The organism is Stenotrophomonas sp. 2201_Sma, from assembly GCF_056486685.1.
In genome coordinates, this window is the sequence record NZ_CM151329.1 from 2,813,749 (window position 1) to 2,871,236 (window position 57,488).

General features: G+C 67.4%; 50 protein-coding genes (2 of these 50 only partly in view). 24 read left to right on the top strand and 26 right to left on the bottom strand.

Annotated features, from left to right (window positions below; translation table 11 throughout):
• On the top strand, positions 1-479 hold the end of the coding sequence (locus tag ACZLIF_RS13105) for a restriction endonuclease (protein ID WP_053515506.1). It extends 526 nt beyond the left edge of the window; only the last 479 of its 1,005 coding nucleotides appear in the window; its start codon lies off the left edge, out of view; the stop codon is at positions 477-479.
• Between the two features lie 24 nt (positions 480-503).
• Here ACZLIF_RS13105 and hutC read toward each other — a convergent pair whose 3' ends face one another.
• Positions 504-1,232: a histidine utilization repressor gene (hutC, locus tag ACZLIF_RS13110; RefSeq protein ID WP_053515504.1), complete on the bottom strand. Its 729-nt coding sequence runs from the start codon at positions 1,230-1,232 to the stop codon at positions 504-506.
• A gap of 27 nt (positions 1,233-1,259) precedes the next feature.
• Entirely contained in the window at positions 1,260-2,630 is a 1,371-nt protein-coding gene (locus ACZLIF_RS13115; RefSeq protein ID WP_128987789.1) for a formimidoylglutamate deiminase, read from the bottom strand.
• Positions 2,631-2,697: 67 nt separating this feature from the next.
• Between ACZLIF_RS13115 and hutI the strand changes: the two genes are divergently transcribed.
• From hutI to ACZLIF_RS13145, 6 genes are all read left to right on the top strand, one after another.
• The gene (gene hutI, locus ACZLIF_RS13120) at positions 2,698-3,921 is read left to right on the top strand and encodes an imidazolonepropionase (RefSeq protein ID WP_128987788.1); all 1,224 of its coding nucleotides are present in this window, start codon (positions 2,698-2,700) and stop codon (positions 3,919-3,921) included.
• Entirely contained in the window at positions 3,918-5,459 is a 1,542-nt protein-coding gene (gene hutH / locus ACZLIF_RS13125) for a histidine ammonia-lyase (protein WP_053515500.1), read from the top strand. Before hutI ends, hutH begins: the two co-directional genes overlap by 4 nt.
• A complete protein-coding gene (gene hutG / locus ACZLIF_RS13130; RefSeq protein WP_128987787.1) occupies positions 5,456-6,310 on the top strand; it encodes an N-formylglutamate deformylase in 855 nt (284 codons plus the stop codon). The genes hutH and hutG overlap by 4 nt, the downstream gene beginning before the upstream one ends.
• A complete protein-coding gene (gene hutU / locus ACZLIF_RS13135; RefSeq protein WP_128987786.1) occupies positions 6,307-7,974 on the top strand; it encodes a urocanate hydratase in 1,668 nt (555 codons plus the stop codon). Before hutG ends, hutU begins: the two co-directional genes overlap by 4 nt.
• Before the next feature lie 140 nt (positions 7,975-8,114).
• Complete coding sequence (locus ACZLIF_RS13140; protein ID WP_128987785.1) at positions 8,115-9,548, top strand: serine hydrolase domain-containing protein; 1,434 nt, start codon at positions 8,115-8,117, stop codon at positions 9,546-9,548.
• 149 nt (positions 9,549-9,697) lie between these two features.
• Positions 9,698-11,806: a TonB-dependent receptor family protein gene (locus ACZLIF_RS13145; RefSeq protein ID WP_128987784.1), complete on the top strand. Its 2,109-nt coding sequence runs from the start codon at positions 9,698-9,700 to the stop codon at positions 11,804-11,806.
• Positions 11,807-11,960: 154 nt separating this feature from the next.
• Here ACZLIF_RS13145 and ACZLIF_RS13150 read toward each other — a convergent pair whose 3' ends face one another.
• Positions 11,961-12,341, bottom strand: coding sequence for a VOC family protein (locus tag ACZLIF_RS13150; protein WP_065182888.1), 381 nt, complete (start codon positions 12,339-12,341; stop codon positions 11,961-11,963).
• Between the two features lie 44 nt (positions 12,342-12,385).
• Positions 12,386-12,967, bottom strand: coding sequence for a TetR/AcrR family transcriptional regulator (locus ACZLIF_RS13155; RefSeq protein WP_128987783.1), 582 nt, complete (start codon positions 12,965-12,967; stop codon positions 12,386-12,388).
• A 68-nt stretch (positions 12,968-13,035) separates the two neighbouring features.
• Here ACZLIF_RS13155 and ACZLIF_RS13160 point away from each other — a divergent pair, with 68 nt between their 5' ends.
• On the top strand, positions 13,036-13,581 hold the full coding sequence (locus tag ACZLIF_RS13160; protein WP_128987782.1) for a thioesterase family protein: 546 nt from the start codon (positions 13,036-13,038) through the stop codon (positions 13,579-13,581).
• Positions 13,582-13,626: 45 nt separating this feature from the next.
• Here ACZLIF_RS13160 and ACZLIF_RS13165 read toward each other — a convergent pair whose 3' ends face one another.
• On the bottom strand, positions 13,627-14,418 hold the full coding sequence (locus ACZLIF_RS13165) for an SGNH/GDSL hydrolase family protein (RefSeq protein WP_128987781.1): 792 nt from the start codon (positions 14,416-14,418) through the stop codon (positions 13,627-13,629).
• A gap of 30 nt (positions 14,419-14,448) precedes the next feature.
• Positions 14,449-15,411, bottom strand: a complete 963-nt coding sequence (locus tag ACZLIF_RS13170; RefSeq protein WP_053515484.1) for a DUF2268 domain-containing putative Zn-dependent protease — start codon at positions 15,409-15,411, stop codon at positions 14,449-14,451.
• 138 nt (positions 15,412-15,549) lie between these two features.
• Here ACZLIF_RS13170 and ACZLIF_RS13175 point away from each other — a divergent pair, with 138 nt between their 5' ends.
• Positions 15,550-16,533 (top strand): hypothetical protein, encoded by a 984-nt coding sequence (locus ACZLIF_RS13175; protein WP_128987780.1) that lies wholly within the window; start codon positions 15,550-15,552, stop codon positions 16,531-16,533.
• 123 nt (positions 16,534-16,656) lie between these two features.
• Here the strand turns inward: ACZLIF_RS13175 and ACZLIF_RS13180 are convergent, their stop codons facing one another.
• From ACZLIF_RS13180 to ACZLIF_RS13190, 3 genes are all read right to left on the bottom strand, one after another.
• Entirely contained in the window at positions 16,657-17,355 is a 699-nt protein-coding gene (locus ACZLIF_RS13180) for a hypothetical protein (protein ID WP_478462030.1), read from the bottom strand.
• A 159-nt stretch (positions 17,356-17,514) separates the two neighbouring features.
• Positions 17,515-19,977: a S9 family peptidase gene (locus ACZLIF_RS13185; RefSeq protein WP_128987778.1), complete on the bottom strand. Its 2,463-nt coding sequence runs from the start codon at positions 19,975-19,977 to the stop codon at positions 17,515-17,517.
• A gap of 125 nt (positions 19,978-20,102) precedes the next feature.
• Entirely contained in the window at positions 20,103-20,432 is a 330-nt protein-coding gene (locus tag ACZLIF_RS13190; RefSeq protein ID WP_065176039.1) for a hypothetical protein, read from the bottom strand.
• A gap of 221 nt (positions 20,433-20,653) precedes the next feature.
• Here ACZLIF_RS13190 and ACZLIF_RS13195 point away from each other — a divergent pair, with 221 nt between their 5' ends.
• A complete protein-coding gene (locus ACZLIF_RS13195) occupies positions 20,654-21,430 on the top strand; it encodes a HipA family kinase (RefSeq protein WP_053515477.1) in 777 nt (258 codons plus the stop codon).
• A complete protein-coding gene (locus ACZLIF_RS13200; RefSeq protein WP_065176040.1) occupies positions 21,408-21,800 on the top strand; it encodes a DUF3037 domain-containing protein in 393 nt (130 codons plus the stop codon). The genes ACZLIF_RS13195 and ACZLIF_RS13200 overlap by 23 nt, the downstream gene beginning before the upstream one ends.
• A gap of 15 nt (positions 21,801-21,815) precedes the next feature.
• On the opposite strand, the gene ACZLIF_RS13205 is transcribed toward ACZLIF_RS13200, so the two are convergent.
• The 8 genes from ACZLIF_RS13205 to ligA form a co-directional block, all read right to left on the bottom strand.
• Entirely contained in the window at positions 21,816-22,286 is a 471-nt protein-coding gene (locus tag ACZLIF_RS13205; protein WP_241685924.1) for an REP-associated tyrosine transposase, read from the bottom strand.
• Between the two features lie 112 nt (positions 22,287-22,398).
• Entirely contained in the window at positions 22,399-24,924 is a 2,526-nt protein-coding gene (locus ACZLIF_RS13210) for a membrane-bound PQQ-dependent dehydrogenase, glucose/quinate/shikimate family (RefSeq protein ID WP_128987777.1), read from the bottom strand.
• A 136-nt stretch (positions 24,925-25,060) separates the two neighbouring features.
• Positions 25,061-27,775 (bottom strand): DNA gyrase subunit A, encoded by a 2,715-nt coding sequence (gene gyrA, locus ACZLIF_RS13215; protein WP_065182897.1) that lies wholly within the window; start codon positions 27,773-27,775, stop codon positions 25,061-25,063.
• 247 nt (positions 27,776-28,022) lie between these two features.
• Positions 28,023-29,087, bottom strand: a complete 1,065-nt coding sequence (gene mtnA / locus ACZLIF_RS13220) for an S-methyl-5-thioribose-1-phosphate isomerase (protein ID WP_065176042.1) — start codon at positions 29,085-29,087, stop codon at positions 28,023-28,025.
• A 47-nt stretch (positions 29,088-29,134) separates the two neighbouring features.
• Positions 29,135-29,863, bottom strand: a complete 729-nt coding sequence (locus tag ACZLIF_RS13225; RefSeq protein WP_081279796.1) for a DUF3011 domain-containing protein — start codon at positions 29,861-29,863, stop codon at positions 29,135-29,137.
• Between the two features lie 138 nt (positions 29,864-30,001).
• On the bottom strand, positions 30,002-30,958 hold the full coding sequence (epmA, locus tag ACZLIF_RS13230) for an EF-P lysine aminoacylase EpmA (RefSeq protein WP_128987776.1): 957 nt from the start codon (positions 30,956-30,958) through the stop codon (positions 30,002-30,004).
• Positions 30,955-31,440 (bottom strand): N-acetyltransferase family protein, encoded by a 486-nt coding sequence (locus ACZLIF_RS13235; RefSeq protein WP_478462032.1) that lies wholly within the window; start codon positions 31,438-31,440, stop codon positions 30,955-30,957. Before ACZLIF_RS13235 ends, epmA begins: the two co-directional genes overlap by 4 nt.
• Before the next feature lie 52 nt (positions 31,441-31,492).
• Complete coding sequence (ligA, locus tag ACZLIF_RS13240; protein WP_478462638.1) at positions 31,493-33,964, bottom strand: NAD-dependent DNA ligase LigA; 2,472 nt, start codon at positions 33,962-33,964, stop codon at positions 31,493-31,495.
• Positions 33,965-34,122: 158 nt separating this feature from the next.
• Between ligA and ACZLIF_RS13245 the strand changes: the two genes are divergently transcribed.
• Positions 34,123-35,253, top strand: coding sequence for a pyridoxal phosphate-dependent aminotransferase (locus ACZLIF_RS13245; protein WP_128987774.1), 1,131 nt, complete (start codon positions 34,123-34,125; stop codon positions 35,251-35,253).
• 76 nt (positions 35,254-35,329) lie between these two features.
• On the opposite strand, the gene zipA is transcribed toward ACZLIF_RS13245, so the two are convergent.
• The 6 genes from zipA to ACZLIF_RS13275 all read right to left on the bottom strand — a co-directional run bounded on the left by zipA (position 35,330) and on the right by ACZLIF_RS13275 (position 41,632).
• Complete coding sequence (gene zipA, locus ACZLIF_RS13250; protein WP_111186144.1) at positions 35,330-36,070, bottom strand: cell division protein ZipA; 741 nt, start codon at positions 36,068-36,070, stop codon at positions 35,330-35,332.
• Between the two features lie 46 nt (positions 36,071-36,116).
• Entirely contained in the window at positions 36,117-39,620 is a 3,504-nt protein-coding gene (smc, locus tag ACZLIF_RS13255; protein ID WP_128987773.1) for a chromosome segregation protein SMC, read from the bottom strand.
• A gap of 235 nt (positions 39,621-39,855) precedes the next feature.
• Entirely contained in the window at positions 39,856-40,305 is a 450-nt protein-coding gene (gene rplI / locus ACZLIF_RS13260) for a 50S ribosomal protein L9 (protein ID WP_053515452.1), read from the bottom strand.
• Between the two features lie 104 nt (positions 40,306-40,409).
• The gene (rpsR, locus tag ACZLIF_RS13265) at positions 40,410-40,640 is read right to left on the bottom strand and encodes a 30S ribosomal protein S18 (RefSeq protein WP_002804494.1); all 231 of its coding nucleotides are present in this window, start codon (positions 40,638-40,640) and stop codon (positions 40,410-40,412) included.
• Positions 40,641-40,651: 11 nt separating this feature from the next.
• Positions 40,652-41,089, bottom strand: a complete 438-nt coding sequence (rpsF, locus tag ACZLIF_RS13270; RefSeq protein ID WP_053515451.1) for a 30S ribosomal protein S6 — start codon at positions 41,087-41,089, stop codon at positions 40,652-40,654.
• Positions 41,090-41,293: 204 nt separating this feature from the next.
• Positions 41,294-41,632: a HesB/IscA family protein gene (locus ACZLIF_RS13275; protein ID WP_053515449.1), complete on the bottom strand. Its 339-nt coding sequence runs from the start codon at positions 41,630-41,632 to the stop codon at positions 41,294-41,296.
• A gap of 128 nt (positions 41,633-41,760) precedes the next feature.
• On the opposite strand from ACZLIF_RS13275, the gene asnS reads away from it, so the two are divergent.
• The 12 genes from asnS to ACZLIF_RS13335 all read left to right on the top strand — a co-directional run bounded on the left by asnS (position 41,761) and on the right by ACZLIF_RS13335 (position 52,317).
• Entirely contained in the window at positions 41,761-43,155 is a 1,395-nt protein-coding gene (asnS, locus tag ACZLIF_RS13280) for an asparagine--tRNA ligase (protein WP_053515447.1), read from the top strand.
• Positions 43,156-43,187: 32 nt separating this feature from the next.
• Positions 43,188-43,487, top strand: coding sequence for a hypothetical protein (locus ACZLIF_RS13285; RefSeq protein WP_053515445.1), 300 nt, complete (start codon positions 43,188-43,190; stop codon positions 43,485-43,487).
• 7 nt (positions 43,488-43,494) lie between these two features.
• Positions 43,495-43,809: a hypothetical protein gene (locus ACZLIF_RS13290; RefSeq protein WP_053515443.1), complete on the top strand. Its 315-nt coding sequence runs from the start codon at positions 43,495-43,497 to the stop codon at positions 43,807-43,809.
• A 10-nt stretch (positions 43,810-43,819) separates the two neighbouring features.
• The gene (locus ACZLIF_RS13295; protein ID WP_128987772.1) at positions 43,820-44,458 is read left to right on the top strand and encodes an FMN-binding negative transcriptional regulator; all 639 of its coding nucleotides are present in this window, start codon (positions 43,820-43,822) and stop codon (positions 44,456-44,458) included.
• A 70-nt stretch (positions 44,459-44,528) separates the two neighbouring features.
• Positions 44,529-45,191, top strand: a complete 663-nt coding sequence (gene can / locus ACZLIF_RS13300; protein WP_065176047.1) for a carbonate dehydratase — start codon at positions 44,529-44,531, stop codon at positions 45,189-45,191.
• A gap of 19 nt (positions 45,192-45,210) precedes the next feature.
• Entirely contained in the window at positions 45,211-45,732 is a 522-nt protein-coding gene (locus tag ACZLIF_RS13305) for a 3-hydroxyanthranilate 3,4-dioxygenase (RefSeq protein WP_128987771.1), read from the top strand.
• A gap of 216 nt (positions 45,733-45,948) precedes the next feature.
• On the top strand, positions 45,949-47,223 hold the full coding sequence (gene kynU, locus ACZLIF_RS13310) for a kynureninase (protein WP_128987770.1): 1,275 nt from the start codon (positions 45,949-45,951) through the stop codon (positions 47,221-47,223).
• Between the two features lie 31 nt (positions 47,224-47,254).
• Entirely contained in the window at positions 47,255-48,622 is a 1,368-nt protein-coding gene (locus ACZLIF_RS13315) for an FAD-dependent oxidoreductase (RefSeq protein WP_128987769.1), read from the top strand.
• Complete coding sequence (sbcB, locus tag ACZLIF_RS13320) at positions 48,622-50,061, top strand: exodeoxyribonuclease I (protein ID WP_128987768.1); 1,440 nt, start codon at positions 48,622-48,624, stop codon at positions 50,059-50,061. The genes ACZLIF_RS13315 and sbcB overlap by 1 nt, the downstream gene beginning before the upstream one ends.
• The gene (locus ACZLIF_RS13325; protein ID WP_053515430.1) at positions 50,058-50,744 is read left to right on the top strand and encodes a DUF2461 domain-containing protein; all 687 of its coding nucleotides are present in this window, start codon (positions 50,058-50,060) and stop codon (positions 50,742-50,744) included. The genes sbcB and ACZLIF_RS13325 overlap by 4 nt, the downstream gene beginning before the upstream one ends.
• Positions 50,744-51,724, top strand: coding sequence for an aldo/keto reductase (locus tag ACZLIF_RS13330; protein ID WP_053515428.1), 981 nt, complete (start codon positions 50,744-50,746; stop codon positions 51,722-51,724). The genes ACZLIF_RS13325 and ACZLIF_RS13330 overlap by 1 nt, the downstream gene beginning before the upstream one ends.
• A 41-nt stretch (positions 51,725-51,765) precedes the next feature.
• Entirely contained in the window at positions 51,766-52,317 is a 552-nt protein-coding gene (locus tag ACZLIF_RS13335) for a DUF2939 domain-containing protein (RefSeq protein WP_128987767.1), read from the top strand.
• Between the two features lie 75 nt (positions 52,318-52,392).
• Here ACZLIF_RS13335 and ACZLIF_RS13340 read toward each other — a convergent pair whose 3' ends face one another.
• The 3 genes from ACZLIF_RS13340 to ACZLIF_RS13350 form a co-directional block, all read right to left on the bottom strand.
• The gene (locus ACZLIF_RS13340; RefSeq protein ID WP_053515425.1) at positions 52,393-53,337 is read right to left on the bottom strand and encodes a 5'-nucleotidase; all 945 of its coding nucleotides are present in this window, start codon (positions 53,335-53,337) and stop codon (positions 52,393-52,395) included.
• 47 nt (positions 53,338-53,384) lie between these two features.
• Complete coding sequence (locus ACZLIF_RS13345) at positions 53,385-54,158, bottom strand: NAD kinase (protein WP_128987766.1); 774 nt, start codon at positions 54,156-54,158, stop codon at positions 53,385-53,387.
• Between the two features lie 243 nt (positions 54,159-54,401).
• Positions 54,402-57,488, bottom strand: the 3' portion of a protein-coding gene (locus ACZLIF_RS13350; RefSeq protein ID WP_478462033.1) for an NAD-glutamate dehydrogenase. It continues 1,890 nt past the right edge of the window; the window shows 3,087 of its 4,977 coding nt (coding positions 1,891-4,977); its start codon lies off the right edge, out of view; its stop codon occupies positions 54,402-54,404.

The window sequence follows — 57,488 nt, forward strand, 5'->3', positions numbered from 1 at the left end:
TCGCCATTGCCGCGTTGGCCTCGGTAACCGTCGGCCTGCTGGTCGGCCTCGGCCTGCAGGGCCTGCACCTGGCGTCACCGGCGCCGCAGGCGGTGACCGCCCCTGCCTCCGCCGACATCGCCGCCGCGGCGCCTGCCGCTGTCTCCCAGGCGCCCGCACCGGCAGCGGCAGCGCCTGCTGCTGCCGTTTCCACGCCGGCGGACGATGGCCACAGCGATCCCAACCCGGATATGGCGACCCTTGACCGTTACCAGGCGGATCTGGCCCGGGCGCTGGCTGGCCAGCCCGGCATTGCCAGCGGCGTCTGGCTGACCCGGCAGACCCTGGCGATCAACCGCACCGGCGAACTTGACGATGTGTGGCCGCGCGTCTGCACGCAGGTCCTGCGCTACCCCGCGCTGCGCACGGTGCGCGTGCAGCTCAATGCCCGCCCCGGCGTGGATGAGCCGGTGCGCTGGCGGCAGTGCGCGACGTATTGATCTGAACGCGCGGAAGCGTGCGCTCTAGCGCGCGCCGGGCGCGAAGCGGGCCACCAGATCCCAGGCGTCGCCGAGGAACACCTGGCGCACGCGGGTGATGGGCTGTTCGCCCCGCCAGGTCAGGCGTTCGATCACCAGGCAGGCGGTGCCCGGCTTCACGTCCAGCAGGCGGGCAGACGCCGTGTCCGCACCCCACGCGCTGATGCGGTGCTGCGCCCGGGTCCAGGACACGTTCTGCAGCAGCCAGCTGCCCGGCGCGGTGGTGCTGAAGTCCACCTCCAGCACCTCCGGTACACCCACCGGGCTGATCAACCGGTGCTCCAACGCCAGCGGGCGGCCGTCGGCCAGATGCAGACAGCGCATCGCCAGCAGCATTTCACTGCCGGCCAGCTCCACTTCACCGGCATTGCCGGCGTCGGCCAGGCGCAGCTCGCGCTGCAGCAGCCGGTACCCGTACTGGTGGCCACGCGAGCCGACCTCCATCGCGATGTCCGGAATCTCCAGCGCCACCTGTTCCAGATGCGGTGGCTGCCGGGCGACGAACGAACCGGCCCGGCGGCGACGCTCGATCATGCCGCTCTCGGCCAGCGCGGTCAGCACCTTGTTGACGGTCATCCGCGAGCAGCCGTACTGCTCCATCAGTTCGTGCTCATAGGGGATGCGGAAACCCGGCGCCCACTCTCCGCTGAGAATGCGGCTTTCCAGGTCGCTGCGGATGCGCTGGTTGAGCGTGGCGGACTTGCTGGCCTTCACGTGACAGGTCTCGATGGCGGGAAGCGATCAGCCCAGCACGCCGCGCAGGGCGGTAGCGAAGGCGGTGGTGATCGCCTCGCGCTGGAGGTGGCGGCCTTCGGCCACGCATTGGCGGCCATTGCGCCAGACCGATCGCAGCGCGCCATTACGTGCGGCGAACACCCAGCTGTCAAGCCATGCGTCATCCCGTCGCGCCTGCAGCGCGGGGTGTGCAGCGTCCAGTTCGAGCAGGTCGGCACTGGCCCCGACCTGCAGACCTGCGGCCACGCCCAACGCCTGTGCGCCGCCGTGCAGCGCGCCCTCGAACAGGAATCTGCCGCTGCTGCGGCTGGCATCGGCAGCCAGCACGTTGCGCCCGCGCAGCGCCAGGCGTTGGCCGTATTCGAGCAGGCGCAGTTCCTCGGCCGCATCGATCAGCACGTTGGAATCGGACCCCACGCCGAAGCGCCCGCCTTCGCGTGCGAACGCCTGCATCGGGAACAGGCCATCGCCCAGATTGGCTTCGGTGATCGGGCACAGGCCGGCGACGGCCCGGCTGGCGACGATGGAGGCGCGCTCGTCATCGGATATGTGGGTGGCGTGCACCAGGCACCAGCGCGCGTCCACCTCGGTGTGCGCGTACAGCCACTGCACGGGACGCTGTCCACTCCACGCCAGGCAGGCGTCGACTTCGCGCACCTGCTCGGCGATGTGGATGTGCACCGGGCCCTCGTTCAACGGCAGCAGTGCTGCCAGTTCATCGCCGGTGACGGCCCGCAGACTGTGCGGGGCGATGCCCAGCACCGCATCGGGCAACGCAGCCAGCGCAGCACGGGCACCCTCCAGCAGCCGCGCAAAACCGTCCACGTCGTGAATCAGCCGACGCTGGGCCGGGTTCGGCGCTGCACCACCGAAATCGGCGTGGGCATAGAACACCGGCAGCAGGGTCAGGCCGATGCCGGTCTGTGCCGCGGCTGCGGCAATACGTGCACTCATCTCGGCCCGGTCGGCGTAGGGCCGCCCCTCCGCATCGTGGTGCAGGTAATGGAACTCGCCGACACGGGTGAAGCCGCTTTCCAGCATCTCCATGTATGCCTGGGCAGCGATGGCCTGCACTGCGTCCGGGCGCAGGCGGGCAAGGAAGCGGTACATCAGTTCGCGCCAGCTCCAGAAGCTGTCGCCGTCGCCGCCCCCGATCTCGGTCAGGCCGGCCATGCCGCGCTGGAACGCATGGCTGTGCAGGTTCGGCAGGCCCGGCACCAGGATGCCGACCCGGGCATCCCCATCCTGCGCGGGCTGCCCCACGTCGATCGCGGCGATGCGCCCCGCCTGCACCTGCAGGCGGACATCGCGGGCCCAGCCATCGGCGAGCAGCGCGTGGGCGGCATGGAAACAGGACGGGGAACGCGAATCGGACATGGCTGGACAACCCGAAATGGACACCTATATTGTATAGACATATAAGCACAGCCGCAGTGTGGATGCCATGCATGTCGATATCCTCTGGTCCAACGTCCATCTGATCACCCTCGACGGTGAGGGCCTGGGTGTCCTCCGTGACGGCGTGCTGGCCTGCGCGGGCGGCCGCATCGTCCACGTCGGCCCCGCCGGCAGCGATGCTCATCTGCAGCCGACCACCCGCATCGACGGCGAAGGCCGCTGGGTCTCGCCCGGCCTGATCGACTGCCACACCCACCTGGTCTACGCCGGCAACCGCGCCAACGAATTCGAGCAGCGCCTGCAAGGTGTGAGCTATGCCGACATCGCCCGCGCGGGCGGCGGCATTGTCTCCACCGTGCGCGCCACCCGCGCCGCAACGCCAGCCCAGCTTGCCGCCGAGAGCCGTCCTCGCCTGCTGGCGATGCGCGCCGAGGGCGTGACCACGATCGAGATCAAGTCCGGCTACGGCCTGACCCTGGACGACGAGCGCAAGCAGCTGCAGGTCGCACGCGCGCTGGGCAAGGAATGCCGGGTGAATGTGGTGCCGACCTTCCTGGGTGCCCATGCGGTTCCCCCGGGCCGCCAGGCGCAGGAGTACATCGACGAGGTCTGCGACGTGATGATTCCGGCCATCGCGGCCGAGGGCCTGGCCGAAGCCGTGGACCTGTTCTGCGAGAACATCGCCTTCTCCCCTGCGCAGGCGCGGCAGGTGTTCGACGCCGCACGCGCGAACGGACTGGCGGTGAAGATCCATGCCGAGCAGTTGAGCAACCAGCACGGCGCAGAGCTTGCCGCCGGCTTCGGCGCGCTGTCGGCCGATCACATCGAACATCTGGATGACGCCGGTATCGCCGCGATGGCGGCGGCCGGCACCGTTGCCGTGCTGCTGCCGGGCGCGTTCTATTTCACCCGCGATACCACCCCGCCGCCGATTGCCGCGCTGCGTGCAGCGGGCGTGCCGCTGGCACTGGCCACCGACAGCAACCCGGGCACCTCGCCACTGACCAGCCCGCTGCTGGCGATGAACATGGGCGCGACCCTGTTCCGCCTGACGGTGGACGAGTGCATCGCCGGCTTCACCCGCGAAGCAGCGCGTGCGCTGGGCCATGGCGACCGCATCGGGCGCCTGGCCGTGGGCATGGACTGCGACCTGGCGATCTGGGACATCGACGCGCCCGCCGACCTGGTCTACCGCATTGGATTCAACCCGCTGCACGCGCGCGTGGTGCGCGGTCAGCCCGACCTGCCTGCCTCCTGGAGCAACACATGAGCAACACCCTGGTTCTTCGCCCCGGCCATGTCACCCTCGCCCAGTGGCGACAGGTCTATCGCGGTGCGCCGCTTGCGCTGGATCCGGCGGCGCTGCCGGTGGTACGCGCCAGTGCCGCCGCCGTGGCAGCCATCGTCGCCAAGGGTGCGCCGGTGTACGGCATCAATACCGGCTTCGGCAAGCTGGCCAGCGTGCGCATCGAGCGCGAAGACCTGGCCACGCTGCAGCGGAACATCGTTCTGTCGCACGCCGCAGGCGTGGGTGAGCCGATGCCCGCCAGCGTGGTGCGGCTGATGATGGCGCTGAAGCTGGTCAGCCTGGCCCAGGGGGCTTCCGGTGTGCGCGAGGAGACGCTGCTGCTGCTGGAGGCGATGCTGGTCAAGGGCGTGTTGCCGGTGGTGCCGGCGCAGGGCTCGGTCGGCGCATCGGGTGACCTCGCACCGCTTTCGCACCTGGCCAGTGTGATGCTGGGCGTGGGCGAAGCCTTCATCGGCGATGAGCGGCTGCCGGCCCGGGACGCACTGGCGCGGGCCGGCCTGCAGCCGGTTGAACTGGGCGCAAAGGAAGGCCTGGCCCTGCTCAATGGCACCCAGTTCTCCACCGCCTATGCACTGGCCGGCCTGTTCGAGATCGAGACCGTGTTCCAGGCCGCGCTGGTCACCGGCGCACTGTCGGTGGAAGCGGCGAAGGGATCGGATACACCGTTCGATCCGCGCATCCATGCCATTCGTGGCCAGCGCGGACAGATCGCCACGGCCGCCACGCTGCGCACGCTGATGCAGGACTCGGGCATCCGTGAATCGCATCGCGACAACGACGTGCGGGTGCAGGATCCGTATTGCCTGCGCTGCCAGCCGCAGGTGATGGGTGCGGCACTGGACATCCTGCGCCAGGCCGCCACCACGCTGGAAATCGAAGCCAACGGCGTGTCCGACAATCCGCTGGTGTTCACCGACACCGGCGAGGCGCTGTCCGGCGGCAACTTCCACGCCGAGCCGGTGGCCTTCGCGGCCGACATGCTGGCGATGGCGGTGTGCGAGATCGGTTCGATCAGCGAACGCCGCCTGGCCATGCTGGTGGATCCGGCACTGTCCGGCCTGCCGGCTTTCCTGACCCCGCGCCCCGGCCTGAATTCCGGCTTCATGATTCCGCAGGTGACCGCCGCCGCGCTGGTGTCCGAGAACAAGCAGCGGGCCTATCCGGCCAGTGTGGATTCGATCCCGACCTCGGCCAACCAGGAAGACCACGTGTCCATGGCCGCACACGGTGCGCGCCGGTTGATGCAGATGGCCGAGAACGCGGCCAATGTGATCGGCATCGAACTGCTGGCCGCCGCACAGGGCTGTGACTTCCATGCGCCGCTGCGCTCCAGCGCTGCCCTGGAGAACGTGCGCGCCACCCTGCGCGCGCAGGTGCCGACCCTGCAGGACGACCGCTACTTCCACCCGGACATGGTGGTTGCCACCTCGCTCGTGCGCAGCGGCGCGCTGGCACGGGGCCTGGAAGCTGTCCTGCCGACCGTGGAGCCGCAGGCATGAATGCCCACCCCGAATGGCTGACGGTGCACGAGGGCGATGCCCCGCTGATCGTCAGCTTCCCGCATACCGGCAGCGAGCTGCCGCACGATCTGATCGGCGACTATCACTCGCCGTGGCTGGCGCGTCGCGACGCCGACTGGTGGGTGCACGAACTGTACGACTTCGCACGCGGCATGGGCGCGACCACCGTGCGGTCGGCGATCTCGCGTTCGGTGATCGATCTCAACCGCGATCCCAGCGGGGTATCGCTGTACCCGGGCCAGAACACCACCGGCCTGTGCCCGCTGACCACCTTCGACAACCAGCCGCTGTACCACACCGGGCGCGAGCCGGACGAAGCGGAGATCGCGCGCCGTCGGGACACCTATTTCGCGCCTTACCACGACGCGCTGGCCGCGCAGATCGCGCGGCTGCGCGCACGTCACGGCACGGTGGTGGTGTATGACGCGCACTCGATCCGCTCGCACATTCCACACCTGTTCGACGGTGAACTGCCGCAGTTCAATCTCGGCACCGCCGGTCCGTCCGGCGCACCGGATACCTCCTGCGACAACGCACTGAGCGACGTGGTGGAGAACCTGCTGAAGATCAGCGGCATGAGCCAGGTGCGCAACGGCCGCTTCAAGGGCGGCTGGATCACCCGCCACTACAGCAACGTGGCCGGCGGCGTGCACAGCCTGCAGATGGAGCTGGCCTGTCGCGGCTACATGCACGAACCCCTGCCGGACCAGGTGGACGAGCACAGCTGGCCCACCCCGCTCGACCCCGACCACGCCGCACCGCTGCGCCACACCCTGGCGCAGGTGCTCAATGCCTGCCTTGAATTTGCTACGAACCGGAGCGCCGCATGACCCGCAACGACCCGTCCCGCACCCTTGCCGCACCGACCGGCACCACGCTCAACGCCAAGAGCTGGCTGACCGAAGCACCGCTGCGCATGCTGATGAACAACCTGCATCCGGACGTGGCCGAACGGCCGCAGGAACTGGTGGTGTACGGCGGCATCGGCCGCGCCGCGCGCGACTGGGAGAGCTTCGATGCCATCGTCGAAACGCTCAAGCGCCTGGACGATGACCAGACCCTGCTGGTGCAGTCGGGCAAGCCGGTGGGCGTGTTCCGCACGCATGCCGATGCGCCGCGCGTGCTGATCGCCAACTCCAACCTGGTGCCGCGCTGGGCCAACTGGGACCACTTCAACGAGCTGGATAAGAAGGGCCTGGCCATGTACGGCCAGATGACCGCCGGCAGCTGGATCTACATCGGCGCCCAGGGCATCGTGCAGGGCACCTACGAGACGTTCGTGGAAATGGGCCGCCAGCACTTCGGCGGCGATCTCACCGGCAAGTGGTTGTTCACCGGCGGCCTGGGCGGCATGGGCGGCGCTCAGCCGCTGGCGGCAGTGATGGCGGGTGCGTCCTGCCTGGCGGTCGAGTGCCGCAGGAGCAGCATCGACATGCGCCTGCGCACCGGCTACCTGGACACCTGGACCGACAACCTGGACGAAGCCCTGCGCCTGATCGATGAAGCCTGCAAGGCGGGCACGCCGAAATCGGTGGGCCTGCTCGGCAACGTTGCCGATGTGCTGGCCGAACTGCTCAAGCGCGGCGTGAAGCCGGACCTGCTGACCGACCAGACCTCCGCGCACGACCCGGTGAACGGCTACCTGCCGCAGGGCTGGACCGTCGAACAATGGGACGAGAAGCGGGTTTCCGCGCCGAAGGAAGTGGAAAAGGCCGCGCGTGCCTCGATGGCCAACCACATCCGCGCCATGCTCGGCTTCTACGCGCTGGGCGTGCCGACCGTCGATTACGGCAATAACCTGCGGCAGATGGCGCTGGAAGAAGGCGTGGCCAATGCCTTCGATTTCCCCGGCTTCGTCCCGGCCTACATCCGTCCGCTGTTCTGCCGCGGCATCGGCCCGTTCCGCTGGGCCGCGCTGAGTGGCGATCCGGAAGACATCGCCAAGACCGACGCCAAGGTGAAGGAACTGATTCCGGACAACCCGCACCTGCACCGCTGGCTGGACATGGCCGCCGAGAAGATCAAGTTCCAGGGTCTGCCGGCGCGCATCTGCTGGGTGGGCCTGGGTGACCGTGATCGGCTGGGGCTGGCCTTCAACGAAATGGTCGCCAACGGTGAGCTGAAGGCGCCGGTGGTGATCGGCCGCGACCACCTGGACAGCGGCAGCGTCGCTTCGCCGAACCGCGAAACCGAAGCCATGGCCGACGGCTCCGACGCAGTCTCCGACTGGCCGCTGCTGAACGCGCTGCTCAACACCGCCAGCGGTGCGACCTGGGTGTCGCTGCACCACGGCGGCGGCGTGGGCATGGGCTTCTCGCAGCACGCCGGCATGGTCATCGTCTGCGATGGCACCGAGGCGGCCGCCAAGCGCATCGGTCGTGTGCTGTGGAACGACCCGGCCACCGGCGTGATGCGCCACGCGGATGCGGGGTATGACATCGCGATCGAGTGCGCGAAGGAGAAGGGGCTGGATCTGCCGGGAATCCTGGGCTGATCGTGACCCGGGTGTCGCCGGGCATGGCCCGGCGCTACCGGTGGCGGTACCTGCGACGCCGGGCATGGCCCGGCGCCATGCGCTTGACCCCGCCCCCGCCGCTGACCAAGATGCGCCATCGCCACTGACGGATCATCGCGATGTACCGCGCCCTTGCCGCGCTCTTCTGTGCCTTGACCGTTGCCCTGCCTGCTCTGGCGGGAGATGTTCGCAACGATCTGCCGACCCGGATGGATGCGCAGTTGCAGGCCAACCGCGAACGCTATGGCATCGCCGGCCAGGCGGTACTGGTCGCACACAACGGCCAGGTGCTGTACCAGGGCGCCAGCGATGAACGTGATCCCGCTACCCATTCACCGGCCACCGTCGATACCATCTTCGCCGCGCAGTCGATGGCCAAGCTGCTGACCAGCACGCTGGTGATGCAGCTGGTCGATGAGGGCAAGGTGGATCTGGATGCACCCGCCAGCCGCTATGTGCTGGACTTGCCCGCAGCATGGCAGGCGATCCGTGTGCGTGATTTCCTCAACCACAGCTCCGGTATCGGCGAGTACTACGAGCGGGTGGACAACCGCTGGGTGAGCAAGGGCTACACCGGTGTGGCGCCAGATCTTGCCGCTGCACTGAAGGTGGCCGGCGCGGCACCGATGCAGTTCGCCACCGGAAGCCGCGTGCAGTACACGCAGGCCAACTATCTGGTGCTGACCGCATTGCTGCAAACGCATTACGGCAGGCCCTACCCGGCGATCGCCCACGAACGCATCCTGCAGCCGTTGAAGATGGCCAGCACCTCGTGGGGTGTCGCCAGCGTGCCAGCCCAGCGCGCGGCCGTGCCGTACATCGGCAAGGATGGGCAGCTGCAGCCGGCCAACGAAGACCCGTGGCCGGACTACGGCTGGGGCCATGCCGATCTGCAGACCAGCGTGGGCGACATGAACCGTTTCCTGCAGGCGCTGGCCACCGGCAAGCTGCTGCGTACGGCAACACTGGAAAAGCTCTGGCAGCCGCAGAGGCTGACCGATGGCCGCAGCAATTTCTTCTCCACCGGCTGGGATACCACGCGCAGCGATGGCTACACCCAGGTCGGTCATGATGGTGGCACCCGCGTGCGCGCGCGGCTGGCGTACAAGGACACCCTGGCCAGCGGCTACTGGCTGTTCGTGTACCTCACCAACGGCAGCGCCCGCAACGTCTGGTCGAGCACCCTGGTGGAGAGCACGATGGCCATCGCCGCACCCAAGGTGTTTCCGCACGCTGCGCTGTCCGAACGCCTGATTGCCTATGCGTTGGACGATGACGCAGGGGCTGCACAGGCAATGCGGGCCTGGCTGCGCGACGACCACGGCATCACCGGCAGCGAGCTGGAACGTGCGATCAACAGCGATGGCTATGGCATCCGCGAGAGCCTGGGCGCGCGCAGGGCGTTGAAGGTATTTGCACTCAACACCGCGCTGTATCCGCAGTCGGCCAACGCCTGGGACAGCCTGGCCGAATGCCACGCCGCGCTGGGCGAGAAGGAAGCGGCTGATCGGCTGTACGCGAAGGCCAAGGCGCTGGCGAAACCGTCTTTGTAGAGCCGAGCCGATGCTCGGCTCCGTAAAAAAAGCAGCCGAGCATGGGCTCGGCTCTACAGGTGCACCAGCCCCATACGCCGGTGATGGGTGACGTGGCGCCGCCGACCTGTTAACTTGCGCGCCACTTTCGTGGTTTACAGCATTTCCGCATGTCGCTCGCGCCGTACCGCCCTACCCCGTCGCTGCTGTTCCTGGCCGTCTCGTTTGGCCTGGCCTCGACCGCCCAGGCCGCCCCGCAGGCCACCACCCTTGATGCCGTGCAGGTCACTGCGGCCGATGCCAGCGCACAGGCACGCGAAGCGCTGAAGCGCGTACCCGGCGCCAGCAACGTCATCGACGTGGCCGAGGCCGACAGCCGACTGGCCAGCAGTGCCGATGTGCTGGCCTTCCAGCCGGGCATCAGCGCGCAGTCGCCCGGCAACGAAGGCACCAAGGTCTCGATCCGTGGCTCGGGCATCAATCGCGGCCCGGGCGCACATGCCTCGGGCATCGCCGTATCGATCGACGGCCTGCCGTTGACCGGCCCCGGCGGCACGCCCTACGAACTGCTGGAACCGCTGTGGCTGTCGCGGGTAGAGGTGCTGCGCGGGGCCAACGGCTTCGAGCGCGGTGCGCTGGCCCTGGGGGGCGCGATCAACTACGTCAGCCGCAGCGGCCGTGATTCGGCCGGCATGCAGCTGCACTACGAAGCGGGCAGCCGTGGCTACCAGAAACGCGGCATCAGCTGGGGCGGTGTCAACGGCGATCTCGATTACTTCCTGGCCTACACCGATACCGAGTTCGATGGTTATCAGCGCCATGCGCGCGGCGACGGCAAGGGCGCGATGGCCAACATCGGCTGGCAGATCACGCCCGACCTGCAGACGCGTTTCTTCGTTCGCTACCGCGAAACCAATCACGAAACGCCCGGTCGCTTGACCCGCGATCAGATCCGCAACGATCCGCGAGCCGCGAACGCAGCCAACCTGGCCATCGATGCGCGCCGCCCGCAGCCGGGCAGTACCTGGGTCGGTAATGTCACCACGCTGCAGATCGACGAGGATTCTTCGCTGCAGGCCGGGCTGGTCTATCACACGTATCCGATGGACTTGAACGAGAGCCTGTACCGCCAGCAGCTTGACTACGCCAACCTCAACGCCACGCTGGACTACCACCACCGCCACCGGCTGTTCGGCCTGGACAGCCAAACCACGATCGGTCTGCGCGTCACCCACGATCTGGACGCCGATGTGCGCGAGTCGCTGCGCTTTGCCAGCAACGGCTATGCCGCCGGTACGCGCACGCGTGACTTCCGCCACCACGGCACCGACAGCACACTGCACGTCGGCAATACCCTCGCCTTCAATGACCGCCTGCGCATGCAGACCGGGCTGGCACTGATCAACACCCGCCGCGATGTGCAGGTGACCTGGCCGAGCAGTGGCGGCCGCCTGCGCGACCACGACTGGGACTACGCGCCGCGACTGGGCTTCACCTGGCAGCACAGCGCGCAGACCCAGTGGTTCGGCAACCTCAGCCGGTCGGTTGAAGCGCCACACCCGTGGTCGATGATCTGGGGCTCGAACCAATACTTCGGGCCGGGCAATGGACCGTCCAGCGGCCGCCAGCGCGCGCCGGTGCCGATGCAGAACCAGACCGCCACCACGCTGGAACTGGGCGCGCGCGGTAACGCGGCGCTGGGTCGCTGGGAACTGACCGGCTACTACGCGCACGTAAACCACGAACTGCTCAGTGTCGAACTGCAACCGGTGCCGAACCTGTTCATCGCCGAGAACAACGCCAGCCCCACCGTGCACCGTGGCATCGAAGCCGGTCTGGACAGCACGCTGTGGCAGGCCGCGCCGGGGCGCCTGTCGTTGCGCCAAGCGTACACCTTCAGTGATTTCCGTTACCGCCACGACGCTCGCTTCGGCAGCAACCGCCTGCCGGGCCTGCCGCGCCACAGCTACCAGGCCGAGCTGCGCTTCGATCATGCCTCCGGCCTGTACGCCGCGCTGAACACCGAATACGCCTCGCGCATCGCGGTGGACTACGCCAACAGCTACTGGGCCGACAGCCACGTGATATTCGGCAGCCGCATCGGCTACGACGCACCCGGTGGCCGCTGGCAGGCGTGGGCGGAGATGCGCAACCTCGGCAACCGCCACTACGCGGCCACGGTCACACCGGGCTACGACGACGCCGGCAAGGATGTCGCCCGCTCCACGCCTGGCGAAGGCCGGGGCATCTATGCAGGCGTGCGCTGGCGTTTCGATTGATCGCCCCGGGCGGCGCCGGGTGTGATCCGGCGTCGTCGTTTCAGCCACTTCGACGACGTACCCGGCAGCGTCCCACCGCGCGAACCATCGCTGGCGTGAGCTGCTGCGTGCGCTTGTGCTTGTCAGCGTGCGGGCGCCGAAACACCTGGCTGCGTCACTCCGGCCGCGCCTTGGTCACCGCTTCGATGCGATGGCCATCGGGATCGACCACGAACGCCGCGTAGTAGAAGTCTCCGTAATCGGGGCGCGGCCCGGGCGCACCGTTGTCAGCGCCCCCGTTGGCCACGGCGGCTGCGTGGAAGGCATCCACGGCCGCTGCCGAGTCCGCGGCAAACGCTACGTGGAAACCGGGACCCGGCGCTGCGGCGTCATCACGCAGCTTCAGGCACAGCGCATCCTCATCATCGACCACCCCATAACCGATCGCGGTCTCGTCCTCGAAGACCCGGCGAAACCCAAGCGTGGCGAGTGCGGCATCGTAAAAGCGGCCTGCGGCATCGAGGTCACGGACGCCGAGGGAGAGGTGGTGCAACATGGGGACGTCCTTGCCGGGCACGCAGCAGCGCGTTCGCGTTGATTCTAGCGCGCAGGTGGCGCGACAGCCCTGAGCAGCTGCGCGGCGACCTGGTCAAACGGAGCGATATCCTGCAGCGCGCGGCACATCGCCACCGCGCCTTCCACGCTGGCAATCACCAGGCTGGCCAGCTCACCCGCAGCGGCTGGCGCATGTCCTTCGGCGACGAGCGCCGTGGCGAGATGATCGTGCCAGCGCACGAACACCTCGGCAGCTGCCGCGCGGGGCTGGCTCGGCACTGCGTCCATCGGCTCCTCAACGGCAGCGGCCAGCACCGGGCAACCCGCGCGGAACCCGGAGCGCAGCAGGCGCTCGCGCCACATCGCCAGGAACTGCTGCAGGCCCTGCACTGCGCCGCCCTTCAGCAGCGCCACCAGCAGCGCTTCCACCTTGTCGCCGGCCATAAGCGTGGCGCGCGCCAGCAGCTCCTGCTTGCCGCCGGGAAAGTGATGGTAGGTGGAACCCAGCGGCGCGTCGGCCAGCTTGGTCACTTCACGGATGCTGGTTGCATTCAGCCCGACCCGAGCCAGCATCTGCGCGGCGGCATCGATCACGCGCTGGGGAGCGTCGGAAGTTCGCGGACTCATGGCTGCGCCTTGCTAAGACAGTCGTCATAGACTAGCGTACCGTCGATTCTATAACACTCGTAATAATCATGAATCTCTGGTTCCGCCTGCTCCATCTGCTGCTGTGCAGTCTGTTCCGGCCCAGGCTGGAGGCGCCTTTCGGCGTGTCGCGGCTGCAGTTCCGGGTGCTGCCCAACGACCTGGACAGCAACCTGCACATGACCAACGGCCGCTACTGGAACATCTTCGATCTGGGCCGGTTGGACCTGATCCTGCGCATGGGCCTGGGCAAGGTGGCGCTGCGCGAGAAATGGGCGCCGATCGTCGGCGCCGGCACCATCCAGTTCCGCCGCGAGCTCCGGCCATTCCAGCACTTCACCCTGGAAACACGCCTGGCCGGCTGGGTCGGCACGCGCGTGATCATGGAGCAGCGCGTGCTGGTCGGCGACGGCCAGAAGATCGCCACGCGCGCCCTGCTGGTCACCGGCATCTATGATCGCCGCGCGCGTGCATTCGTGGGCATGCAGCAGATGATGGACGCCATCGGTTCGCCGTTGCCGCCCTCCCCCGCGCTCAGCGCCGCCGCCGAAGCTCTGCTGGCTGCCGACGCCGCGCTGAAGCGCGACGACGACTGAGTTCCCGCCATCACGTCCCGACCTGCGGCATGTTCCGGCCGACCATCACCGAGCGGCGCGCCTCGCCAGCGCCTGATCGATCGCAGCCTCGGCCAGCGGTGCCATCACCGCGTAGCCTTTCGTGGTGGGATGCACGCCGTCGCCGGCCAGGTCGGCATCCAGACCGCCCTGCGCGTTGGCCAACGGCGTGTGGTAATCCAGGTAGACCAGCTGTTGTTCGTCGGCATGGCGTTTCAGTGCACGGTTCAATGCGCGTACCTTCGCGGCGGGCTCGATACCAGGCATCCAGGGGTACTCGCTGACCGGCAGCACCGAGGCCAGCACCACGCTGATGCCCTGCGCTTTCGCCAGCGCCACCATCGCCTGCACGTTGTCCTCGATCATTGCCTGCGTGGCCTGGCCGGTATTGCCGGCGATATCGTTGGTGCCGGCCAGGATCACCACCACCTGGGGATGCAGCGCAAGCACATCCTGCGGGAAGCGAACCAGCATCTGCGCCGTGGTCTGGCCCCCGATGCCACGATTGAGATACCCCTTGCCGGGGAAGAAGGCGGCACTGCCCTCAGCCCCCCAGCCCTCGGTGATCGAGTCGCCGTAGAACACCACGCGTGGCTGTCCGGGCCGGGCAGCAGGCAGTGCTGCGTTGGCGTCACGATAGCGCTGCAGCTGTGGCCAATCCGCCAGACGCTGCTGCATGAAACGGACTTCGTCCGGCCGCAGCTGCTCCACTGGCCGTGTCAGCAGCGGGTTGATGGCGGGTGCCTCGGCCCCTTTCACACCGCCGGTCATCGCCAATGCCAGCGCGATGGCGCCGGCCGTCAAAGCAGGAATGCGCATGCCGATCTCCCGTAGCGTTCTGTTCCGCACTCAGCGTGCCGCAGCGCGCGCGGCCACGCCAGTCACCTTCGCCGGCATCCACATGCCCGGCGTCCAGCCACTGGCCGCCAGGATCGCCTTCGGATCGTCCTGTTCGATCAGGGCGCGTACCGCTTCGCGCTTGTCCCTGGCCTGCAGGTAGTACGCCTTGGCGATGCGGTAGCCCACCCAGTAGCCCAGATCGTAGGGCGCGTCGGAACCGGGCGTGTAGTTGTACAGCCAGGGCGACAGATCGGTACTGTCCAGGTCCAGCGCGAATGCACTTTCGATGTGCACTTCCCTGCCCCGCGTCCATGCCGCGTGGCGTCCGTTGCCGACGTTGCCGGAAACCAGTTCGGTGATGAACTCGGCAACGCCTTCGGCCAGTGACAGGCGCAGCACCGTCGCACGCGGATCGCCCTGCTCGAAATCGATCGCACCGGTCTGCTGGATGTGCACGTACTCGTGCGCGATCACATGCACGAAGCGGTCCTGCACATTGGGGTTCATGAAGTCAGCCGCGCAAAGGGCTTCCAGCCCGATCAGCACGCCCCCCGGATGGGTCAGCCCGACCGGGCGGCCGCGCCCGACCATGATCGCGACCGGTGGAAACCTCGCCTGCGGATAGATCGCCTGCAGATTGGCAAACACCTGCACCAGCCGCTGGCGTACCGCAGGCAGTTCATCCAGGCAGGTCCGGCCGTTGGCGTACATCGCAGGGTCGCGACGCATGGCGTCGGCGATGCGCTCGGCGGTGACCCGTCGCCGGCTCGCGAACTCGCCCAGGCTGGGCGTCCCTTCGGCCAGGTACTGCGCCAACTGGGCGACGCTGGGCTGGCCATCGGTTGTGTCGTAAAGGGCATAGAAGCGGCTGGCGTCGGAAATCAGGATCTCGGGCCCGGGCGCTGCACCATGGGCCACGCCGGCCGTCCCGGCCAGCGCCAGGGCAAGCAGGCCACGCAGGGAAACGAACATCGATCCGTCCTTGGTGGAGACAATGCCAGGCAGGCAATCTATCACTGCGTCCCCTTCGCCGCAGCAGGCGGGTGCGGCCGTTACGCCCCTGTGCCAGACTCACCTCGGCATCTGCCATGGATGATGGCGCACCGCACGATGATGATCGTTCCCGCGTACTGGGCCGAAGCCCGCCTGCAGGCCCGTTTCCGCGGACGGCCGGTGGTCGTGCGTCGCTTCGGATGGTCCGACACAACCCCTGCCGACGCCCAGGCACACGCCGAGCGCCGGGCCAACGAAGCGCTCAATGCCATCCTCGCCGGGCAGGCACTGCCGCGCCGCGAGGTCCGCAGCAACTACGGCGTGGAAGGCGTGCCGATCCGCGAGCAGATCGTGCAGCGCGATGGCGGCGTGGTGATCACCCGCAACAGCTACGGTGCGCTGTGCCTGAACACTCCGGACGTCCTGTTCGCCGACATTGACCACCCGCAACCACCGGCAGGATGTGTGATGCCCGTCGTCATCACGGCAACCCTGCTGCCCGCCGTTGCCCTCATCGGCACCCTGCTCTGGCACTGGCTGGTGGGGCTGGTACTGGGCGTGGCAGCCGTGGCGCTGGTGAATACCGCGATGCTGACGCAACGCAGGCGTCGCCTGGCCGCTGCCGGTGGCGCCGAGGGCGTGGCCCTGCGGCGGGTCGCGGACTTCAGCAGGCAGCATCCGGACTGGCATCTGCGCGCGTACCGGACGCCGGCCGGGCTGCGGATACTGGCCATGCATGCCACGTTCTCCCCCGGCGACGAGGCGCTGCAGGCGTTCTTCAACGCACTGGGCGCCGACACGCTGTACGCGCGCATGTGCCGGCTGCAGCACTGCTTCCGGGCCCGGCTGACACCCAAACCATGGCGTGTCGGCCTGAAGTACCGCATCCGCCCGCCCGCCGCCGCGTGGTCGGCCGAACAGGCCGACAATCCGGACCGACTGGCCTGGATTACGGAGTATGAAAGCAAGAGTGACGGCTTCGCCGCCTGCGCCTATCTGCGCAGCTTCGGCGACACCACCCGGGTACATGCCAGGGCCGAGCATGTGTGCGACCTGCATGATCGCCTTTCGCACGCGCAGGACCGCCTGCCACTGGCGTGAGCGCGGATGCCCAGGCAGCGCTCTCCACGGACAACTTCCCTGCTGGGGCGCCTGTCCGGCCGCACCGCGATCGACCTGTCGCTGTCGAGTCTGCACCGTTGATCGCAGAGCATCCGTGGATGATCAATCTGCGGTTTCCTTACGCAGCGTCCCACAACGCAGCGCCTCCTGGGCAATGTCGTCTCGTAATCTGTTCTGCAACCAGCTGATCCTGAAACGTTCGCGGCTGGGTTCCCCCGCAGGCAGCAGCGCCATCAGTGCATCGCTCAACGCCGGACGCCACTGCTCCTGCGCGCCTGCCAGAACGTGCTGGTCGAAGTTCGTCGATGACACGCGCTTCCATGGCAGCATCATTGCGTACTGGGAAGTGGACACCAGCACGGTTTCCGGGCGGCCCGGACGGCTTACGACCACGGTCATGCTGGGATGGTCGTCAGTCCAGAGGCCGCGGAAATGCGCTGCAACGCGCTCCTGTAGACCTTGCCCGGCCAGCGCCCGGCGTGCCCAGGCCTGCTGCTGGGCGAACGAGCATCTGGCCGGCGGCGTGCTGCGCAACTGTGGATCCAGCGTCAGCATGGTGGACCGGCCCAGCCGCGAAGCGATCAGATCCACCGTAGCATCCCGGGTCAACGGCGCTGCCTGCAGCGCAGCCTCGAACGCTGACATCGCGCCGAACGGCAGCAGCTCCGGCACCCGCGGTTGCACGTCGGGCGCGTCAACCACCTGTACGCGGGTGGTCACGCCGTAGGCATCGCGCCGGATGACCCAGCGCTCAGATACGGAACCCCAGCCAGACCAGTCGTACGTGACGTGCACGCTCATCGGCCGCTGGACCGCCATGGCCACAGGAGAAACCAACAGCGGAGCGAGCGCCAACATCCATGCCTTCATGTGACTTCCCCGGCTCTGTACTACAGCAGCCGACCATGGCTCGGCTCCACAGGATGCAGGAAGGCCGCCCGAGGGCGGCCTTTCCATTCCTCACTTGGCGTTCTTCACGTAGGTGTCGAACCAGTTGAGCATCTCCGCCACCAGCTGCTCGTTCGACTCCAGCGCCGTATACCAGTGCGGCTCGTTCGGCAGCATCACCAGGCGGGTGGTGCCGCCGTTGCCACGGATCGCCTGGTACAGCTTGCGCGACTGGAACGGCTCGGTACCCGGATTGGCATCGTCCTCGCCATGCACCAGCAGCAGCGGCAGCTTGATCTTGTCGGCGTAGAAGAACGGCGATGCCTTCAGGTAGACATCCTGTGCCTGCCAGACCGAACGCCGCTCGTTCTGGAATCCGAACGGAGTGAAGGTCTTGTTGTAGGAGCCGCTGGTCGCCACGCCCGCCTTGAACAGGGTGGTATGCGCGATCAGGTTCGCGGTCATCAGGCCGCCGTGGCTGTGGCCGGTGACGCCGATCCGGTTGCGATCCACCACGCCCATGTCGACGGCCTTGTCCACGGCCGCCTTGGCATCGGCTTCCAACTGCTCCAGGTAGGTGTCGTAGGCGTTCCTGGGATCACCGACAATCGGGAACGAGGCATTGTCGATGATCGCGTAGCCGGCCAGCAGCATCAGGCGGTACGGCTGCAGGCGGGTGAACGTCTGCTGCGAACCGGAGACCTGCCCGGCCTGCGCGGCATTGGCGAAGTCTGCCGGATAGGCGTAGAGGATGGCTGGCACGCGCTGGCCTTCCCGGTAGCCGGGCGGCGTGTACAAGGTGAACGACAGGTCCACGCCGTCGGCGCGCTTGTAGGTCACCAGCTGCTTCTTGATCTGCCGCACTTCAGGCGTGGGGTCGACCAGCTTCGTCAGCGCCGTCGCGGTGGAGGTGTACTGCGCCTCGCCCTGCTTGGCGTCCGCCACCGCATCGCCCTGCTGGCGCAGGAAGGCGTTCGGCGGGTCCATCACCGACTGGTGCCACGTCAGGTAGCGGCCCGGCGTATTGCTGAAGCCCAGGAACTGCTCGTAGGCATCGGCATCGCTGCGGAACAGGCGCTCACTCTTCAGTGTGGACAGGTCCAGACGGTCCAGGAACGGGCGATCCCCCTGCGGCGAAGCGCCCTGCCCGCGCAGGAACACGTACGTCCCTTCCTGCCGCACCACCGGTGCGCCATTGGGCAGGCGCTTGAACACCAGGTTGCCCGGATCGCCGTACAGCTCGTCGCTGGACATGTCCCACAACAGGCGGCCCTCCTGCCGCGGCTTGTCCACATCGACGATGCGGGTCTGCACCCAGTGCCGGTTCTCGTCATTCTCGAACTGGAACGACACGGCCGGGTCCGCCGTCCAGGCAATGCCTTCGAAGCGCTGCGCGGTACGCGCGATCTCCACCGGCTTGCCGGTGAACGGCGCCTTGAGCATGAGCACGCGGTCACGGTGCGGCACACTCACTTTCCAGTCGCCCTTGTCCAGTGCTTCGGCATACACCAGCGTCGCCGGATCGGTGGAGCGCCAGTCGAAACCGCGCGGCCCCTCCGGCACGCCGTGCACCGGCACGCGGTCGGCCAACGGCAGGCGGGCGATGGTGGTCGTGCGCCCACTGCTGACATCCAGTACCGCGACGTCGTTGGCGAACCGCTGGTAGGTAACCGCATGCGAGAACGGTGGCTTGATCGACTCGGTCAGCACATGCACGCCGTCTGGCGCCGCACTGACATCGTTGTAGATGGCCGGCTGGCCGACCGTTCGCACGGTGCCCGCCGCGGTATCCACCACCGCCAGCTGCGAGGCCCCGTAGTAGGCGAACAACGCTTCATCATGCACGCTGGTCAGCGTGTCGCGTGCCTCGTAGGTGCTGCTCTCGCCACTGCTGCCGAGCGACTCCTGTGCATCGGGTCCGGTCGGCACGCCGCCATTGGACGGCGCCGGCCCCTGGTTGGCCGGTACCAGCTTCACCAGCAGTGTCTGGCTGCCACCCAGCCACTGCACGGTGCTGCCGAAAATCGGGTTCAACTGGACGTTCGGTACCTGCTTGACCTGACCGGTGGCGGCATCGCCCACCCACAGCTGCACGCTGGTCTCGACCGCATTCTGGAACGCGAAGTGGCTGCCGTCGGCCGACCACAGCGCGCCACCGGCACAGCCCTGCGGCAGGTTGACCCGGGTCTCCTTGCCGCTACCGATCTCGACCAGGGTGAAGTCGGCCACGCAGGCCGGTATGCCATAGCCTCCGGGCGTGTCATGACGGCTGCGGTTCTTCGGCTCCAGGCGCACGCCGGCCAGTTTCAGGTAGGGCTGCGCCACCCGGCTGATCGACGGATAGGTCTGCGCGGTGGTCAGCAACAGACGCTGGCCACTGGGGTCCACGTTCGGCATTGGCGGCGGCGGTGCCTTCAGCACCTTCAGCAGATGCTCCGGCGGCTTGGCATAGTCGGCCCATGCCGGGCCTGCAGACAACAGCGTGACGGCAACGACGGCAATGGCAGCCGCCAGAGAGGTACGACGGATGAGCATCCTTATCCCCTGGTAGTGTCGGGCTGCCCGCGAAGCGGGCATGCGCCGAATCTAGCACCGCCCGGCCCGCGTTCAATGGGCCGGATGGGCTAGTCACCGGATAAGGCAAAGCGCAGGCCGGGTCACTACTGCCGGGCGTGCAGGTCCCAGGTGGCCAGATAGTCCGGGTCCACCACGATCATCCCGTTGGAGCGCATGCAGTACTCGCCCGGCTGGGCTGGCAGGTACTGGTCGAGCATGGGCGGCAGGTAGCGCTCGTGGCCATCGTTCTCGTCGGCAAGCACCACGCCTTCGAACGCGCTGATGCGCAGCACTGTGCCGGCATACTGCTCCAGCCCTTGAACCTGCCCGTCACCGCCGTAACGGGTGACGCCCACCAGCACTACCTTGCCGATCATTTCTTCGGCCTTGGCATCATCCAGAGGCGGCAGTGCCGCATTCAGTTGGTCGCTCATCCCTGTACCTCCGCATCTGGTGGAGACATCGTGGAGCAGGATCCGCGCGGCGTTTCCGCGAACGCCATGGACAGCATGTTGCCCGCGCCGTCCGGAGGATCGTGTGAAGCGCGGCACATTGCGCAGCGTGCATTCAGCATTGCCTGCGTTGCGTCGGCATGCGCGGCGTGTGCTCTGCGGCGCATGCGATGCAGCACCGTGTGCCACGCTAGAATGCGTGCATGCGCACCGTGAATGCTCTTCGTTACATTACGCCCCTGCGGGAGGGCGGCTCCCTGCCGGCCGTGGTCGAGACCGACGACGACGGCATGGCCGTACTCAAGTTCCGGGGTGCGGGCCAGGGGCCCAAGGCCCTGATCGCCGAACTGATCGCAGGTGAAATGGCCCGTACCCTGGGCCTGCCGATTCCCGAACTGCTGTTCGTCGAACTGGACAGCGAGTTCGCGCGTACCGAACCGGATCCGGAGATCCAGGAACTGATCCGCGCCAGCGAGGGCCTGAACCTGGGCCTGGATTACCTGCCCGGCGCGATCAACTACGACCCGGCGGCCATGCCGGTGGACGCCGACCTGGCGTCGCGCATCGTCTGGTTCGATGCATTCACCAGCAATGTCGATCGCACCACGCGCAACCCGAACCTGATGGTGTGGCACCGCCAGCTGTACCTGATCGACCACGGTGCAGCGATGTATTTCCACCACGACTGGGCCAACGCCGGCGATGCCTGCGAAAGGCCGTTCGTGCTGATCCGCGACCACGTGCTGCTGTCGTTCGCCAGCCGCATCGCCGAGGTGGATGCCGAGCTGGCGGCTCGCCTGACCGATGCCGAGATCGAGCGGATCGTCGGCCTCGTGCCAGACAGCTGGCTGGTCAACGAGCCGGCGTTCGACAGCCCTCAGGCCTACCGCCAGGGCTACATCGACTATCTCAAGCATCGCCTGAAGGTGCGTGCGGTATTCGTGCAGGAGGCCATCCGTGCCCACGCTGCACACGTATGACTATGCGGTCATCCGCGTTGTACCGCGGGTGGAGCGCGAGGAATTCATCAACGTCGGGGTGATCGTGTCCTGTCCCGGTGCGCGTCATCTGGAAGCAGCCATCGAGATCGACCCGGCACGCCTGCAGGCGTTCGCACCGGCGCTGGACCAGCAGGCGCTGCAACCGTGGCTGGATGCCATCGTGGCCATCTGCCGCGGCGATGCCACCGCCGGCCCCATCGCGCAGCTTCCGGCACGCGCACGCTTCCATTTCCTCACCGCCAAACGCAGCTCGATCGTGCAGATGTCCAGCACGCATGTGGGCCGCACAGCCAACCCGGCGGGTGTGGTCGAACATTTGATGACGAGGATGGTACGGGTGCCGCAGTAACACGGCAGCCCGCCACTACCGCGCAATCGCGGCGTCCTGCAGCGGCCAGCGACACCAGCCATGGGGATACTCGCCCACCTGCCCGGCCAGCCCCGCGCGGACCGGGTAAGCCAGCACCTGCCGGGCCCGCACAGGCAACGAAGCATCATTGTCGATCACCTGATCGAAATAGCCGGCCTGCCAGACCGCTTCGTTGCGGCCGCGATGGCGGTTGATCAGGAAGCTGCTGCGCGCCTTGAAGCGCTGTACGCAGTATCCGGGTGGATAGCCACGCAGCTGCGCCAGCCATCGCACGTGGTCGGGCATGACAAGCCAGGCCAGCGAGGTGGTCAGCCCCTCGCGGTCCATCGCAGCCAACAGCTGCATCGCGACATCCGCATGCGCCGCGTTCTCGAACAGACGCTGCCGATTGCAGCAGGTCACGGTGAGCAGATGGACATTGCCCATGATGGGCTCGCGGCTGACAGGGTTCGACAGGCTGGGCATGCGCAACAGCGTGCCCGTCGGCACACCGCTACTGCATCGGTGGACACCACGTCATCGGGTGGGAAATGGCCGCTTCCGGGAATCGGCGGACAGGCCCCGCCGCGAACGATGCTCACTGTTCGGGCAGGGCAAACGCCATCACGTAATCGCCGGGACGGGTCTCCATGAAGTGATGGCCTGCTGCGACGATCACCACGTACTGGCGTCCCCCCTGCTCGTAGATCATCGGAGTGGCCTGGCCCCCGGCAGGCAGCCTGGCATGCCACAGTTCCCGGCCCGTCTTCAGATCGATGGCGCGCAGCAGATCGTCGGTCGCGGCGGCGATGAATACCAGGCCGCTGGCAGTGATCACCGCACCGCCATTGTTGGGCGTTCCGATCTCGATCGGCAGGCCGGAGCGGATGCCGAACGGGCCGTTGCCGCGCGCGCTTCCGAACGGTCGGTCCCACAGCAGCGCACCCGTGCGCAGATCGATCGCGCGGATGCCGCCATACGGCGGCTGTTTGCACGACAGGCCGGTCAATGGCAGCCGCCATCCTGCATTGACGTCGATGGCATACGGCGTACCCACCTGCGGGTCGCCTGCCCCTTCGCCAGCGCCGCGGTCGGCGCGGATCTGCTCACGCGGCAGCCATCCCCGCCGGTCGGCCTCGGCACGCGGTACCAGCCGGTTGTAGTTGGGCATGTCGTTGTAGTTGGCCACGATCACGCCCCGGCGGGTATCGATGGCCACGCCACCCCAGTCCGAGCCACCGTTGTAACCGGGATACTCGATGGAATGGCGATCACTGGTGGGCGGCGTGTAGAAGCCCTGGTAGTGCGCCCTGCGGAACTGGATGCGGCAGACCAGCTGATCGATCGGCGTGATGCCCCACATGTCACGCTCGGTCAGCGGCTGCTCGCGCCGCAGGGTGTGATAGAGCGAGAACAGCTGCGTTGGCGAGCGCTGCTCCGGTTCCACGCCGCCCTGCGGAACCCTGCGCTCTTCCGCGGGTGTCAGCAGCCGGCCGTTGCGCCGGTCGAGGATGTACAGGTCACCCTGCTTGGTCGGCAGCAGGATCGCGGGCACCTTGCCTGCCGCGGTCGGAAAATCGATCAGGCTGGCCTGTGAACCGAGGTCGTAGTCCCAGACATCCTTGCGTACGGCCTGGAAATGCCAGACCGGCTTGCCGGTGGCCACGTCGAGTGCCACCAGCGAGGTGGCATAGCGGTTCTGTTGCTCGCTGCGCGAGCCGCTCCAGTAGTCGCCGGCGGCATTGCCCAACGGCAGGTAGACCAGGCCCAGTTGTTCATCGCCGGTGGCGGTGGTCCACATGTTCGGCGTACCCCGGGTATAGACCTGCTCGCGGGGGGGCGGACCGGTGCGCTCGGGCCGCTCCATGTCCCACGCCCAGCGCAGCTTGCCGGTGATCGCGTCATAGGCCTGGATCACGCCGGAAGGCGCGTCACGGCGCTGCCCGTCCAGCACCTGGTGACCGGTGACGATCACGCCGCGCACGATGGCCGGCGGCGAGGTGATCGAGACATAGCCCGGCGGCACCTCGCCCATGTCGAGGGTGATGTCGATCTGGCCGTTGTTGCCGAAATTGACGCACGGCCGACCGCTGTCGGCATCCACTGCGATGATGCGTCCGTCCAGCGTGCCTTCGATGACGCGCGCCCAGCAGGCAGGCCGCGCGCCCGCCGCCGCGCCCGGTCGAACGCTGGGAGGTGGCAGGGGCAAGGCAAGATCGGCAGCCACATCCGCCAATGCCGCATCGGCGAATACCGGCACGGCGGGCTGCTCGTAGTAGGACACCCCACGGCAGGCGGCGGTGTACGGAATGGAGGCGTCCTTCACCTTTGGATCGAACCGCCAAAGCGCCTTGCCAGTGCTGGCATCGAGGGCGATCAGGCGGTTGCGTGCCGTGCACAGGTACAGCCTGTCGCCGATCTTCAACGGCGTGGTCTCGGCCCCCCAGCGCTTCTTCGGCAGGTCGCCGGTGCGGAACTGCCAGGCCAGTTGCAGGGTAGCCACGTTGGCGGGCGTGATCTGCTGCAGCGGCGAGAAGCGGGTGGCGGCGTTGCTGCGGCCCCAGGCGGGCCAGTCACCCTCGGCGGGCTGGTCGGCCGGCTGCAGGCCGGTGGTGTCGCGGGTCGGCTCCAGGCCTGCGCTGAAGGCTGCTTCCGGGAACGGCGCATGGCCGTCCACGCTGCCGTGCGGACTGAACGCCAGGGCAAACGCGCCGACGAACACCAGCAGCAACACGGCGGCGATGCTGCACGACAGCCGTTTGGACAGCGGCGCGCGCAACGTCGGCGTCAGCAGCGCCAGAACGATGCCCAGCGCGGTGACCAGCCCCAGCCGTGGCACCCAGCGCCAGTAATCGCTGCCCGATTCCCACCCCGTCCACAGCAGCGTGCCGACGAACACCAGCGCGTACAGCAGCGCACCGCTGCGACGGTTGAGCCACAGCAGAATGCCGCTGGCCAGCAGGCCACAGCCGGCGATGAGGTAATAGGCCGAGCCACCCAGCTGGAACAGCCATGCACCCAGCCCGCCGATCACCAGGCCCAGGATGACCAGCAGCAGCGACAGGACCGTGACCAGAGGGTGGCGGCGCACAGGCGCCGGCGCGGACTGCGGCGTGGCGGACATCGGCGATCTCCGGGAGCAGCATGCTGCCCTTATCCCACCGCCGCCGTGAAGCGCGTGCGTATTCCATGCTCCCGCATACGACGACGCCGGCACGGGGCCGGCGTCGTCGGGGACCTCGTCAGCGCGACCGGCCGGATCACTCCTGCGCGGCATCCTCGCTGCCGGTGGCAGCCGGGGCGCCTTCGGCCGTGGCCGGGGCGACCGCGGCCACCTCGTCCTCGTCCTCGTCGATCGAGGCATCCATGCGCTCCACCGCCTGCAGCTTCTCGTCCTTGGACAGGCGGATCAGGGTGACGCCCTGGGTGTTGCGGCCCACGCGGCTGATTTCCGAACCGCGCGTGCGCACCAGCGTGCCGCCATCGGAGATCAGCAGCACTTCATCGCTGGAGCCCATCAGCACCGCGGCGACCAGCTTGCCGTTGCGCTCGGTGGTCTGGATGCCGATCACGCCCTGGGTACCACGCCCCTTGCGCGGATAGTCCGGTAGCGGGGTGCGCTTGCCGTAACCGTTCTCGGTGGCGGTGAGGATGTACTGCAGGTTGGCGTCGTCGGCACCGTCGATCACCGCATCGCCATTGGCGACCGCTTCCTCGATACCGTTGTCGTCCTCGTTCTCGTCCTCGGCACCACCGGCACTCTCGGCCACGATCAGGCTGACCACTTCCTCGCCGGGCGGCATCCTGATGCCGCGCACGCCGGTGGCGGTACGGCCCATCGAGCGGACCTTGTCCTCGCCGAAACGCACGGTCTTGCCGTTGGAGGCGAACAGCAGGATGTCACGCTCGCCATCGGTCAGGCCGACGCCAACCAGCGCATCGCCCTCGTCGAGGTTGATCGCGATCTTGCCGCGGGCCAGACGGAAGGCGAATTCGCCCAGCGGGGTCTTCTTGACCGTGCCGTTCTTCGTGGCGAAGAACACGAACTGGCCATCGGCGTATTCGCGCACCGGCAACACGGCCTGTACGCGCTCACCCGGTTCCAGCGGAATCCAGTTGATGATCGGCCGGCCGCGTGCGTTGGAGCCCGCTTCGGGCAGCTGGTACACCGGCAGCCAGAACACCTTGCCTGAACTGGTGAAGGTCAACAGGGTGTCGTGCGTGTTGACCAGCCACAGCTGTTCAATGAAATCCTCTTCCTTGGTCGCTGCCGCGCTGCGGCCACGGCCGCCGCGACGCTGGGCACGGTAGGCGCTGACCGGCTGGCGCTTGACGTAGCCGGCGTGCGACAGGGTGACCACCACGTCTTCCGGGGCGATCAGGTCGAGGATGTCCAGGTCTTCTTCGCTGTGGCGGATCTCGGTGCGACGCTCGTCGCCGAACTCGGCCTTGACGCTGACCAGCTCCTCGCGGATCACCTGCAGCAGGCGATCGGGATCTTCCAGGATGTGGATCAGACCGGCGATCACTTCCAGCAGCTGCTTGTACTCGTCGGTCAGGCGATCCTGCTCCAGCCCGGTCAGGCGGTGCAGGCGCATTTCCAGGATCTGGGTGGCCTGGATCTCGGTCAGCTGGTAGCCGCCCTCGATCAGGCCCACGCCCTTGGGCAGGTCCTCCGGGCGCGAGGCCTCGGCACCGGCAGCACCCAGCATGGCCCCGACCAGGCCCGGCTCCCACAGGCGGGCGAGCATGCGTTCGCGCGCCTCGTTGGGATTGGGCGAGGTCTTGATCAGCTCGATCATCTCGTCGATGTTGGCCAGCGCGACGGTCAGGCCTTCCAGCACGTGGGCACGGGCACGCGCCTTGCGCAGCTCGAACACGGTGCGGCGGGTGACCACCTCGCGACGGTGGCGGACGAATGCCTCCAGCATCTGCTTGAGGTTCATCAACTGCGGGCGGCCGTCGACCAGCGCTACCATGTTGATGCCGAACACCGATTCCATCTGCGTCTGCTGGTACAGGTTGTTCAGCACAACCTCGGCAGATTCACCGCGCTTGATCTCGATGTAGATGCGCATGCCGTCCTTGTCGGACTCATCGCGCAGCTCGCTGATGCCTTCGATCTTCTTTTCCTTGACCAGCTCGGCGATCTTCTCGATCAGACGCGCCTTGTTCACCTGGTAAGGAATTTCAGTGACGATGATCGATTCGCGGCCGTTGTCGGCCACTTCGATATCCGCCTTGGCGCGGATGCGCACGCGGCCACGGCCGGTACGGTAGCCGGCGACGATGCCGGCGGTGCCGTTGATGATGCCCGCAGTCGGGAAATCCGGGCCCGGGATGTACTCCATCAGGCCGTCGACGTCGATTTCCGGGTTGTCGATCAGCGCGATGCAGGCATTGATCGATTCGCTCAGGTTGTGCGGCGGGATGTTGGTCGCCATGCCCACCGCGATACCGGCCGAACCGTTGACCAGCAGGTTCGGGAACCGGGTCGGCATGACCGTCGGCTCCAGTTCCTTCTCGTCGTAGTTGGGCTGGAAATCGACGGTTTCCTTGTCGATGTCGGCCATCAGCTCATGCGCGAGGCGCGACATGCGCGCTTCGGTGTATCGCATCGCCGCGGCGGAGTCACCGTCGATCGAACCGAAGTTACCCTGACCGTCGACCAGCATGTAACGCAGCGAGAACGGCTGGGCCAGGCGCACCAGCGTGTCGTACACCGACTGATCGCCATGCGGATGGTACTTACCGATGACGTCACCGACGATACGCGCCGACTTGAAGTAGGGCTTGTTGCTGTGCGCGTTGAGCTCGTTCATCGCGTACAGCACGCGGCGATGCACCGGCTTGAGGCCATCGCGCGCATCCGGGAGCGCGCGGCCCACGATCACGCTCATGGCGTAATCGAGGTAGCTCTTGCGCATCTCGTCTTCCAGGTTGACCTGGATGATTTCCTTGGCGGTTTCTGCCATTCGGGTTCCGTTGTCTGGTAGCGGTCCAGTCCGGCGCGGACACCTGCGGGGGTGACCATGCCGGAACCTCGATTCAACCTGTGGATACTACCACATCGGACCATTTCCCGCCTGTGTTTACAGGGGTTTTACCGGCACAAATCAGGAACTTAGGGGCAGGACGGGGCCCATCGGGCCACGCCCGGGGCTGGCCGCGGCGGACCCGGAAGATGCGCCCGGCTCCTGAGGCGCAGACCGCCTGTGCGTCTCAACCGCCGAAGGCGGCGCGCATGTTCTCCACGGTCGGGTTCAGGATCACGCCGCGCTCGGTCACGATGGCGTCGATCAGCTCGCCCGGGGTGACGTCGAACACCGGGTTCCAGGCGGCGATGCCTTCGGCCACCGTGCGCGTCCCGCCCACGCCGTACAGCTCGCCCGGATCGCGCTGTTCGATCTCGATCTGGCTGCCGTCGACGGTCTCCATGTCGACCGTGGAGGACGGCGCCACGACCATGAATTTCACGCCATGGTGGCGCGCGGCGATGGCCAGCTGGTAGGTGCCGATCTTGTTGGCGGTATCGCCATTGGCGCAGATGCGGTCGGCGCCGACGATCACCCACTGCACGGCCCCGGTCTTCATCAGATGCGAGGCGGCCGAATCGGCGATCAGGGTGGCGTCGATGCCATCCTGCTGCAGTTCCCAGACGGTCAGGCGCGCACCCTGCAGCCACGGCCGGGTCTCGCCGGCGAATACGCGGGCGATCCGGTGCTGGGCCATGCCGGCGCGGATCACGCCCAGCGCGGTGCCGAAGCCGGCGGTGGCCAGCGAGCCGGTATTGCAGTGGGTCAGCACGCCGCTGCCGGCATCGATCAGGCCGGCGCCGAGCGCCCCCATGTGGCGGTTGGCGGCCAGGTCTTCCTCGGCGATGGCCCGCGCTTCCGCTTCAAGCAGCGTCTTCCAGTCCGCACCGGCGCTGCCCAGGCAACGACGCATCCGCGCCAGTGCCCAGGCCAGGTTGACGGCGGTCGGGCGTGAGGCGTTCAGCCGCTGCAGCGCCGGCTCAAGCTGCTGCAGGGCGAGCGGGCCATCGGCAGCCTGCACCTCACGCGCCGCCAGCACCACGCCCCAGGCAGCCGCGATGCCGATGGCCGGGGCGCCACGTACGGTCAGGGCGTGGATGGCCGCGGCGACTTCATCGCTGTCCCGGCATACCACATGCTCGACCACGAACGGCAGCTTGCGCTGGTCCAGCAGTTGCAGGGCATCGCCGGTCCACAGGATCGGGCGGATGTGGTCGTAGCGGGCGTAATCGAGGTCGGTGGCAGTGTTCATGGGCCCATTGTAGGGCCACGCCCCCTCGCGCAGGCACCCGGCCGGATTCAATTCACCGAGAATTCGGCGCGGCAACCGCCGTCCACCCAGATGCCGTTGCGGCTCCAGCCCCAGGTGCTGCCCTCCACGCACTCGGTGCTGGACAGCTGCTGTCGCACCGCGGCACCAACGGAGATGCTGGCGCCGCAGAAACGGCGCTTCTTCGATTTTGATTCGCAGGTCAGCCGGCGCGGCACGTCGACGAAACGGCCCTGCTCATCGGCCACCTCGAAATCGCCCTGGCAGCCACGGCTGGTCCACACCTCGTTGCGCTTGTAACCCCAGCCCTGCCCTTCCCGGCATGGCAGCACCGACAGCTGCCGCAGCAGGCGCACCGGTGCGCCGTCCAGACGCACCGGACAACTCTGCGGACGGCCATTGGATTCACAGCGGACCACGCGGCGCACCTTGCGCTTGCTGCCTGGCTCGGCCGCAGCCACTCCCTGCGCCGGGCGCGCCCGGAACTCGGCACGGCACCCGAGCGTGACCCACACGCCGCTGCGGTCGGTGCCCCATTCGCTGCCACGGATACAGCTGTTGCTGGACAACTGGCGAACCAGATCGACGCCGTTGCTGACATCGATATCGCAGTGCACCCAGGCCATGTCGCGTGACTCGCAGGTGACGACTTCGCCGTCATAGCCGGCCTGCTGCGCCGATGCCGGCAACGGCGTCAGCACTCCCCACATCGCAATGGAGTAGACCGGTGCCGCCACAACCGCAAACCACTTGACCAAAGCCTTCCCCATAGGACTGGACGAACTGCCATGCCAGTGTCTGGCATCGGGAGTGATGAGAGCATCATCGTGCTTGCTGAATCAAGCGCGCGGACGCGGCAATCCGTTCAGTCTGTCTGGTTCAGAAAGCGCGTGCGCTCAGGCGTCGGCGAAATCGAAGGCCAGCACGTCGGCGATGCGGGGCGTGCGGTTCATCGCCATCAACAGGCGATCGATGCCGACCGCGACACCCGCACACGCGGGCATGGCAGGCAACGCCGCCAGCAGTGCCTCGTCCAGCGCCGGCTGCACCTGCCCGCGCGCATGACGACGCTGCAGGTCGTGCTGGAAACGCGCCCGTTGTTCGTCGGCATCGTTCAGTTCGTGATAGCCGTTGGCCAGCTCCACGGCCCCCAGGTACAGCTCGAACCGCTCGGCCAGCGGCGGCGTACCAGGGCGGACGCGGGCCAGTGCTGCCTGGCTCGCCGGCCAGTCGTGGACAACGGTCATGACCGCGTCATCGAAATGCGGTTGGATGCGATGGGTCATCAGCAGATCCAGCCAGTCGTCGCGGGTCAGCCCGACCGGGTCGATATGCACGTCACCCAGCGCAGCGCGCAGCCCGGCCTCATCGGTCTGGAACGGATCCACGCCCACCTGCTGCTGGAACAGCTCGCGGTAGCTCAGCACACGCAGGCCGGCGCTGCGTCCAACCAGGCCCAGAGCCAGGCGGACCAGCTCCGCGGTTTCCTGCACCAGCCGGTGATGGTCCCAGCCAACCCGGTACCACTCCAGCAGGGTGAACTCCGGGTTATGGCGCCCGCCGGCCTCGCCGTTGCGGAACACCCGCCCTAGTTCGTAGCAGTCGCCCACACCGGCGGCCAGCAGCCGCTTGAGCGGGTACTCCGGCGACGTACGCAGCCAGCGACGGCGGCCACCGGCGTCGACATGGCCGCTGAAGTCGGTATGGAAGCTGTCGATGTTGGGCTCGGTATTACCGGCCACCGACAGGATCGGTGTCTCCACCTCCAGCACGTCACGCTCTGCGAAGAAGCGGCGCACCAGCGCGTTCAGCGCGGCACGCTGCTGCAGTTTGCGCCGCAGGGCGTCGCTCACAGGATGCCCTCCGGGCGCGGGTGATCCAGCGGCAGGGTCAGCAGGTCGCGGGGGTCATCGATGTAGCCACTGGCCAGGTACAGCCGACGCGCCAGTTCGTTGTGGTGGTTCACCTCCAGGCGCAGGCGGCTGACCCCGCGTCCGCGCGCACGCTGTTCGCAGATGGCCAGCGCCTGCTTGCCCCGGCCACGGCCGCGCGCCCGCGGCCCCAGATAGAGCTCGTCAAGCAGCATGAAATGTCCGCCCTGCTCCAGGCTGAAGCCCATCGCGATCACCGCATAGCCGACCACCTGACCGGCTTCGTCCAGCCACAGCAGTACTTCGCCGTTGCGCGGATCGGCCAGCAGTGCATCGACACCGCGGCGCACGCGCACGTCGTCGAACTCGATCCTGTCCTCGGCGTAGAACGCGCGCATCAGCGAGATCAGCAGTTCCTCGTCGGCGCGGGTGGCCAGGCGGAAGTCCAGCGGGGCAGTCTGCATCGGGAATCCTTTGCTGTTTCGGGCCGGGCGCATGTCACGCCCGGCAGGGTGATCATTCGTGGTCGGCGAGGAAGGCCAGCAGACGCGCTTCGTCCCACACCGGCACTCCCAGGGCCAGCGCCTTGTCCAGCTTGGAGCCGGCTTCGGTACCCGCCACCACGAAGTGGGTCTTCTTCGACACGCTGCCGGACACCTTGGCTCCCAGCGCCTCCAGTCGCTCCTTGGCCACATCGCGGGTGAGCTGGGCCAGGGTGCCGGTCAGGACCACGGTCTGCCCGTCGAGCGGACCGGCGACGATTTCGGTCAGCGCGGGCGCTTTGGCCAGGATCTGCTGCATCGCCTCCTCGGCAGCCAGCAGCATCACGCCATGGCTGTCCGCTTCCAGCCACTGGGCAAGGCCGCGCGCGGTGTCCTCGGGCAATCCGGCATTGACGAACTGGCCATGCTCGGCATCGAGCACGGCCTGCGCGCTGGGCAGCACCGCCACCAGCTTTTCCGCGCGCAGGCGGGTGATGCCGGGGATCTCCGATTCCACCAGCAGCTGAGCCAGGTCCAGCCCCTCACGCAGCTTCGCACTGGGCGGATGCACGTCGCTGATGCGCACCTGGCCGACCTGCAGCAGATCGTCGATGGCCTGCTGGTTGCCCTGCTGCTCGAAGAAGTGACCGAGCGAACGTGCCACTTCGCCACCGATGTCCGGCACGCGCTTGAACAGTGGCCAGGGCAGCCGTCGGATCAAGGCCAGATCACCGAACCACTGCGCCAACGCCTTGGCCGTGCTTTCGCCGACATGTTCGATGCCCAGCGCGAACAACAGCCGTTCCAGCGTGGTGGCACGACTGGTGTCGATCGCGGCGATCAGGTTGTCGGCCCAGCGGGTCGCGATCTTCTTCGTGTTCCACTCGAAGCTGGCCGGCTGCGCCAGTGCCTGCGCGCGCCAGGCCACATCGTTGCCATCGAGCTTGAGCACGGCATTGAGCACCGTGCCGCTGCCTTCGGCCGACAGGTGCGGCGCCAGGCTGGCGGCCAGCGCGGACGGATCTTCCGCGTCGAGCACCAGCTTCAGGTGCAGCAGCTGGTCGCGGGTGAGCCGGTACAGGTCCGCCACGCCCTTGACGATGCCGGCATCCACCAGGGTTTCGATGTACTTGTCACCCAGGCCATCGATATCCATCGCGCGACGTGAAGCGAAATGGGCGATGGCCTCCTTGCGCTGCGCCGGGCACGACAACTCACCGGAGCAGCGCCACGCGGCCGCGCCCTCTTCGCGCACGATCTCCGAGCGACAGACCGGGCAGCGCGTGGGCATCTGCCACGGCGTGGTGCCCGGCGGCCGGCGGTCGAGGATGACGCTGACCACTTCGGGAATCACGTCGCCGGCACGGCGCACGATCACGCTGTCACCCACCCGCACGTCCAGGCGCTCGATCTGGTCCGCATTGTGCAGGGTTGCGTTGGAGACGATCACGCCGGCCACGGCGACCGGAGCCAGGCGCGCGACCGGAGTGGCAGCGCCGGTGCGGCCGATCTGGATCTCGATCGCTTCCAGCGTGGTGCTCTGTTCCTGCGCCGGGAACTTGTGCGCGATGGCCCAGCGCGGTGCGCGCGAGACGAAACCCATCGCCTGCTGGCCAGCGCGGTCGTCCAGCTTGTAGACCACGCCATCGATGTCGAAGGGCAGGCCATCGCGGCGTGCGCCGATATCGCGATAGTAGGCCAGCAACCCATCGGCACCTTCCACCACCCTGCACAGATCGCTGACCGGGAAGCCCCAGGCACCCAGCTGCGCGAGCGTGCCCGAATGGGTATCGGGCAGTTCGCCGCCCTGCACTTCTCCGGTGCCGTAGGCGAAGAAGCTGAGCTTGCGCTGTGCGCTGATCTTCGGGTCGAGCTGCCGCAGCGCCCCGGCCGCCGCATTGCGCGGGTTGGCCAGTACCTTGCCGCCATGCAGCCGCGCGCGATCGTTGTAGGCTTCAAAGTCGGCACGGGCCATGTAGACCTCACCGCGCACTTCCAGCACGTCCGGCCAGCCCTTGCCGTGCAGACGCCGGGGGATGTCGCCGATCTCGCGCAGGTTGGCCGTGACGTCTTCGCCGGTCGTGCCATCGCCGCGGGTCGCACCCAGAACGAAATGTCCATCCTCGTAGCGCAGGCTGATCGCCAGCCCGTCCATCTTCGGCTCCGCCGAAAAGCGCGCGGCACCGCGTCGCAGGCGTTCGTCGATGCGGCGCACGAAGTCGGTCACCTCCTCATCGCTGAAGGCATTGGACAACGACAGCATCGGCACCGCGTGGCGGACTTCAGCGAAACGCCCGGAGGGACGCGCGCCGACCTGCTGGGTCGGGCTGTCCGCGCGGGCCAGTTCGGGGTGCGCACGTTCCAGTGCTTCCAGCTCGCGCACCAGCCGGTCGTAATCGACGTCGGGGATCTCCGGCGCATCCAGCTCGTGATAGGCGCGGTTGGCCTGGGCGATCTGCCGGCGGAGTTCATCGACGCGTTCGGCGGGGCTGGGGCTCATCGTGATCGGTGATTCTGGGGCGGCTGGGGATTCTACCGCGCCGGGCCATCATGCCCTGTAACGTCCCCGCCCCGGCAGTGCCGGGCCCCGCTCCGCGAAAGACGGGCTTGCCGCCCTCCACCGGCAGCGCTAGCGTGCATCGGCCGCCCTCCGGAAACCTGCCCATGACCCTGCCTGCCTCCCGTCGTCGCTTCCTGCAGCTGGCCGGTGCCGGCCTCGCCGTCGCCGGCAGTGGCCTGCCGGGCCTGGGATACGCGCAAACCGCCCCGGCTGCGGCTCCCGCGTCGCCGCGCGCCGATGGGCCGGTGCTGCTGAACTTCAATGAATGCCCGTATGGGCCTTCCGCCGCTGCGCAATCGGCCGCTCGCGACAGCATCGCGCGCTGCGGCCGCTACCGCTTCGAGCTGGCGGCACAGGTCCGTGATGCATTCGTCGAACACAGCGGCGTCAGTGCCGATCACCTGCGCCTGTACCCGGGCTCCAGCGAGCCCCTGAACCGCGCCGCCGCAATCTGGACCGGCCCGCAGCAGGGCCTGGTCGTGGCTGATCCGACCTTCGAGGCGATTGGCGACGTGGCCGCCGCGCGGGGCGCACACGTCAGCCGAGTGCCTCTGCGCAGCGACGGCGCGCACGATGTGCGCGCGATGGTGGCTGCCGCGCACGCGCGACCGACCGGGCTGATGTATGTGTGCAACCCCAACAACCCCACGGGTTCGATCAGCCCGCCCGCCGAGCTCGCCTGGCTGCTGGCCAGCAAGCCCGCCGGAACCCGGGTGCTGGTGGACGAAGCGTACCTGCAGTACAGCGACCAGCCGAGCCTGATCGCGCAGGTGGCCGAGCGCGATGACCTGATCGTGCTGCGGACCTTCTCCAAGCTGTATGGCATGGCCGGACTGCGCCTGGGCGTGGCAGCGGCCCATCCCGATCGCCTGCGCGAGCTGGGCAGCCTCGGCGACAACCCGTTGCCGGTGCCGGCGCTGGCCGCCGCCCTGGCCAGCCTGCACGATCCGCAGCTGGTTCCGCAGCGCCGTCTGCAGAACGCGAAGATCCGGCAGGCGACCATCGCCTGGCTGGGCAAGCGCGGCTTCAGCTGCCTGCCGTCGGAAGCGAACTGTTTCGTGGTGGACGTCCAGCGCGACGGTGCCACCTTTGCTGGGGCGATGGCCGCACAGGGCGTGGTGATCGGCCGCAGCTGGCCGATCTGGCCACAGCGCGTCCGTGTGACCGTTGGCACCGAGGAGGAGATGGCAGCGTTCCGCGCCGCGTTCGCCCAGGTCGCCGGGGTGCCTTCCTGACTTCATCCACGCAGGCGATGGATCTGCCGTGGTGGTGGGTGCCGACCGTGGGTCGGCATACCCGGGATGACCGCGCTTACCAGCGCGGGGTCTTGGTCAGGGGCGGCGCCTGGTGCTGGCGGTCATAGGCACGCAGCTCGTCACGGATGTGGGCGATGCGCTGGCGGCCGAGCGCGTTGCGGCTGTCGTCCAGCACCACGCCATCGAGCAGCTCGGCCATGCGCTGCACGGTCGGCAGCATCTTCTCCCAGGCATCGAGCGCGGTCAGCGGCGCCGGCAGGGTCAGGAAGAAGGCGATGGCCGGTGTCTCCATGGCACGGATGTTGGCCATGTCGAAACTGCCCGGCTTCATGATGCTGGCCATCGAGAAGATCGGCCCCCGTTCCGGATGGCCCTCCACCAGACGATGGAACACGTTCATGTGGCCGAACACCAGACCGGTTTTCTCGGCCGCCACGACGATGTCCTCGCCCCGCAGCTGCTCGCCGGCCCGTGCGGCCACGAACAGCGAGACGATCTTGTCGAAATCCTGGGTGGCGCGCTTGCCCAGGTCGCTGGCCGCGCCGGCGTCGGTGTCGGCCAGGCCCAGTTCGGCCTGTTGACCCTCTTCGCCCAGTGCCGGATCGAGGCGGGTATCGGCCAACGGTACGCCGTCCTCGCCCAGGACCGGTTCGCGGCGCTCGCTGCTGGTCGGTTCGGTGCCTTCCACGCGGCGGCCCTGGGGCTTCTTCTTCGGACGGCCAAACAGGAAGATCGCGGCGATCAACAGCAGGCCGGCGGCCAGGATGCCGATGCGCAACAGTGCCGTGTCGGACATTCGATAGGTTCTCCGGCTAGTTCATTCAGGTAACTAGGATGGCACGTCAGGCCGCGCCCGCCAATCGCGCGGCCTCTTCCAGGTCCACGCTGACCAGGCGGCTGACGCCCGGCTCGCGCATGGTCACGCCCGACAGCTGCTGCGCAGCTTCCATCGTCGCCTTGTTGTGGCTGACGAACAGGAACTGCACCTTCTCGCTCATTTCCTTGACCATGTTGGCCAGGCGGCCCACGTTGGCCTCGTCCAGCGGTGCGTCCACTTCGTCCAGCAGGCAGAACGGCGCCGGATTGAGCTGGAAGATCGCGAACACCAGCGCCACCGCGGTCATCGCCTTCTCGCCGCCGGACAGCAGCGAGATGCTGGATACGCGCTTGCCCGGCGGACGCGCCATGATGGTCACGCCGGTGTCGAGCAGATCTTCACCGGTCAGTTCCAGATAGGCATGGCCACCGCCGAACAGGCGCGGATAGAGGGCCTGCACACCGGCGTTGACCCGGTCGAACGTATCCTTGAATCGGCCGCGGGTTTCGCGGTCGATCTTGCGGATGGCGTCTTCCAGGGTCTCCAGCGCCGTGGTCAGGTCCACATGCTGCGAATCGAGATACTCCGACCGCTGCGATGCCTCGCCATACTCGTGGATCGCCGCCAGGTTGACCGGCTCCAGCCGGCGCATGCGACCGTCGATCTGGTGCACGGCCTGCTCCCAGTCCCCCAGGCGGGCGTCCTCGGGCAATGCGTTGAGCAGGTCGGCCATCACGAAGCCAGCCTTCTCCACCGCAGCCTGCAGGGTGTCAGCACTGAGCACCAGGGCCTGCTGGTCCAGCTTCCGCTGGGAAATACGCTCGCGCTGCGCCAGCGCCTGCTCATCACGCTGGTGGCGGGTCTGTTCGAAATTGCGCAGCTCGGCGTCGATGCCATCAAGCAGAGTACGCGCTTCGGCCAGCACACGGTCGGCACGCACGCGCTCTTCCAGCGCATTCTGGTGCTCGGCCTGCAGCGATTCGACCGGCGAATCACCCTCGTCCAGCTGCGAATGCAGTTCGCCCAAGCGCGAATCCAGCTGCCCGCGCTGGGTGCTCATGCGCTCCAGCGCCTGGCTCAGCGATGCCACCTGTGCGCGCTGCGATTCCAGGGTCAGTGCCAGCGAATGCGCGCGTTCGCGCACCGCCCGTGCGGCTTCGCGGGCGAGGTCGCGTGCTTCGGCCAGCTGCCGGCGTTCGCTTTCCAGGGCCTGCCGGGTCGATTCCAGGTCGCCCATGCTGCTGACGGCACTCTCCAGCCGCGAACGTGCCTCGCGCGCCTGCTCGCGGTTGACCTCGAGGGTCTCCAGCAGTTGGCTCAGCTCGCCTTCGATGCGATCGATGCGCGTGCGTGCGGCCTCCACCTTTCCCTGCTGGCCCTGAAGCTGACCTGCCAGCTCGGATACCGCACGATGCGCGAGGTACAGCGCCCGTTGCGCATCTTCGCGTTGCTGTTCGGCGGCCAGCAGCTGCTCGCGGAAGCCGGACAGCTGATCTTCCAGCTCGACCTCACGGTTCTGCAGCTGTTCGATCTGCTCGCGCAGCTCATTGATCTCGCGCTCGCGCAGCAGCGCACCCTGCTTGGCCGCACCGGAGCGCGACACGCGCACCCAGCCCTGGCCGAGACGCTCGCCGCGCTGGGTGATGATCGAATCACCGGCGGGCAGCCGGGCCTGCAGGGCACGGGCCTCGTCCAGATCCCGCGCGCCATGCAGATGCGCCAGCAGGCGTCGGATCGCCGTCGGTCCGCGCACGCGCGCGGCCAGCGATGTCGCGGCGACGTCCAGATCGCTGGCATCGTCAGACACCAGTGCGATGCGGCCTTCGCCCAGTTCGCCCAGCGCATCGACCAGGCCTGCCGGGTCGTCCACCAGCACGCCTTCGATCAGCTGGCCGAGGGCGCTTTCCACCGCATTTTCCCAACCGGCATCGACATCCAGGCGCTCGCCCACGCGCGCGGCCGAATCCAGCCCGCGCGCCTTCAACCAGGCAACCGCGGCGCCCTGCTCCTGGCCGAGTGCGGCCTGCTGCAGGGTTTCCAGCGATGCCAGGCGACCGCGCAGGCCATTGACCTGCTTGCGCAGCTCGGCCAGTTCGTTCTGACCGTTGCGCTGCTGTTCCTGCACGGTCGCCACGCCCTGCTTGCGCTGCTCGACCTGTTCGCTCAGCTCGTCCAGTGCGGTCTTCTGCGTGTCGTGCTGCAGGTGCAGCTGCTCGAAGGCTTCTTCCAGCGCGTCCACGTCCAGCCCGGCACGCTCGGCGGCCAGCGCCTCGCGACGCCGGTCGGCATCGAGGATCTGCCGGTCCAGGTAGTCCACGCGGGTGCGCTCGACATCGCCGGCGCGCGAGGCCTCGGAACTCTGTGAGGTGTGCTGTTCCCAGCGGTGCTGCCAGTCGGCCAGGCGGGCTTCGGCCTCGCGCAGGCTTTCCTGCTTGATCTCGTTCTCTTCCTGCAGCGCCTCCAGCTGCGGGGTCGCGGCGTCCACCGCCTCGCGCAGCACCATCAGCTTGGCTTCGTCGCCACTGATGTGCTGGCCCAGCTCGGCCAATGCCTGCCGCGTCTCGTCGCGGGCCTTGTGCAGGCGCTGCGACAGCTCGCGCTGGTGCTGGATCTGCTGCTCCAGTCGGGCCAAGGTACTACCGACCTGGTAGACCGCGGCCTGCGCGGTATTGAGTGCGTCGGCCGCTTCCTCGCGGCGCGTGCGCGAGGTCTCGATGCGGGCCTCGGCGTCGCGCTGGTCCGCGATCAGCTGCTGAAGCCGGGTTTCTTCCTGCGACAGGCCCTCGCGAAGCTTCGACAGGCGCCCATCGAGGCCTCGGAATTCCAGCGCCTTCCACTCGGCATCCTTGACCCTGCGCTCTTCCTGCAACGCCTGGTACTGCTCCGCCTGCCGGGCCTGGCGCTTGAGGTGCTCGAGCTGCTTGCTGATCTCCTCACGCAGGTCGCCCAGGCGATCAAGGTTCTCGCGGGTGTGGCGGATGCGGGTTTCGGTTTCCTTGCGCCGCTCCTTGTACTTGGAGATTCCGGCCGCCTCTTCCAGGTAGACGCGCAGATCCTCGGGACGCGCCTCGATGATCTGGCTGATCATGCCCTGTTCGATGATCGAGTAGCTGCGCGGGCCCAGGCCGGTCCCCAGGAAAAGATCGGTGATGTCGCGGCGGCGGCACTTGGTGCCGTTGAGGTAGTAGTTGCTGGTGCCGTCGCGGCTGACCGTGCGCTTGACCGAGATCTCGTTGAACGAGGCGTACTCGCCGGAGATGGTGTGGTCGGAGTTGTCGAAGATCAGCTCGACCGTGGCCTGCGAGACGGGCTTGCGGGCGTTGGAACCGGAGAAGATCACGTCGGTCAGCGAGTCGCCGCGCAGGCGGCTGGCCGAACTTTCGCCCATGACCCAGCGCACGGCGTCGATGATGTTCGACTTGCCGCAGCCATTGGGCCCCACCACGCCGGTCATGTTGGTCGGCAGATGCAGGGTGGTCGGATCGACGAAAGACTTGAAGCCGGACAGCTTGATCGTGGAAAGACGCATAGGGGTTCCGGACTGGGGCCGGCAAGCGGCCTGCGTTTACCCTCCAAGTCATTGATCCTGCTGGGATCGCCGACCGTGGAACGGGTGTGACGCCCTGAGTATACCGATGTGGCCGTGTTCTACGAATGGGCGTGGAACATCGGGGCCCGCGCGCCCGCCGGGCGGGCCGACAAAACAAAACGGGCACCCTCGCGGGCGCCCGTTCTGCGGTGATGCCAGGCCTTGCGGCGTGGGATCAGGCTTCGGCTTCGACGACGACCTTGACGGTGGTCTCGACGTCGGCGTGCAGGTGGATCAGCACGTCGTACTCGCCGATGTTGCGGAACGCGCCTTCGCCCAGGATGACTTCGCTCTTTTCCAGCGGCAGGCCGGCGGCGGTGAAGGCCTCGGCGATGTCGCGCGGGCCGACCGAGCCGTACAGCTTGCCTTCGGTCGAAGCATTGGCGGCGATGGTGACGCTCGCGCCTTCCAGCTTCGCCTTGCGGGCTTCAGCCTCGGCGTGGATGGACTGGGCCTTGGCTTCGTACTCGGCGCGCTTTGCTTCGAACTCTGCCTTGTTGCTCTCGGTGGCCGGCACGGCCTTGCCCTGCGGCACGAGGAAGTTGCGGCCGTAGCCCGGCTTGACGGTGACCAGGTCACCCAGGTTGCCGAGGTTGGTGACCTTCTGCAGGAGGATCAGCTGCATGGTTTTACTCCAGATAAGTTATTCGTTAGCGAGGCGATGCCCCGCAACAAAGGCTGTCCGAATAGCTGGCACAACGGGGCGGCACGCGGCCACCCCGCCGGGCATCAGACGTCGTGGTTGTCGGTGTACGGAATCAGGGCCAGGAAGCGAGCGCGCTTGACGGCGGTCGCCAGCTGACGCTGGTACTTCGACTTGGTACCGGTGACGCGGCTCGGCACGATCTTGCCGTTCTCGGTCAGGTACTGGCGCAGGGTGTTGAGATCCTTGTAGTCGATCTCCTTGACACCTTCAGCCGTGAACTTGCAGAACTTGCGGCGACGGAAGAACTTGGACATGGGAAGGCTCCTTAGGCGGCGGAAGCGGCGTCTTCGCCGGCTTCGTTGTCAGCGGTGGTGGTGGACTCGCCTTCTTCGTCGTCACGACGACGGCGCTCACCGCGCTCCGGCTTGTCACCCTTCTCGTCCTTGCTCTTCATGATCAGCGACTGCTCGGTGTCAGCCTCGTCACGCTTGATGACCAGGTTGCGCAGCACGGCGTCGTTGAAGCGGAAGCTTTCGGTCAGCTCGTTCAGCACGGCCTGGTCGGCTTCGATGTTCAGCAGCACGTAGTGCGCCTTCACCAGGTTCTGGATCGGGTACGCCAGCTGGCGGCGGCCCCAGTCTTCCAGACGGTGGATGGTGCCGTTGCCGTTCTCGACCAGCGACTTGTAGCGCTCGATCATGGCCGGGACCTGCTCGCTCTGGTCCGGATGGACCATGAACACGATTTCGTAATGACGACTCATGTTTTTTCTACCTTTCGGATGTGGCCTTGCGGCCGGACAGCCCCCCGCCGTTGAGACCGCGGTGGGGCAAGGGTTCCCGCCAGGAAGGCAGGAAGCCGCGCATTATGGCGCAGATGGGACAACCGGGCAACCGTGGCCGAACCTGAACCCGGTAGCACCGGGACCTGCCCGAGGACCGGCCGGCAGGACCCGGGGAAGCGGCCCTCAGGCCTTGTCGGCGTCGGTGGTGAAGCTCTCGCCGCAGCCGCACTCGGCGGTCGCGTTGGGGTTGCTGAACGTGAAGGTCTCGCTCAGGCCGTGCTTGCCGAAGTCGATCACGGTGCCGTCGACCAGTGCCAGGCTCTGTGCATCGACGTAGATCTTCACGCCGTCCTGGTCGAACACCGTATCGCCCTCGCGCTCGTCACGGGCCAGGTCGGTCACGTGGCCCCAGCCGGAGCAGCCGGTCTTGGTCACGCCGAAGCGCAGGCCCAGCGCGCCAGGGGTCTGCGCGACGAAGCGCTGCACGCGCTCAAAGGCAATGGGGGTCAGGCTGACAGCCATGGGACTACTCCAGAGGAACAGGGACATTATAGGGAGGCTTGGGCCGCAGAAATGCCTCGCAAGCAGAACGCTGCAACCGGTAAACTCCCGTGTTCACAGATCGAGTCGATCAGCAGAGGATTCAAGTCATGACGGTGGTCAGCGTTGAACATGCGCTTGCCGGGAAGATCCCGGAAGGCGGCGAAGTCACGGTACGCGGATGGGTGCGCACGGTGCGCGGTTCAGCGAATCTGGCCTTCGTGAATGTGACCGACGGCTCCTGCTTCGCCCCGATCCAGGTCGTAGCCAACGACACCCTGGTCAACTTCGACGAGATCAAGCGCCTCACCACCGGCTGCTCGCTGGTGGCCACCGGCATCCTGGTGAAATCGCAGGGCAAGGGCCAGTCGTTCGAGATCCAGGCCAGTGCGGTCGAGGTGGTCGGCTGGGTCGAAGACCCGCTCACCTACCCGATCCAGCCCAAGCCGATGACGCCGGAGTTCCTGCGTGAAGTGGCGCACCTGCGCCCGCGCACCAACCTGTTCGGCGCGGTCACCCGCATCCGCAACTGCCTGGCCCAGGCCGTGCACCGCTTCTTCCACGAGAACGGCTTCAACTGGATCAGCACCCCGATCATCACCACCTCCGACGCCGAAGGCGCCGGCCAGATGTTCCGCGTGTCCACGCTGGACATGGTGAACCTGCCGCGCGATGAGAAGGGCGCGATCGATTTCAGCCGCGACTTCTTCGGCAAGGAGACGTTCCTGACCGTGTCCGGCCAGCTGAACGTCGAGGCCTACTGCCTGGCCCTGAGCAAGGTGTATACCTTCGGCCCGACCTTCCGCGCCGAGAACAGCCACACCACCCGCCATCTGGCGGAGTTCTGGATGATCGAGCCGGAGATCGCCTTCGCCGACCTGGCCGAAGATGCGCGCCTGGCCGAGGAGTTCCTCAAGTACCTGTTCCGCGCGGTGCTGAACGAGCGCAGCGATGATCTGGCCTTCATCGCCGAACGCGTGGACAAGAACGCGATCACCAAGCTGGAAGACTTCATCAACGCGCCGTTCGAGCGCATCGACTACACCGATGCAGTCAGCCTGCTGCAGAAGTCGGGCCGGAAGTTCGACTTCCCGGTCGAATGGGGCCTGGACCTGCAGACCGAACACGAGCGCTGGCTGACCGAGGAACACGTCGGCCGCCCGGTGGTGGTGACCAACTACCCCGAGCACATCAAGGCGTTCTACATGCGCCTGAACGACGACGGCCGGACCGTCGCCGCGATGGACGTGCTGGCGCCGGGCATCGGCGAGATCATCGGTGGCAGCCAGCGCGAAGAGCGCCTGGACGTGCTGGACGCGCGCATGGCCCAGTTCGGCCTGGACCGTGAGCATTACAGCTGGTACCGCGATTTCCGTCGCTACGGCTCGGTGCCGCACGCCGGCTTCGGCCTGGGCTTCGAGCGCCTGGTGGTGTACGTCTGCGGCCTGTCCAACATCCGCGATGCGATTCCTTACCCGCGCGCTCCCGGCAGCGCGGACTTCTAAGCCCCACCACCGACCACGGAGGTACTGCCCCCATGACCCTGTTCTTCGCCCTCTGCTTTGTCGGCGTCGCAGTGGCCGGGTTCAGTGCCTTCGTGATCTTCTGGCCGCTGACCCTGGTGCACGTGCGTGACCGCCATCCGGCGCTGGCACAGCGCTTCGGCAGCGGCGCCTTCCTCAAGCCCGATGCCCTGGCCTGGCTGCTGCGCCGCGACTACCGGCAGCAGCCGGATCGCTCGCTGTCCGGTTTGGCGACGCCGGCCTGGGTTTCGCTGCTGACCCTGCTGGCCGGACTGGGCATGGCCGCCCTGCTCTGGCTGGCTTCGCTCTGGTAACGCCTACATGAACGATCTCTCCGCCCCGCACGACAGCTGGTGGCTGGCCAGCCTCGGCAACACCCTGATCTGGGCCCGCCTGCGCGTGCGCCCGGCCGGCACGGCCGAAGTGCTCGACAGTGATGGCAACACCCTCAGCTACGACAGCGAGGACACTGCCCGCGCGCAGCTGTTCGACGCCGATTTCGTCGAATTCGACGGCCTGGACGAAGAAGATGCGCTGGTGCGCGGCTTCAGCCTGCATGAGGTGCAGCCACCGCACGCCGACAGCGACGAGGGCCTGCGTGGGCGCATGGTGCAATCGCTGGGCGGGCGCGCCTGAGCCCAGGCCGATGTTCACTCCGCGCGCCTTCGCCGAGACCGATCTGATCTGGCTGGACCGCCTGCTGGCGCGCGATCCGTTCGTCACCGTGCTCACCACCGGTGACGACGGCCTGCCCGAGCTGACCCGCGTGCCGGTGCTGTACCGGCGTGATGGCCAGCGCATCGAACTGCGCGGCCACTGGGCGCGGGCCAACCCGCAGTCGCGTCGCCAAGGCACCGCCAAGGTGCTGGTCGATGGCCCCCATGGCTACGTCTCGGCCAGCTGGTATCCGGACAAGGAACCGGCGGCACGCGTTCCGACCTGGAACTATGCCGCTGCCGAGCTGCGCGGACAGCTGCAGCCGTTCGACGGCACCGATGCGCTGGCCCAGCTGGTCGGCGACATCAGCGACCGCTTTGAAGCCAGCGTCGGCCAGCAGTGGCGGTTCGAGGCTGATCGTCCCGAGCACGGCCCGGAGCTGCGCGCCATCGTCGGGTTCCACTTCCACGTCGAACAGGTACAGCTGAAACTGAAGCTCAGCCAGAACCATCCCGATGCCAACCAGCAGGCGGTGATCGACGCGTTGGATCGCCTGCACGCCCCACCTTCCACCGAACTGGCGCAGTGGATGCGCTGGTTCCGCGATAAGGCCGCCAGCAGCGGCTGAACGCACCGACTCCCGCGACGACGCGGCCGGACAGCCGCGACTTGCCCCCACCGAGGTCAGGGACCCGAACATGAAAGACATCCACAAGCTGCTGCAGAACAACCGCGACTGGGCCGACCGCATCGAGAAGGAAGATCCCGAGTTCTTCCATCAGCTGGCCAAGCAGCAGCACCCGGAATACCTGTGGATCGGCTGCTCCGATTCGCGCGTGCCGGCCAACCAGATCATCGGCATGGCACCGGGCGAAGTGTTCGTGCATCGCAACGTCGCCAACGTGGTCGCCCACACCGACCTGAACTGCCTGAGCGTGGTGCAGTACGCGGTAGACCAGCTGAAGGTGAAGCACATCCTCATCGTGGGCCACTACGGTTGCGGCGGCGTGCATGCCTGCCTGCACAACACCCGCGTCGGCCTGGCGGACAACTGGCTGCGCCACGTCGGCGACGTGATGCAGAAGCACGCGGCGATCATCGATGCGCTGGAGACCGACGAGCTGCGTCATGCCCGCCTGTGCGAGCTGAATGTCATCGAGCAGGTCGCCAACCTGTGCCGCTCGACCATCGTGCAGGACGCCTGGGCACGCGGCCAGAAGCTGATGGTGCATGGCTGGGTCTACAGCCTGAAGGATGGCCGCGTGCGCGAAATGGGCATCGATGTCGGCTCGCCGGACGATCTGCAGCCGGCTTACGAGAAAGCGCTTTCCTATGTCCCCCGCAAGGGCAAGCGCGACTGATCCCCCACGGAGCCCGACCATGCTCGCCTCACCGATCAACCTGCACGCCTGGATCGAAGAACATCGTCACCTGCTGAAACCGCCGGTGGGCAACAAGATGATCGACAACGGCGACTTCATCGTCATGGTGGTCGGCGGGCCGAACTCGCGGACCGATTATCACTACGACGAAGGCCCCGAGTGGTTCTACCAGCTCGAGGGCGAGATGGTGCTGAAGGTCCAGGAGGATGGCGCGGTCCGCGACATCCCGATCCGTGCCGGCGAGATCTTCCTGCTGCCGGCGAAGGTGCCGCACTCGCCGCGCCGGCCACCGGGCGGCGTCGGGCTGGTCGTGGAACGCAGGCGGCTGCCGCACGAGATGGACGGTGTGATCTGGCATTGCGAGCGCTGCAACCACAAGCTGCATGAGGAGTTCTTCGCGCTGCAGAACATCGAAACCGACCTGCCCAAGGTCTTCGCGCGTTACCACGCCAGCCTGGAACTGCGTACCTGCGGCAAATGCGGCCACATCGACCCGTTGCCGGCACCGGCGGCGGACTGATCGATCGCCGGGCATGGCGATTGCCGATGCATCCGCCGGGCATGGCCCGGCGCTACCGGTGCTGCGATTGCTGATGCACCCGCCGGGCATGGCCCGGCATGGCCGATGCGCGTGATCTCCGGGTAGCGCCGGGCCATGCCCGGCGAGCGTACTGCGCGGCATCACGCAGGCCCCAGGCGCTACACTGGCAGCCCCGTTGCAGCCTGTTGCCCGACCATGTCCGACCTGCTGAACCGCACCCATGCCATCGCTCTCGACGCCGCGGATCCGTTGCGGCCGCTGCGCAGTGAATTCCTGATTCCGCGCCACGGCGGCGGCGAGCAGACCTACTTCGTGGGCAACTCGCTGGGACTGCAGCCGCGCGGCGCACAGGCGGCGGTGCAGGAAGTGATGAAGCAATGGGCTGAACTGGCAGTGGAAGGCCACTTCACCGGCCCCACCCAATGGCTGTCCTACCACCGCCTGGTCAGCACGCAGCTGGCGCGGGTGGTCGGTGCGCTGCCCAGCGAAGTGGTGGCGATGAACACGCTGAGCGTGAACCTGCACCTGATGATGGTCAGCTTCTACCGGCCAACCCGGGAACGACTGGTGATCCTGATGGAAGCCGGCGCCTTCCCGACGGACCGTCACGCGGTGGAAGCGCAGATCCGTTTCCATGGCTTCGACCCGGCCGACTGCCTGGTGGAGGTGCAGCCGGACGAAGCCAGCGGCACGATCTCGATGACCGCGATCGAACGCGCGATCGCCACGCATGGCCCTCGCCTGGCTCTGGTGCTGTGGCCAGGCGTGCAGTACCGCACCGGCCAGGCCTTCGACCTCGATGCGATCACCCGCGCCGCACGCCTGCAGGGCGCGCGCATCGGCTTCGACCTGGCGCATTCGGTCGGCAACCTGCCCCTGCGCCTGCACGATGTGGCGCCGGACTTTGCCGTGTGGTGCCATTACAAGTACCTCAACAGCGGCCCGGGGGCCGTCGCCGGGGCGTTCGTGCACGAGCGTCACCACCGTGACAGCACCCTGCCACGCTTCGCCGGCTGGTGGGGCCATGACGAAGCCACCCGCTTCCAGATGTCCCCGCAGTTCACGCCCGCCACCGGCGCCGAAGGCTGGCAGCTGAGCAATCCGCCGATCCTCGGCCTGGCGCCGCTGCGCGCTTCACTGGACCTGTTCGAACGGGCCGGCATGGACGCCCTGCGCAGCAAGTCGCTGGCACTGACCGGCATGCTCGAAGCCCTGGTGCGCGCGCGCCTGGCCAACGTGCTCGACATCGTCACCCCGGCCGAGCCGGACCGGCGCGGCTGCCAGCTCTCGCTGCGGGTGATCGCCGGCCGCGAGCGTGGCCGCGCCCTGTTCGAGCACCTGCGCTCGGTCGGCGTGCTCGGCGACTGGCGCGAGCCGGACGTGATCCGCATCTCCCCCACCCCGCTCTACAACCGCTACCTGGACGTCCACCATTTCGTCGAGGAAGTGGAAGCCTGGGCCGGCCTCTGAGCCGGCACCTCCCCTCCTGCTGGACAGTTCGTTGATCGCACATGCCTCCCGCTCGTTGAGCATCATTGGTGCCGGCCTGGCCGGATCCCTGCTCGCCATCCTGCTGTCGCGGCAGGGCTGGCGGATCACCCTGTACGAACGCCGTGGCGACCCACGCGTGGCCGACTACGAAAGCGGCCGCTCGATCAACCTGGCGCTGGCCGAGCGTGGGCGCAACGCGCTGCGGCAGGCCGGCGTGGAGGACGAGGTGATGGCCCGCGCGGTGATGATGCGTGGACGCATGGTGCATCCGCGCGAAGGCGCCGCGCAGCTGCAGCGCTATGGGCGCGACGACAGCGAAGTGATCTGGTCGATCCATCGCAGGGACCTGAACACCACGCTGCTGACACTGGCCGAGCAGGCAGGTGCCACCGTACATTTCCACCGCAGGCTGCATACCGTCGATTTCGATGCCGGCCATGCGCGCTTCATCGACGATCGCGACGACAGCCCGCACGACATCCACTTCGACAGCCTGATCGGCGCTGACGGCGCCGGCTCGGCGCTGCGCGCGGCGATGAACCGGCGCGCGCCGCTGGGCGAGGACATCGCCTTCCTCGATCACTCCTACAAGGAACTGGAGATTCCACCGGACCGTGATGGCGGCTTCCGCATCGAACGCAACGCATTGCACATCTGGCCACGGGGCCACTTCATGTGCATCGCCCTGCCCAATCACGAAGGCACGTTCACGGTCACCCTGTTCCTGCCCAACCAGGGCGAGCCCAGCTTCGCCACCGTCAATACCGGCGCCCAGGCCGAAGCCCTGTTCGCGCGCGAGTTCGCCGATGCGTTGCCGCTGATCCCCGACCTGCGCACGGACTGGGAGCAGCATCCGCCCGGCCTGCTCGGCACGCTGACGCTGGAGCGCTGGCACCAGCAGGGCCAGGCCGTGCTGATCGGTGATGCCGCGCATGCGATGGTGCCCTTCCACGGGCAGGGCATGAACTGCGCGTTCGAGGACTGCGTGGCACTGGCCCGCCATCTGATGGAAGCCGACGACCTGCAGAGCGCGTTCGCCGCCTTCGAGGAAGAACGCAAGCCGAACGCGCATGCGATCCAGCAGATGGCCCTGGAGAACTACCTGGAGATGCGTGATCGCGTCGCCGACCCGGCCTTCCTGCTGCAGCGCGAGCTGGAGCAGGCGCTTCAGCGTCGCTGGCCGACCCGCTTCGTACCGCACTACACCATGGTCACGTTCCTGCACACGCCCTACGCGGAGGCACTGCGCCGGACCGACATCCAGCGCGACATGCTGGTGGCCGCCACGATCGGCCATACGTCGCTGGAGAACATCGACTGGGCGGCTCTGGAGGCACAGATCCATGCCCGGCTGCCGGTTCTGGAGGGCGCACACTGATGGCTGACAGCTTCCTGTTCTACGACCTGGAAACCTTCGGCCAGGACCCACGGCGAACGCGCATCTCGCAGTTCGCGGCGATCCGCACCGATGCCGATCTGAACGAGATCGACACGCCGGTGAGTTTCTTCGTACGCCCCGCCGACGATCTGCTGCCCTCGCCGATGGCCACCCTGGTCACCGGCATCACGCCGCAGCGGGCACTGGCTGAAGGCATCAGCGAAGCGGAAGCGTTCGACCGCATCAACGAACAGCTGTCGCGCCCGGGTACCTGTGCCCTGGGCTACAACACCCTGCGCTTCGACGACGAATTCATCCGCTACGGTCTGTTCCGCAACTTCCATGACCCCTACGAGCGCGAGTGGCGCAACGGCAACTCGCGCTGGGACCTGCTGGACATGCTGCGGCTGATGCGCGCCCTGCGTCCCGAAGGCATCCACTGGCCACTGCGCGAGGACGGCGCCACGTCGTTCAAGCTCGAGCACCTGGCCGAAGCCAACAATGTGCGCGATGGCGATGCGCACGAGGCGCTGTCGGACGTGCGCGCCACGATCGGCATGGCACGCCTGTTCAAGCAGTCGCAGCCGCGGTTGTGGGACTACGCGCTCAAACTGCGCGACAAGCGTTTCGTCGGCAGCCTGCTGGACGTGGGCGCGCTGAAGCCGGTGCTGCACATTTCCATGCGATACCCGGCCAGCCGGATGTGCGCGGCGCCGGTGCTGCCGCTGGCGATGCACCCGACGATCAACAACCGGGTGATCGTGTTCGATCTGGAAGGTGACATCGACGACCTGCTGCAGCTGCCAGCCGAGACGATCGCCGAGCGGCTCTACCTGCGCGCCAGCGAACTGCCCGAAGGCGTCGCCCGGGTGCCGCTGAAGGAAGTACATCTGAACAAGGTCCCGGCGCTGGTCGCCTGGAACCACCTGCGGCCCGACGATCACGCCCGCCTGGGCCTGGATGTCGCCGCCATCGAAGCCAAGGTCGAGCGGCTGCGTGCATTCGCGCCGCAACTGGCCGAGAAGGCACGGCAGGTGTACAACCAACCACGGGACGCCGTCGTGGCCGACGTCGATGCTTCGCTGTACGACGGCTTCCTCGGCAATGGCGACAAGCCACTGCTGGCCCTGGCGCGGACCACGCCGCCCGCAGAGCTGGCTGCGCTGGAAGGCCGCTTCCGCGATCCGCGCCTGCCCGAACTGCTGTTCCGCTATCGCGCCCGCAACCATCCCGACACCCTGGCACCGGCCGAGCGCCAGCGCTGGCAGGACTACCGCCGCCAGCGCCTGCTCGGTGACGGCCGCCTGGGCGAACTCAACCTGCCCCAGTACCAGCAGCAGCTCGATGCACTGGCCGCCGAGGCGCCGGACGACGATCGCCGCCTGGCCCTGCTGCAATCGCTGCGCGACTGGGGCCAGCATCTGCAGGAGAGCTTGTGAGCACCTATTTCAGCGACGCCAGTTTCAGGTTCCTGCGCAGCCTTGCGCGGCACAATGAAAAGGCCTGGTTCAACGACCATCGCCAGCAGTACGAAGACCATGTACGGCAGCCGTTCCTGCGCCTGCTGGGCGACCTGCAGCCCGCGCTGGCCGAGGTCAGCGCGCATTTCCGTGCCGATACCCGTGGCGTCGGTGGTTCGCTGTTCCGCATCCATCGCGATGCGCGCTTTTCAAACGACAAATCGCCGTACAAGACCTGGCAGGGCGCACGCCTGTTCCATGAACGCCGCCGCGAAGTGGCCGCTCCGTCGTTCTACGTGCATCTGCAGCCGGGCGAGAGCTTCGTCGGTGCCGGCCTGTGGCACCCCGAACCGGACACCCAGCGCCGCGTGCGCCATTTCATCCTGGACAACCCCGGCAGCTGGAAGGCCGCAGCGCATGCACCCGCCCTGCGCCGGCGTTTCGATTTCGAGCAGAGCGAGAAGCTGGTCAGGCCGCCGCGTGGCTTCCCCGCCGATTTCGAGTTCATCGACGATCTCAAGCATCGCAACTGGGTGATGTGGCGCTCGCTGGACGATGAGACGATGACCGGGCCGCGCCTGCTGTCCACGCTCGGCAAGGATCTGGCCGCGCTCGGCCCCTTCGTCGACTATCTGTGCGCGGCACTGGATCTGGAGTTCTGATGCCACTGGCCCGGCAACGCCGCCCGCTCGGCCGCACCGGCCTGTCCGTATCGCCGGTCGGACTGGGCTGTTCGGGCTTCTGGGGCCATCGCCGCTTTGCCGAGCATGCCGCCGCAGCGATCGTCGAGCACGCGCTGGCCCAGGGCGTGAACCTGTTCGACACCGGCCACAACTACTCCGGCTTCCATGCCGAACCGCGCCTGGGCCGCATCCTGCGGCCGCTGCTGGCCCGCTACCCGCGTGAGTCACTGGTCATCTCCAGCAAGGGCGGCACACTGACCGGACAGGCCGGCATCAGTGGCGCAGAACAGCGCGATTTCTCGCCTGCGGCCATCACCGCCAGCTGCGAAGCCTCGCTGCGCAACCTTGGCCTGGATTACCTGGACATCTACCAGCTGCATGGCGCCACCGCGCACGACATCAACGACGATCTGCTCGATGCGCTGCAGCGCCTGCGCGAACGTGGCCTGATCCGCGCCACCGGCATCAACACCCACTCGGCCTCGACGCTGCACTGGATGCTTGCGCATCCACAGGCATTCGACGTGGTCCTGCTGGACTACAACGCGCTGCAGCAGGATCGTGCGCCGCTGATCGACCAGCTGCATGCGGCCGGAATCGGCGTACTGGCAGGCACCGTGCTCGCACAGGGCCACCTGCTGCCCAGCCAGCCTCGCCGGCCGAGATTGGCCGATGCCTGGTACCTGGCGCGCGCGTGGCTCAAGCCCAGCAGCCGCCGTCTGATGCGCAGCGCACGTGCGATGCGCCGGGCCATTGCGGCGATCGACAGCCAGCGTCCGGCCCAGACTGCGTTTGCCTACGTTCTGGGCCACCCCGGCGTGGCCGCCGGCATCCTGGGCACTACCCGCGTCGGCAGTCTGGAGGAGGTGCTGGCCACGCGACCCGAAGCACTGCGCCCCGCCGACCGGCAACGCCTGGTCGCGGCCTATGGCGACGGCAGCGGTTCGCCCAGTCATTGAGTCTTCACCCCGCCCGGCCGCACTTGCGGCAGTCTGGCGGCATGAAGAAGCTCACTGCGATCGTGGTCCTATTGGTGATTGCCCTGGCCGGCGTGTGGTTCGGCGGCCCCTACCTGACCATACAGGGTCTGTCCAAGGCCATCGAACAGCGCGATACCGCCGCACTGGAACGCTACGTCGACTTTCCGCGCGTGCGCGTCAGCCTGCGTGCGCAACTCAGTGATTACCTCGTGCGCCAGGCCGGCCCCGATGTGGCCAGCAGTCCGTTCGGCGCCCTGCTCTACGGCCTGGGCGACCAGCTTGGGGGCGCGGCGGTGGACACCCTGATGACCCCGACCGGCATCGGTGCGATGCTGCAGGGCCATGTGCTGTGGAAGCGTGGGCGCAACGAGCTGCAGGGCGGAAATGCCTTCGCGGCGACCGAACCGGCACGGCCTTTGAAGAACGCCCGCCACCGTTTCGAAGCGTTCGACCGCTTCGTCGTCGACGTTGATCGCGGCCCCGGCCAACCACCGTTGAAGGTCGTGCTGGAACCGCAGGGGCTGCGCTGGAAAGTGGTTGACGTGCAGTTGGGAATGGCCGGCACCCCATGATGCAGAACGCCGGGCGTGGCCCGGCGTTCCTACAGGTGCCGCTGCGCTCGCCGGGCATGGCCCGGCGCTACCGCGTCAACCCTCGTTGGCGACACCGTGCGGCACATGGCCCGCGGCAACGTGTTCGCGGGCACTGTCGATGTTGTGCTGCGAATCATCGAAGAAGATGTCGGCACCGAAGGCCTGCAGGAACGGCCCCTTGTGGCGGCCGCCCAGGAACAGCGCCTCGTCCAGGCGCACGCCCCATTCGCGCAGCGTGCGGATCACCCGCTCGTGCGCGGGCGCAGAACGGGCGGTGACCAGCGCCGTGCGGATCGGCGCACTGTCACCGGCCGGGAACACCTCCTGCAGCGTGTGCAGCGCGGACAGGAAGCCGCGGAACGGGCCTCCGCTGAGCGGTTCGCGCGCACGTTCGCGCTCGTGGCGGCCGAATGCCTCAACCCCCTGTTCGCGCGAGATGCGCTCGCTTTCATCACCGAAGATCACCGCGTCACCGTCAAAGGCAATGCGAAGCTGGCCGGACGGTCGGCCGGTGTCGATCTGGTCCGCGGCGGCCGCAGCGGTCTCGCCGGGTGGCTTGGGCAGGATCGTCGCAGCGGCGATTCCGTGGCGCAGCGCACTGCGGACCGACTCCGGATTGGCCGACAGGAACAGATCGGTGCCGAACGGTTTCACGTAGGGCCAGGTCGGCTCACCGGCGGTGAAGGTGGCACGGATGATGCCCAGGCCGTAGTGCTGGATCGAATTGAAGATGCGCAGGCCGGTATCAGCCGAATTGCGCGACAGCAGGATCACCTCGACGCGCGGGTTCTCCGGGCTGGCGCCCTGGTTCAGCGCCAACAGTTTGCGCACCACCGGGAAGGCCACGCCGGGACCGAGGATGTCGTCCTCGTGCTGGCGCTGGTACTCCGCATAGGCCGCCACGCCATCGGTCTCGAACAGCGCGTGGCTTTCCTCGAGATCGAACAGGGCGCGCGAGGTCACCGCGACGGTCAGCAAACGGGGGGAGTTGTCACCCATCGGTGGGGGTCCTTCTGGCGGTCGACGCGACCGGCAACCTATTGTCCTCAAAAAACGAACTGTTCGCTCAGGATCCGGTCTTCCAGATTGTGTTCCGGGTCGAACAGCAATGTCACCCGGCGGTCGCGCGACTCGCGGATGGTCACCTCGACCACGTCGCGCGTCTCGTGCGAATCGGCGGTCACGCTGACCGGTCGCTTGTAGGGGTCCAGCACGCGGAAGCGCACCTCCGTATCCGCCTTGAGAATGGCACCACGCCAGCGTCGCGGGCGATACGGTGCCAATGGCGTCAGCGCGATGGTGTGCGAGCCCAAGGGCAGCACGGGTCCGTGGGCCGAATAGTTGTAGGCGGTGCTGCCTGCGGGCGTGGCAACCAGCACGCCGTCGCCGATCAGTTCGGCCACCCGCTCCTGCCCATTGAGGTCGATGCCGACGTGCGCAGCCTGGCGGGTCTGCCGCAGCAGGGACACGTCGTTGTACGCCAGCGAACCGGTGCTGGTGCCCGATTCGGTCAGCGCCACCATCTCCAGCGGACGCAGGTTGGCCGGTTCCGCGCGGGCGATGCGTGCATTGACGTCGTCGTCGCCCCGGTACTGGTTCATGAGGAAACCTACGGTGCCCAGCTTCATGCCGAACACCGGTTTTCCCAGGTGGCCGTGACGATGCAGCGTCTGCAGCATGAAGCCATCACCGCCCAGCGGGCAGAGCACGTCGGCCTGCTCGGGGGCATGGTCGCCAAAGCGCGCGACCATGGCCGCGCGGGCCATCTGCGCAGCTTCGGTGGTGCTTGCCAGGAAAGCGATGCGGGGGGTGTCGCTCATCGGTGGATCCGGGGGGAAGGCGTGAGGGAGAGCATAACCGAGCACCGCTACGCTCGCCGGGCATGGCCCGGCGCTACCCGGCTCCGCGCTCCCGGTAGCGCCGCACCATGCCCGGCGAAGTTCCGCGTTCCGGTAGCGCCGGGCCATGCCCGGCGAATCGCCAGTGGCCAGAAACAGAACGGCCCCGCTTTCGCGGGGCCGCTCCGTTTCACGCAGGCCGGGCGTGGCCCGGCACTACATCAGTCACGCACCGTGTGCGGCCAGCTGGCCCAGGCGCTGGACCGCGACCGAGACGGTCGGGTAGTCCAGGGTCTTCTGCTCGGCCAGTTCCGCCAGCATTGCCAGGGTGAAGCGCAGGCTGTTGTCATCGCGGCCCATCCATGCAGCCACCTTGGCCTCGGCACTGCCGCCCTTGGTGGCGAGCACCTGACCGGCCAGGTTGCGATGGTTGGCGGCCAGCTCGTCGCGCAGCACGCCACGTGCCACCGCATGCCAACGGCCGTTGACTTCCAGTGCATCGACCTGCTCGAACAGCCACGGCAGCTGCAGGGCATCGCCCAGGCGGAAGTGCACCTTGGACACGTCCACCGGCTTCAGCTTGCGGGTACGGGCCAGTTCGATGATGTCGAACGCCGGTTCCAGGAAGTGCAGCTCGGACAGCTGCTGTGCCAGCGCGGACGGCAGGCCCTTCTCCTTCCACTCGGCCACCAGCGCCTCGTAGGTCGGACGCTGCGAGTCCGGCAGCACACCCGACGCGACACGGATGTCGTTGAACGGGCCCTGATAGCGGTTGACCGCTTCAGTGATGCCCGGCATCGCACCCGGACGCGACAGCAGCCAGCGCACGAACGAACGCTGCAGCTTCCAGATCACCTCCAGCGCGTCGATCTGCACCGACTCCGGCACCTTGCCGTCGAGGGCGTCGATCTGCGCCCACAGCGCGCGCGCATCCAGCGTCTCGCGGCTGATGGTGTAGGCCTTGGCGACCTCGGCGATGGAGCGGCCGGTGTCTTCCTGCATGCGCATCAGGAACGTTGCGCCCATGCGGTTGATGGTCTGGTTGGTCACCGCCGTGGCGATGATCTCGCGCTTCAGGCGGTGACGCTCCATCGCATCGGCGTACTTCTTCTGCAGCGGCGTGGGGAAGTAGCGCAGCAGCTCCTTGGAGAGGTACGGATCTTCCGGAATATCCGACTCCAGCAGCTGGTTGAACGCCACCAGCTTGGAGTAGGACAGCAGCACCGACAGCTCCGGACGGGTCAGGCCCTGGCCGCGCGCCTTGCGCTGGGACAGCTCGGCATCGGACGGCAGGAACTCGATCTGCCGGTCCAGCAGCCCCTGCTGTTCCAGGGTGCGGATGAAGTGCTGCTTGGAACCCAGGCGCTTGACCGCCATCCGCTCCATGAGGCTCAGCGCCTGGTTCTGGCGATAGTTGTCGTTGAGCACCAGGTCGGCGACTTCATCGGTCATCGAGGCCAGCAGCTTGTTGCGCTGGTCGACCGTCAGCTTCTTCGCCCGCACCACATCGTTGAGCAGGATCTTGATGTTGACTTCATGGTCCGACGTATCCACGCCGGCCGAGTTGTCGATGAAGTCCGTGTTGAGCAGCACGCCGGCCTGCGCGGCCTCGATACGGCCCAGCTGGGTCATGCCGAGGTTGCCGCCCTCGCCCACCACCTTGCAGCGCAGCTCGCCACCGTTCACGCGCAGTGCGTTGTTGGCACGGTCGCCGACATCGCTGTGCTGCTCGCTGGCGGCCTTCACGTAGGTGCCGATGCCGCCGTTCCACAGCAGGTCCACCGGTGCCTTCAGGATCGCGCTCATCAGGTCGTTCGGCGACAGCGCCTTGACGTTCTCGTCCAGGCCCAGCGCTTCACGCACCTGCGGGGTGATCTCGATCGACTTCAGGCTGCGCGGGTACACGCCGCCACCCTTGCTGATCAGCTTGGCGTCGTAGTCTGCCCAGCTTGAACGCGGCACGGTGAACATGCGCTCGCGCTCGACGAACGAGGTCGCCGCGTCCGGGTTCGGGTCAAGGAAGATATGGCGGTGGTCGAATGCCGCGACGAGACGGATGTGGCGCGACAGCAGCATGCCGTTGCCGAACACATCGCCGGACATGTCGCCGACGCCGACCGCGGTGAAGTCCTGGCTCTGGCTGTCACGGCCAAGCGCACGGAAGTGGCGCTTGACCGACTCCCATGCACCGCGCGCGGTGATGCCCATGCCCTTGTGGTCGTACCCCACCGAACCACCGGAGGCGAACGCATCGCCCATCCAGAAGCCGTGCGCGATGGCCAGGCCGTTGGCGATATCGGAGAAGGTCGCCGTGCCCTTGTCGGCGGCCACCACCAGGTACGGATCGTCCATGTCGTGCCGCACGACATCCACCGGCGGCACGATCTTGTTGTTGACGATATTGTCGGTGATGTCCAGCAGGCCCTGGATGAACAGCTTGTAGCAGGCCACGCCGTTGGCGAAGATCGCGTCGCGGTCGCCGTTCACCGGCGGGGTCTTGGCGAAGAAGCCGCCCTTCGCACCGACCGGCACGATGACGGTGTTCTTGACCATCTGCGCCTTGACCAGACCCAGCACTTCGGTACGGAAGTCTTCGCGACGGTCCGACCAGCGCAGGCCGCCACGGGCCACCGCGCCGAAGCGCAGGTGGGTACCTTCCACGCGCGGACCGTAGACGAAGATCTCGCGGTACGGACGCGGCTTCGGCAGGTCCGGCACCAGCGCCGAGTCGAACTTGAAGCTGATCACATGGCCGTGCTGGCCATTGGCGTCGGTCTGGTAGTAGCTGGTACGCAGGGTGGCATCGATCACGCCCATGAACGAACGCAGGATGCGGTCTTCGTCCAGGCTCGACACGCGGTCCATCAGCTTCAGCAGCGCATCGCGCGCGGCCTGCATCTGCGCGTCGCGGTCACCCTTGCGGGCATCGACCACAGTCTTGAGCACCTTCAGGGTGGCCTCGTCGCCGGCGGCCAGCACATCGAAGTGGGCCTTCAGCTGGGCCTGGCCGGCCGCGATGTCGTCCTTGCTCTCGTGGCCGGTGGCCGGATCGAAGCGCGCTTCGAACAGTTCGACCAGCAGGCGCGCCAGCAGCGGATAGCGGGCGAACGTGCCTTCCACGTACGCCTGCGAGAACGGCACGCCGGTCTGCAGCAGATACTTGCAGTAGCCGCGCAGCATGGCGACCTGGCGCCAGTGCAGGCCGGCGGCCAGCACCAGGCGGTTGAAGCCATCGTTCTCGGCATCACCGTGCCAGACGCGGGCAAAGGTTTCGCCGAATGCTTCGTCGACGCTGGCGGCATCGATCGCACC

What these genes read in the sequence shown, in the direction of transcription:
- ACZLIF_RS13115 (WP_128987789.1), bottom strand. Translation starts at nt 2,630, where the DNA reads ATGTCCGATTCGCGTTCCCCGTCCTGTTTCCATGCCGCCCACGCGCTG.
- hutI (WP_128987788.1), top strand. Translation starts at nt 2,698, where the DNA reads ATGCATGTCGATATCCTCTGGTCCAACGTCCATCTGATCACCCTCGAC.
- hutH (WP_053515500.1), top strand. Translation starts at nt 3,918, where the DNA reads ATGAGCAACACCCTGGTTCTTCGCCCCGGCCATGTCACCCTCGCCCAG.
- hutG (WP_128987787.1), top strand. Translation starts at nt 5,456, where the DNA reads ATGAATGCCCACCCCGAATGGCTGACGGTGCACGAGGGCGATGCCCCG.
- hutU (WP_128987786.1), top strand. Translation starts at nt 6,307, where the DNA reads ATGACCCGCAACGACCCGTCCCGCACCCTTGCCGCACCGACCGGCACC.
- ACZLIF_RS13140 (WP_128987785.1), top strand. Translation starts at nt 8,115, where the DNA reads ATGTACCGCGCCCTTGCCGCGCTCTTCTGTGCCTTGACCGTTGCCCTG.
- ACZLIF_RS13145 (WP_128987784.1), top strand. Translation starts at nt 9,698, where the DNA reads ATGTCGCTCGCGCCGTACCGCCCTACCCCGTCGCTGCTGTTCCTGGCC.
- ACZLIF_RS13150 (WP_065182888.1), bottom strand. Translation starts at nt 12,341, where the DNA reads ATGTTGCACCACCTCTCCCTCGGCGTCCGTGACCTCGATGCCGCAGGC.
- ACZLIF_RS13155 (WP_128987783.1), bottom strand. Translation starts at nt 12,967, where the DNA reads ATGAGTCCGCGAACTTCCGACGCTCCCCAGCGCGTGATCGATGCCGCC.
- ACZLIF_RS13160 (WP_128987782.1), top strand. Translation starts at nt 13,036, where the DNA reads ATGAATCTCTGGTTCCGCCTGCTCCATCTGCTGCTGTGCAGTCTGTTC.
- ACZLIF_RS13165 (WP_128987781.1), bottom strand. Translation starts at nt 14,418, where the DNA reads ATGCGCATTCCTGCTTTGACGGCCGGCGCCATCGCGCTGGCATTGGCG.
- ACZLIF_RS13170 (WP_053515484.1), bottom strand. Translation starts at nt 15,411, where the DNA reads ATGTTCGTTTCCCTGCGTGGCCTGCTTGCCCTGGCGCTGGCCGGGACG.
- ACZLIF_RS13175 (WP_128987780.1), top strand. Translation starts at nt 15,550, where the DNA reads ATGATGATCGTTCCCGCGTACTGGGCCGAAGCCCGCCTGCAGGCCCGT.
- ACZLIF_RS13180 (WP_478462030.1), bottom strand. Translation starts at nt 17,355, where the DNA reads ATGAGCGTGCACGTCACGTACGACTGGTCTGGCTGGGGTTCCGTATCT.
- ACZLIF_RS13185 (WP_128987778.1), bottom strand. Translation starts at nt 19,977, where the DNA reads ATGCTCATCCGTCGTACCTCTCTGGCGGCTGCCATTGCCGTCGTTGCC.
- ACZLIF_RS13190 (WP_065176039.1), bottom strand. Translation starts at nt 20,432, where the DNA reads ATGAGCGACCAACTGAATGCGGCACTGCCGCCTCTGGATGATGCCAAG.
- ACZLIF_RS13195 (WP_053515477.1), top strand. Translation starts at nt 20,654, where the DNA reads ATGCGCACCGTGAATGCTCTTCGTTACATTACGCCCCTGCGGGAGGGC.
- ACZLIF_RS13205 (WP_241685924.1), bottom strand. Translation starts at nt 22,286, where the DNA reads ATGCCCAGCCTGTCGAACCCTGTCAGCCGCGAGCCCATCATGGGCAAT.
- ACZLIF_RS13210 (WP_128987777.1), bottom strand. Translation starts at nt 24,924, where the DNA reads ATGTCCGCCACGCCGCAGTCCGCGCCGGCGCCTGTGCGCCGCCACCCT.
- gyrA (WP_065182897.1), bottom strand. Translation starts at nt 27,775, where the DNA reads ATGGCAGAAACCGCCAAGGAAATCATCCAGGTCAACCTGGAAGACGAG.
- mtnA (WP_065176042.1), bottom strand. Translation starts at nt 29,087, where the DNA reads ATGAACACTGCCACCGACCTCGATTACGCCCGCTACGACCACATCCGC.
- ACZLIF_RS13235 (WP_478462032.1), bottom strand. Translation starts at nt 31,440, where the DNA reads ATGCAGACTGCCCCGCTGGACTTCCGCCTGGCCACCCGCGCCGACGAG.
- ACZLIF_RS13245 (WP_128987774.1), top strand. Translation starts at nt 34,123, where the DNA reads ATGACCCTGCCTGCCTCCCGTCGTCGCTTCCTGCAGCTGGCCGGTGCC.
- zipA (WP_111186144.1), bottom strand. Translation starts at nt 36,070, where the DNA reads ATGTCCGACACGGCACTGTTGCGCATCGGCATCCTGGCCGCCGGCCTG.
- smc (WP_128987773.1), bottom strand. Translation starts at nt 39,620, where the DNA reads ATGCGTCTTTCCACGATCAAGCTGTCCGGCTTCAAGTCTTTCGTCGAT.
- rplI (WP_053515452.1), bottom strand. Translation starts at nt 40,305, where the DNA reads ATGCAGCTGATCCTCCTGCAGAAGGTCACCAACCTCGGCAACCTGGGT.
- rpsR (WP_002804494.1), bottom strand. Translation starts at nt 40,640, where the DNA reads ATGTCCAAGTTCTTCCGTCGCCGCAAGTTCTGCAAGTTCACGGCTGAA.
- rpsF (WP_053515451.1), bottom strand. Translation starts at nt 41,089, where the DNA reads ATGAGTCGTCATTACGAAATCGTGTTCATGGTCCATCCGGACCAGAGC.
- ACZLIF_RS13275 (WP_053515449.1), bottom strand. Translation starts at nt 41,632, where the DNA reads ATGGCTGTCAGCCTGACCCCCATTGCCTTTGAGCGCGTGCAGCGCTTC.
- asnS (WP_053515447.1), top strand. Translation starts at nt 41,761, where the DNA reads ATGACGGTGGTCAGCGTTGAACATGCGCTTGCCGGGAAGATCCCGGAA.
- ACZLIF_RS13285 (WP_053515445.1), top strand. Translation starts at nt 43,188, where the DNA reads ATGACCCTGTTCTTCGCCCTCTGCTTTGTCGGCGTCGCAGTGGCCGGG.
- ACZLIF_RS13290 (WP_053515443.1), top strand. Translation starts at nt 43,495, where the DNA reads ATGAACGATCTCTCCGCCCCGCACGACAGCTGGTGGCTGGCCAGCCTC.
- ACZLIF_RS13295 (WP_128987772.1), top strand. Translation starts at nt 43,820, where the DNA reads ATGTTCACTCCGCGCGCCTTCGCCGAGACCGATCTGATCTGGCTGGAC.
- can (WP_065176047.1), top strand. Translation starts at nt 44,529, where the DNA reads ATGAAAGACATCCACAAGCTGCTGCAGAACAACCGCGACTGGGCCGAC.
- ACZLIF_RS13305 (WP_128987771.1), top strand. Translation starts at nt 45,211, where the DNA reads ATGCTCGCCTCACCGATCAACCTGCACGCCTGGATCGAAGAACATCGT.
- kynU (WP_128987770.1), top strand. Translation starts at nt 45,949, where the DNA reads ATGTCCGACCTGCTGAACCGCACCCATGCCATCGCTCTCGACGCCGCG.
- sbcB (WP_128987768.1), top strand. Translation starts at nt 48,622, where the DNA reads ATGGCTGACAGCTTCCTGTTCTACGACCTGGAAACCTTCGGCCAGGAC.
- ACZLIF_RS13330 (WP_053515428.1), top strand. Translation starts at nt 50,744, where the DNA reads ATGCCACTGGCCCGGCAACGCCGCCCGCTCGGCCGCACCGGCCTGTCC.
- ACZLIF_RS13335 (WP_128987767.1), top strand. Translation starts at nt 51,766, where the DNA reads ATGAAGAAGCTCACTGCGATCGTGGTCCTATTGGTGATTGCCCTGGCC.
- ACZLIF_RS13340 (WP_053515425.1), bottom strand. Translation starts at nt 53,337, where the DNA reads ATGGGTGACAACTCCCCCCGTTTGCTGACCGTCGCGGTGACCTCGCGC.
- ACZLIF_RS13345 (WP_128987766.1), bottom strand. Translation starts at nt 54,158, where the DNA reads ATGAGCGACACCCCCCGCATCGCTTTCCTGGCAAGCACCACCGAAGCT.